Origin of the sequence: Aquibacillus sediminis, assembly GCF_005870085.1 — a bacterium.
Classification (GTDB): domain Bacteria; phylum Bacillota; class Bacilli; order Bacillales; family Amphibacillaceae; genus Aquibacillus_E; species Aquibacillus_E sediminis.
On record NZ_SZNM01000004.1, the window covers coordinates 115,343 to 173,013 of the forward strand.

The 57,671-nt window shown below is 36.0% G+C and carries 65 protein-coding genes (1 of these 65 cut by a window edge); 58 read left to right on the forward strand and 7 right to left on the reverse strand.

The genetic code is table 11. The features are described 5' to 3' along the window. The first annotated feature begins 50 nt into the window (after positions 1-50). The 10 genes from FCI53_RS05775 (at position 51) to FCI53_RS05820 (ending at position 10,592) form a co-directional block, all read left to right on the forward strand. On the forward strand, positions 51-857 hold the full coding sequence (locus tag FCI53_RS05775) for a YitT family protein (RefSeq protein WP_138416755.1): 807 nt from the start codon (positions 51-53) through the stop codon (positions 855-857). Positions 858-1,113: 256 nt separating this feature from the next. Beyond that, positions 1,114-1,449, forward strand: a complete 336-nt coding sequence (locus tag FCI53_RS05780) for a thioredoxin family protein (protein ID WP_138416756.1) — start codon at positions 1,114-1,116, stop codon at positions 1,447-1,449. Between the two features lie 153 nt (positions 1,450-1,602). Beyond that, a complete protein-coding gene (locus tag FCI53_RS05785) occupies positions 1,603-2,778 on the forward strand; it encodes a DHH family phosphoesterase (protein ID WP_138417219.1) in 1,176 nt (391 codons plus the stop codon). 728 nt (positions 2,779-3,506) lie between these two features. Further along, positions 3,507-3,953 carry a DUF5392 family protein gene (locus tag FCI53_RS05790; protein WP_138416758.1) on the forward strand — a complete coding sequence of 149 codons (447 nt, stop codon included), beginning with the start codon at positions 3,507-3,509 and terminating at the stop codon, positions 3,951-3,953. Positions 3,954-4,267: 314 nt separating this feature from the next. Continuing rightward, positions 4,268-5,434, forward strand: a complete 1,167-nt coding sequence (locus FCI53_RS05795; RefSeq protein WP_138416761.1) for a TraB/GumN family protein — start codon at positions 4,268-4,270, stop codon at positions 5,432-5,434. A gap of 180 nt (positions 5,435-5,614) precedes the next feature. Beyond that, positions 5,615-6,535: a hypothetical protein gene (locus FCI53_RS05800; RefSeq protein WP_138416763.1), complete on the forward strand. Its 921-nt coding sequence runs from the start codon at positions 5,615-5,617 to the stop codon at positions 6,533-6,535. A 42-nt stretch (positions 6,536-6,577) separates the two neighbouring features. Then, positions 6,578-7,213 (forward strand): DUF4129 domain-containing protein, encoded by a 636-nt coding sequence (locus tag FCI53_RS05805; RefSeq protein ID WP_138416765.1) that lies wholly within the window; start codon positions 6,578-6,580, stop codon positions 7,211-7,213. A 23-nt stretch (positions 7,214-7,236) separates the two neighbouring features. After that, positions 7,237-8,361 (forward strand): DUF4350 domain-containing protein, encoded by a 1,125-nt coding sequence (locus FCI53_RS05810; protein WP_138416767.1) that lies wholly within the window; start codon positions 7,237-7,239, stop codon positions 8,359-8,361. Then, on the forward strand, positions 8,351-9,283 hold the full coding sequence (locus FCI53_RS05815; protein ID WP_138416769.1) for an AAA family ATPase: 933 nt from the start codon (positions 8,351-8,353) through the stop codon (positions 9,281-9,283). The genes FCI53_RS05810 and FCI53_RS05815 overlap by 11 nt, the downstream gene beginning before the upstream one ends. Then, complete coding sequence (locus FCI53_RS05820) at positions 9,234-10,592, forward strand: DUF58 domain-containing protein (RefSeq protein WP_138416771.1); 1,359 nt, start codon at positions 9,234-9,236, stop codon at positions 10,590-10,592. Before FCI53_RS05815 ends, FCI53_RS05820 begins: the two co-directional genes overlap by 50 nt. Here FCI53_RS05820 and FCI53_RS05825 read toward each other — a convergent pair. Further along, on the reverse strand, positions 10,573-11,553 hold the full coding sequence (locus FCI53_RS05825; protein ID WP_138416773.1) for a stage II sporulation protein M: 981 nt from the start codon (positions 11,551-11,553) through the stop codon (positions 10,573-10,575). The genes FCI53_RS05820 and FCI53_RS05825 overlap by 20 nt on opposite strands. A gap of 113 nt (positions 11,554-11,666) precedes the next feature. Between FCI53_RS05825 and FCI53_RS05830 the strand changes: the two genes are divergently transcribed. From FCI53_RS05830 to qoxD, 12 genes are all read left to right on the forward strand, one after another. After that, complete coding sequence (locus tag FCI53_RS05830) at positions 11,667-12,464, forward strand: RDD family protein (protein WP_138416775.1); 798 nt, start codon at positions 11,667-11,669, stop codon at positions 12,462-12,464. Between the two features lie 53 nt (positions 12,465-12,517). Next, positions 12,518-13,126, forward strand: coding sequence for a methyltransferase (locus tag FCI53_RS05835; RefSeq protein WP_138416777.1), 609 nt, complete (start codon positions 12,518-12,520; stop codon positions 13,124-13,126). A 318-nt stretch (positions 13,127-13,444) separates the two neighbouring features. Then, entirely contained in the window at positions 13,445-14,077 is a 633-nt protein-coding gene (locus tag FCI53_RS05840) for a YdhK family protein (protein WP_138416779.1), read from the forward strand. A 577-nt stretch (positions 14,078-14,654) separates the two neighbouring features. Continuing rightward, a complete protein-coding gene (locus FCI53_RS05845) occupies positions 14,655-15,638 on the forward strand; it encodes a ring-cleaving dioxygenase (RefSeq protein WP_138416781.1) in 984 nt (327 codons plus the stop codon). Between the two features lie 205 nt (positions 15,639-15,843). Continuing rightward, positions 15,844-16,476, forward strand: a complete 633-nt coding sequence (locus FCI53_RS05850) for a trimeric intracellular cation channel family protein (protein WP_138416783.1) — start codon at positions 15,844-15,846, stop codon at positions 16,474-16,476. A gap of 502 nt (positions 16,477-16,978) precedes the next feature. Then, positions 16,979-17,170 (forward strand): hypothetical protein, encoded by a 192-nt coding sequence (locus tag FCI53_RS05855; protein ID WP_138416785.1) that lies wholly within the window; start codon positions 16,979-16,981, stop codon positions 17,168-17,170. A gap of 19 nt (positions 17,171-17,189) precedes the next feature. Continuing rightward, positions 17,190-17,489: a spore coat protein gene (locus FCI53_RS05860; protein ID WP_138416788.1), complete on the forward strand. Its 300-nt coding sequence runs from the start codon at positions 17,190-17,192 to the stop codon at positions 17,487-17,489. Between the two features lie 143 nt (positions 17,490-17,632). After that, positions 17,633-18,031 (forward strand): thiol-disulfide oxidoreductase DCC family protein, encoded by a 399-nt coding sequence (locus FCI53_RS05865; protein WP_138416790.1) that lies wholly within the window; start codon positions 17,633-17,635, stop codon positions 18,029-18,031. Between the two features lie 881 nt (positions 18,032-18,912). Then, positions 18,913-19,878, forward strand: coding sequence for a cytochrome aa3 quinol oxidase subunit II (qoxA, locus tag FCI53_RS05870; RefSeq protein WP_138417221.1), 966 nt, complete (start codon positions 18,913-18,915; stop codon positions 19,876-19,878). Next, complete coding sequence (gene qoxB, locus FCI53_RS05875; protein ID WP_138416792.1) at positions 19,868-21,844, forward strand: cytochrome aa3 quinol oxidase subunit I; 1,977 nt, start codon at positions 19,868-19,870, stop codon at positions 21,842-21,844. The genes qoxA and qoxB overlap by 11 nt, the downstream gene beginning before the upstream one ends. Next, on the forward strand, positions 21,834-22,445 hold the full coding sequence (qoxC, locus tag FCI53_RS05880) for a cytochrome aa3 quinol oxidase subunit III (protein ID WP_138416794.1): 612 nt from the start codon (positions 21,834-21,836) through the stop codon (positions 22,443-22,445). The genes qoxB and qoxC overlap by 11 nt, the downstream gene beginning before the upstream one ends. Then, positions 22,446-22,751 (forward strand): cytochrome aa3 quinol oxidase subunit IV, encoded by a 306-nt coding sequence (gene qoxD / locus FCI53_RS05885; protein WP_138416796.1) that lies wholly within the window; start codon positions 22,446-22,448, stop codon positions 22,749-22,751. Positions 22,752-22,778: 27 nt separating this feature from the next. Here the strand turns inward: qoxD and FCI53_RS05890 are convergent, their stop codons facing one another. Then, positions 22,779-23,087 (reverse strand): hypothetical protein, encoded by a 309-nt coding sequence (locus FCI53_RS05890; RefSeq protein ID WP_138416798.1) that lies wholly within the window; start codon positions 23,085-23,087, stop codon positions 22,779-22,781. A gap of 185 nt (positions 23,088-23,272) precedes the next feature. Between FCI53_RS05890 and FCI53_RS05895 the strand changes: the two genes are divergently transcribed. The 5 genes from FCI53_RS05895 (at position 23,273) to FCI53_RS05910 (ending at position 25,788) form a co-directional block, all read left to right on the forward strand. Then, the gene (locus tag FCI53_RS05895; protein WP_138416800.1) at positions 23,273-23,464 is read left to right on the forward strand and encodes a YbxH family protein; all 192 of its coding nucleotides are present in this window, start codon (positions 23,273-23,275) and stop codon (positions 23,462-23,464) included. A 298-nt stretch (positions 23,465-23,762) separates the two neighbouring features. After that, positions 23,763-23,900: a hypothetical protein gene (locus FCI53_RS21345; protein ID WP_171038083.1), complete on the forward strand. Its 138-nt coding sequence runs from the start codon at positions 23,763-23,765 to the stop codon at positions 23,898-23,900. 5 nt (positions 23,901-23,905) lie between these two features. Beyond that, the gene (locus FCI53_RS05900) at positions 23,906-24,097 is read left to right on the forward strand and encodes a hypothetical protein (RefSeq protein WP_138416801.1); all 192 of its coding nucleotides are present in this window, start codon (positions 23,906-23,908) and stop codon (positions 24,095-24,097) included. A gap of 203 nt (positions 24,098-24,300) precedes the next feature. Then, positions 24,301-24,732 carry a BrxA/BrxB family bacilliredoxin gene (locus FCI53_RS05905; protein WP_138416803.1) on the forward strand — a complete coding sequence of 144 codons (432 nt, stop codon included), beginning with the start codon at positions 24,301-24,303 and terminating at the stop codon, positions 24,730-24,732. 84 nt (positions 24,733-24,816) lie between these two features. Continuing rightward, on the forward strand, positions 24,817-25,788 hold the full coding sequence (locus tag FCI53_RS05910) for an aromatic acid exporter family protein (RefSeq protein WP_246050028.1): 972 nt from the start codon (positions 24,817-24,819) through the stop codon (positions 25,786-25,788). 56 nt (positions 25,789-25,844) lie between these two features. Here the strand turns inward: FCI53_RS05910 and prli42 are convergent, their stop codons facing one another. Continuing rightward, a complete protein-coding gene (gene prli42 / locus FCI53_RS05915; protein WP_138416807.1) occupies positions 25,845-25,988 on the reverse strand; it encodes a stressosome-associated protein Prli42 in 144 nt (47 codons plus the stop codon). Positions 25,989-26,093: 105 nt separating this feature from the next. Here prli42 and FCI53_RS05920 point away from each other — a divergent pair, with 105 nt between their 5' ends. From FCI53_RS05920 to FCI53_RS05935, 4 genes are all read left to right on the forward strand, one after another. After that, entirely contained in the window at positions 26,094-27,689 is a 1,596-nt protein-coding gene (locus tag FCI53_RS05920) for an acyl-CoA mutase large subunit family protein (RefSeq protein WP_138416809.1), read from the forward strand. Continuing rightward, positions 27,689-28,078: a cobalamin-dependent protein gene (locus FCI53_RS05925; RefSeq protein ID WP_138416811.1), complete on the forward strand. Its 390-nt coding sequence runs from the start codon at positions 27,689-27,691 to the stop codon at positions 28,076-28,078. Before FCI53_RS05920 ends, FCI53_RS05925 begins: the two co-directional genes overlap by 1 nt. 126 nt (positions 28,079-28,204) lie before the next feature. Further along, the gene (locus FCI53_RS05930) at positions 28,205-29,323 is read left to right on the forward strand and encodes a M20/M25/M40 family metallo-hydrolase (protein ID WP_138416813.1); all 1,119 of its coding nucleotides are present in this window, start codon (positions 28,205-28,207) and stop codon (positions 29,321-29,323) included. A 390-nt stretch (positions 29,324-29,713) separates the two neighbouring features. Beyond that, the gene (locus tag FCI53_RS05935; protein WP_138416815.1) at positions 29,714-30,958 is read left to right on the forward strand and encodes a DNA polymerase IV; all 1,245 of its coding nucleotides are present in this window, start codon (positions 29,714-29,716) and stop codon (positions 30,956-30,958) included. Between the two features lie 31 nt (positions 30,959-30,989). On the opposite strand, the gene rnz is transcribed toward FCI53_RS05935, so the two are convergent. Genes rnz through FCI53_RS05950 form a run of 3 tightly spaced genes read right to left on the reverse strand, consistent with a single transcriptional unit; the run spans position 30,990 to position 33,703 of the window. Further along, positions 30,990-31,916 carry a ribonuclease Z gene (rnz, locus tag FCI53_RS05940; protein WP_138416816.1) on the reverse strand — a complete coding sequence of 309 codons (927 nt, stop codon included), beginning with the start codon at positions 31,914-31,916 and terminating at the stop codon, positions 30,990-30,992. 10 nt (positions 31,917-31,926) lie between these two features. After that, complete coding sequence (namA, locus tag FCI53_RS05945; RefSeq protein WP_138416818.1) at positions 31,927-32,949, reverse strand: NADPH dehydrogenase NamA; 1,023 nt, start codon at positions 32,947-32,949, stop codon at positions 31,927-31,929. A 13-nt stretch (positions 32,950-32,962) separates the two neighbouring features. Then, positions 32,963-33,703, reverse strand: coding sequence for a glycerophosphodiester phosphodiesterase (locus FCI53_RS05950; RefSeq protein WP_342774173.1), 741 nt, complete (start codon positions 33,701-33,703; stop codon positions 32,963-32,965). 166 nt (positions 33,704-33,869) lie between these two features. Between FCI53_RS05950 and FCI53_RS05955 the strand changes: the two genes are divergently transcribed. From FCI53_RS05955 to FCI53_RS05965, 3 genes are read left to right on the forward strand one after another with little or no spacing between them, the layout of a single operon-like run. Continuing rightward, complete coding sequence (locus tag FCI53_RS05955) at positions 33,870-34,661, forward strand: SDR family NAD(P)-dependent oxidoreductase (protein ID WP_138416822.1); 792 nt, start codon at positions 33,870-33,872, stop codon at positions 34,659-34,661. Positions 34,662-34,678: 17 nt separating this feature from the next. Then, positions 34,679-35,011 (forward strand): iron-sulfur cluster biosynthesis family protein, encoded by a 333-nt coding sequence (locus tag FCI53_RS05960; protein WP_138416824.1) that lies wholly within the window; start codon positions 34,679-34,681, stop codon positions 35,009-35,011. After that, positions 35,008-35,235 carry a YqkE family protein gene (locus tag FCI53_RS05965; protein WP_138416826.1) on the forward strand — a complete coding sequence of 76 codons (228 nt, stop codon included), beginning with the start codon at positions 35,008-35,010 and terminating at the stop codon, positions 35,233-35,235. Before FCI53_RS05960 ends, FCI53_RS05965 begins: the two co-directional genes overlap by 4 nt. Before the next feature lie 88 nt (positions 35,236-35,323). On the opposite strand, the gene FCI53_RS05970 is transcribed toward FCI53_RS05965, so the two are convergent. Continuing rightward, entirely contained in the window at positions 35,324-36,238 is a 915-nt protein-coding gene (locus FCI53_RS05970; protein WP_138416828.1) for an aldo/keto reductase, read from the reverse strand. Positions 36,239-37,123: 885 nt separating this feature from the next. On the opposite strand from FCI53_RS05970, the gene FCI53_RS05975 reads away from it, so the two are divergent. The 24 genes from FCI53_RS05975 to FCI53_RS06090 all read left to right on the forward strand — a co-directional run. Continuing rightward, positions 37,124-37,666 (forward strand): NUDIX hydrolase, encoded by a 543-nt coding sequence (locus FCI53_RS05975; RefSeq protein WP_138416830.1) that lies wholly within the window; start codon positions 37,124-37,126, stop codon positions 37,664-37,666. Positions 37,667-37,670: 4 nt separating this feature from the next. After that, entirely contained in the window at positions 37,671-38,840 is a 1,170-nt protein-coding gene (locus FCI53_RS05980) for an endonuclease Q family protein (RefSeq protein WP_246050029.1), read from the forward strand. Between the two features lie 83 nt (positions 38,841-38,923). Continuing rightward, complete coding sequence (spoIIM, locus tag FCI53_RS05985) at positions 38,924-39,562, forward strand: stage II sporulation protein M (protein WP_138416833.1); 639 nt, start codon at positions 38,924-38,926, stop codon at positions 39,560-39,562. 110 nt (positions 39,563-39,672) lie between these two features. After that, on the forward strand, positions 39,673-40,131 hold the full coding sequence (gene fur / locus FCI53_RS05990) for a ferric iron uptake transcriptional regulator (RefSeq protein WP_138416835.1): 459 nt from the start codon (positions 39,673-39,675) through the stop codon (positions 40,129-40,131). A 163-nt stretch (positions 40,132-40,294) separates the two neighbouring features. Continuing rightward, a complete protein-coding gene (locus FCI53_RS05995) occupies positions 40,295-40,519 on the forward strand; it encodes a YqzK family protein (protein ID WP_246050030.1) in 225 nt (74 codons plus the stop codon). 6 nt (positions 40,520-40,525) lie between these two features. Further along, positions 40,526-41,413 carry a site-specific tyrosine recombinase XerD gene (gene xerD, locus FCI53_RS06000; protein ID WP_138416837.1) on the forward strand — a complete coding sequence of 296 codons (888 nt, stop codon included), beginning with the start codon at positions 40,526-40,528 and terminating at the stop codon, positions 41,411-41,413. Positions 41,414-41,526: 113 nt separating this feature from the next. Next, complete coding sequence (gene deoB, locus FCI53_RS06005; RefSeq protein ID WP_138416839.1) at positions 41,527-42,711, forward strand: phosphopentomutase; 1,185 nt, start codon at positions 41,527-41,529, stop codon at positions 42,709-42,711. A 3-nt stretch (positions 42,712-42,714) separates the two neighbouring features. Next, positions 42,715-43,536 (forward strand): purine-nucleoside phosphorylase, encoded by an 822-nt coding sequence (locus tag FCI53_RS06010; RefSeq protein WP_138416841.1) that lies wholly within the window; start codon positions 42,715-42,717, stop codon positions 43,534-43,536. Positions 43,537-43,547: 11 nt separating this feature from the next. Continuing rightward, entirely contained in the window at positions 43,548-44,849 is a 1,302-nt protein-coding gene (locus FCI53_RS06015) for a pyrimidine-nucleoside phosphorylase (RefSeq protein ID WP_138416843.1), read from the forward strand. 791 nt (positions 44,850-45,640) lie between these two features. Next, a complete protein-coding gene (locus tag FCI53_RS06020) occupies positions 45,641-46,843 on the forward strand; it encodes a D-alanyl-D-alanine carboxypeptidase family protein (RefSeq protein ID WP_138416845.1) in 1,203 nt (400 codons plus the stop codon). A 105-nt stretch (positions 46,844-46,948) separates the two neighbouring features. Continuing rightward, positions 46,949-47,302: an anti-sigma F factor antagonist gene (spoIIAA, locus tag FCI53_RS06025; RefSeq protein ID WP_138416847.1), complete on the forward strand. Its 354-nt coding sequence runs from the start codon at positions 46,949-46,951 to the stop codon at positions 47,300-47,302. Further along, positions 47,299-47,739 carry an anti-sigma F factor gene (gene spoIIAB / locus FCI53_RS06030; protein ID WP_138416849.1) on the forward strand — a complete coding sequence of 147 codons (441 nt, stop codon included), beginning with the start codon at positions 47,299-47,301 and terminating at the stop codon, positions 47,737-47,739. Before spoIIAA ends, spoIIAB begins: the two co-directional genes overlap by 4 nt. 10 nt (positions 47,740-47,749) lie before the next feature. Continuing rightward, entirely contained in the window at positions 47,750-48,505 is a 756-nt protein-coding gene (gene sigF, locus FCI53_RS06035) for an RNA polymerase sporulation sigma factor SigF (protein ID WP_138416851.1), read from the forward strand. A gap of 335 nt (positions 48,506-48,840) precedes the next feature. Next, complete coding sequence (locus tag FCI53_RS06040) at positions 48,841-49,473, forward strand: stage V sporulation protein AA (RefSeq protein WP_138416853.1); 633 nt, start codon at positions 48,841-48,843, stop codon at positions 49,471-49,473. Continuing rightward, positions 49,451-49,873, forward strand: coding sequence for a stage V sporulation protein AB (locus FCI53_RS06045; RefSeq protein ID WP_138416854.1), 423 nt, complete (start codon positions 49,451-49,453; stop codon positions 49,871-49,873). The genes FCI53_RS06040 and FCI53_RS06045 overlap by 23 nt, the downstream gene beginning before the upstream one ends. 38 nt (positions 49,874-49,911) lie before the next feature. Continuing rightward, positions 49,912-50,475 (forward strand): stage V sporulation protein SpoVABEA, encoded by a 564-nt coding sequence (spoVAEA, locus tag FCI53_RS06050; RefSeq protein WP_138416856.1) that lies wholly within the window; start codon positions 49,912-49,914, stop codon positions 50,473-50,475. A gap of 62 nt (positions 50,476-50,537) precedes the next feature. Further along, the gene (locus FCI53_RS06055; protein WP_138417225.1) at positions 50,538-51,947 is read left to right on the forward strand and encodes a spore germination protein; all 1,410 of its coding nucleotides are present in this window, start codon (positions 50,538-50,540) and stop codon (positions 51,945-51,947) included. A gap of 167 nt (positions 51,948-52,114) precedes the next feature. Further along, complete coding sequence (gene lysA, locus FCI53_RS06060; RefSeq protein ID WP_138416858.1) at positions 52,115-53,413, forward strand: diaminopimelate decarboxylase; 1,299 nt, start codon at positions 52,115-52,117, stop codon at positions 53,411-53,413. Between the two features lie 12 nt (positions 53,414-53,425). Then, the gene (locus tag FCI53_RS06065; protein ID WP_138416860.1) at positions 53,426-53,860 is read left to right on the forward strand and encodes a peptidylprolyl isomerase; all 435 of its coding nucleotides are present in this window, start codon (positions 53,426-53,428) and stop codon (positions 53,858-53,860) included. A 432-nt stretch (positions 53,861-54,292) separates the two neighbouring features. Continuing rightward, complete coding sequence (locus FCI53_RS06070; RefSeq protein ID WP_138416862.1) at positions 54,293-54,664, forward strand: GNAT family N-acetyltransferase; 372 nt, start codon at positions 54,293-54,295, stop codon at positions 54,662-54,664. Positions 54,665-55,125: 461 nt separating this feature from the next. Continuing rightward, on the forward strand, positions 55,126-55,866 hold the full coding sequence (locus FCI53_RS06075; RefSeq protein ID WP_138416864.1) for a segregation/condensation protein A: 741 nt from the start codon (positions 55,126-55,128) through the stop codon (positions 55,864-55,866). Positions 55,867-55,871: 5 nt separating this feature from the next. Then, the gene (gene scpB, locus FCI53_RS06080; protein ID WP_425457158.1) at positions 55,872-56,468 is read left to right on the forward strand and encodes an SMC-Scp complex subunit ScpB; all 597 of its coding nucleotides are present in this window, start codon (positions 55,872-55,874) and stop codon (positions 56,466-56,468) included. A gap of 74 nt (positions 56,469-56,542) precedes the next feature. Next, a complete protein-coding gene (locus FCI53_RS06085) occupies positions 56,543-57,424 on the forward strand; it encodes a superoxide dismutase (RefSeq protein ID WP_138416868.1) in 882 nt (293 codons plus the stop codon). 114 nt (positions 57,425-57,538) lie between these two features. Further along, positions 57,539-57,671, forward strand: the start of a protein-coding gene (locus FCI53_RS06090; RefSeq protein WP_342774174.1) for a D-alanyl-D-alanine carboxypeptidase family protein. 971 nt of this gene lie beyond the right edge of the window; the window shows 133 of its 1,104 coding nt (coding positions 1-133); it begins with the start codon at positions 57,539-57,541; its stop codon lies off the right edge, out of view.

Genomic DNA, 57,671 nt, shown 5'->3' on the forward strand with positions numbered 1-57,671 from the left:
ATTTGATTAAATGGTTATCTTTAGTTTGGCTTTGTGAGTGGAGGGGTGAAATGAAATATTTTATTGTTATTATTGGGGCTATAATCATTGCATTTGCTTTTAATTTTTTTCTTGTCCCATATGGAATCTTAAGTAGTGGTGTGAGTGGAATTGCGATTTTATTGGGGTTAATTACACCGTTTGATGTGGGACTAATGAATTTTGTACTTAACTTACCATTAATTATTTTAGGTTTTGTGAAGCTAGGGAAGACAATCACCATCAATACAATCGGGTTTGTGATTGCTTTATCACTTTTTTTATACGTTTTTCCAGTGGTTGCAATTACTGATAACATCCTTCTTTCCACTATTTTTGGTGGAGTAATCAGTGGGATCGGGATTGGGTTATTATTGAAGTACTCAGGAACTTCAGGTGGTTTAGATATTTTAGCTATTATTATTTCGCGATCAAGCAATGTGAGTGTTGGACTGTTATTAACAGCGATGAATGGTGTGATTGTTGTTATTTCGGGAACGATCTTTGGTTGGGAAATTGCCCTTTATACCCTTTTATCGATTTATCTAACAGGTAAGTTGATTGATACAGTCCATACGAACCATATAAAATTAACCATGCAAATCGTCACAACCGAAGGCGAAGCAATACGTAATGAATTGCTCCGATCAGTATATCGCGGAATCACGATTACGGATGGTTATGGGGGTTATACCAATGAGTCGAAACAAATATTAATGATGGTTGTGACAAGGTATGAAACGATGCAAATTAAACAGATTGTTCGTGCTCATGATCAAAAAGCATTTATTAATATTTTCAAAACAGTAGAAGTAGATGGAGAATTTGCGAAAGACTAAACATATAATGAAAATGTTCAAATGAGTTATGATAATGGAAGGGCCTATCTTGTTTTTCTATAAACCCCCACTTAAAACATGAAACGGAGATGGATAAGCGGAAGTGATTTGTTGTTTTGGGTCGATTGGTTGGTAAAAACCCTACTGAGTGAAGTTTCACTTTATTGTAAAAGGAAAAGCAGTTAATCTTTGTTTAGGTTGATAACATTTTTTCTCAGCAACAGCTTTTAAAAAAGATTTGAAAGTTGGTGAAGCAATGCGTGAAATGGAACAGATAACGACATTGGAACAAATGGATCGTTTTATATCTAGTCAAAAAATGAGTTTTCTTTATTTATCAAGAACTCAATGTAGTGTTTGTCATGCGCTATTGCCACAAATAAAGGAGTTAATGTTGAATTATCCTGACATAAAGTTAGCGCATATTAATGTGGATGATGTCGAGGAGGTAGCTGGTCGACTGTCCATCTTTACGGTACCAGTATTAATTTTATATGTGGATGGTAAAGAACATTTACGTGAAGCCCGTTTTGTTCATGTTGATACATTGGATCAAAAAATAAATAAAATTTATCGTAATGTAACACAATGAAGAGTCAGTCCAGTTATTTTCACGGGTGGAGATGACAGGCTGTTTTTGTTAGGAAATTTTGTGAAGTGAAAATCTAAATAGTGGGGGCTTGCTTTTAGTTACATAAGGGATAAATTAATGGCTAGTACGGATACTAGAAGTGAGGTGAATGAAATGTATAAATTGTTATCACATAATGATCTAGATGGGGTTGGTTGCGGTATATTAGCAAAGATAGCCTTTGATAACCAAGTCCAAGTTCGTTATAACTCGATTGGAAGTCTTAATCGAGAAGTAGAATATTTTTTAGAAAATGATCAAAACGACACATTCTTGTTAATCACTGATTTATCGGTTAATGAAGAAAATGAGAAAAAGTTGCAAACATTTTATCAAGGCGGAGGAAAAGTGCAATTACTTGACCATCATAAAACCGCATTACATTTTAATGAATATGAATGGGGAAGTGTCAAGGTAGAAGATGAACAAAATAGGTTAACTTCAGCTACTTCTTTATTATATCAATATCTACTCTCAAACAATCATATAACCCCCTCCAAAGCTATCGATGAGTTTGTGGAATTGGTTAGACAATACGATACATGGGAGTGGGAGAGAAATAATAACCTACAAGCAAAACGGCTAAATACATTATTTTTTCTTATCTCCATTGATGAATTTGTAGACAAAATGATCAATAAACTAAGTAGTGATGAACATTTTGAATTTGACACTTTTGAAAAACAAATCCTCGAAATGGAGGAACAAAAAATTGAACGGTATATCAATAGAAAGAAGCGTCAAGTAACACAGGTGGAATTAAATAATAAATACGCAGGTGTGGTATATGCTGAATCCTATCATTCGGAACTTGGGAATGAACTGGGAAAGGAATATCCACATCTAGATTACATTGTCATCCTGAATATAAGCGGAAAACGTATGGGCTTTCGTACCATCCATGATGATGTAGATGTTTCAGAAATAGCTGGATATTATGGAGGTGGAGGGCATGAGAAAGCATCAGGTGCAACGATGACTGATGAAGCCTTTAAGCAGTTTGTTATCGAAACCTTCCAACAAGAACACCTAAGGGAAGATGCCAAACGGAACCGTTTCAATCAGAAACAGTCATCTTTTGGAACACTTTATAGAAATCAAAAGAATGACAAATTCTTAATCTACCCTACAAACGAGAAATGGAAGGTAGAAAGAAACAATCATGATATGGAACAGATTTATACGAACTTTGAGGATGCAGAAAGATTTTTGAAACGTAACGAACAGGTATGGATGGAACGGGATGATGCTTTTGTCCAATATTTAATGGAACAAGTGAAAGGGCAATAATAGGAGCCCTAACGCAAAACATTAGGAATGCAGTCGATATCTGCGGTTGCCCAGGAAATAGAACATAGCGTATAAAACGGAATTGGGACAATCTAATCTTTTTTGTATCCAGTGAATTGGATGTGTTCATATAGAGCAAATTTAAAAAAGTTGTCTGCATTGTATGATTTTTGTTAATTATCGATTAATTCCCAGGGGATCACGCTACAATAATAGGGCGTCCATACTTAGTTGGCTAACACTTTGGATTGCAAATTCGCTGATATTGATTCTATGCTACTCGTTACCTTAGATGACTTATCGATGACTTATCGATGACTTATCGATTAAATACAATAGATAAAAGTAAAGGTTATGCTGGATTTTTGGCATAACCTTTACTTCATTCTACTAATATTTTTGCCAGGCTGCACTAATAGTATGACTATTCCCTTTAGATTACTGTTTAACTAAGAGCTAATTTTGCCTCGTGAGATTACCATCCACGTTGGAAAGGTCCATTTGGAAAAGCTTCTTGACGATGGAACTAGATTTGCTTTTGATTAAAAATTCTAACATAACAAACGTAACTTTAGTGCTAGATAGTTTGACATGACTGTAATATTCATATAATGTTAGAATATTATACATGAAGAGTGTCTGTATTTTCTTGAAAAGCATATTAATAAGGTGTGACATAGCTTGTTCCTTATAGGGTTTATTAATTACTCGAATAAAGGGTGGATAGTATGAGTAACTTTCATTATCATGTTCAAAAAGTACCAAAGCATGTACAAAAGGAGTTAGAAAATATCCAAGAACTAATCCATCCAATCATAAAGAAACGATCGCTATATGTGTTACTTAGTATCCCGCTATTGATCGTATCCGTTTTTAATATTATCTTTTTATTATTTTTTACAGATTACAACCAGCAAATCTTTGCTTTACTGATTGTTTATGGGTTGTTAGGAGCTATTGGTTTAGCACTTAGAAAAGAAAGTAAATATAAAAAGGAACAAATCAAACAATTATCGAATCAATATATGATCGAACGAATAAAAAAAAGCCATATCCTTTCTGAACAACGGAAACAGGATTATACTCAGAAGATTAAGCAACATCCAATCGCAGCATTTACTCATTTTGTTCAGTTTTTGTCTGAAGAAGAAAATAAAAGCAATTGGTATGAGTAAGATATATTTGTCCCGCTACAACCGCCCGTAGGACTTCCACTTCATAACAGGATAGGAAACGAAATTGTTTAAGTGGGAGTAAACTTCCACTTTTACCCCCTCGATTTGTTCAAGGGCCTGCGGGTCTCCCTTGTGGTACTAGCACTCAGTGGTGGAAGAGCAAAAAAACATTGAGTGAAGTTTCATTTTTTACCAAAAATTTTATAGCTTTTTAGTTTTATAACGTTTATAGTAGAATGTGTTATTAATCTAATAAATAGTTAACTGTATTCACTAGTACGATCTTGTATTAACAAACAAAAGGAAGGTAGTCTATGTCAGAACAGGGAATTACTCGCATCAACTTAGATGGAAAGGAAATGATTCTAATCGGAACTGCACACGTTTCCAAACAAAGTGCAGAACAAGTAAAACAAGTCATTGAAGCAGAGAATCCAGATGCTGTTTGTATTGAACTTGATGAACAACGTTATCAATCGATTGTTAGTGGAAATCAGTGGAAAGACATGGATATATTTAAGGTGATAAAAGAAAAGAAAGCCACATTACTATTAATGAACCTTGCTATTTCTTCTTTCCAACGACGAATGGCCAAACAATTTGGAATTAATGCTGGTCAAGAAATGATCCAAGGGATGGAATCAGCTAAAGAAGTTGATGCAGAATTAGTACTTGCAGATCGTAACATTCAAATTACGTTTGCTCGAATATGGCATGGAGTCGGTTTTTGGGGGAAAGTGAAACTGCTTATGCAAATTATATTTAGTATTTTTAGTAATGAAACCATCACAGAAGAAGAAATGGAAAAAATGAAATCTCAAGATATGCTAGATTCCATGCTAGATGAATTGACTGTCAGCTTTCCTAGGCTGAAAAAGCCATTAATCGATGAACGTGACCAATATTTAGCTCAAAAAATTAAACAGGCTCAAGGTGACAAAGTTGTTGCTGTATTAGGGGCTGCTCATGTACCTGGGATTACTAAAGAAATATATAAAGACCATGATTTAAACGAATTAAACCAAGTTCCACCGAAATCGAAACTGCCTAAGGTAATTGGGTGGGCAATCCCCCTTATAATCGTTTCGATTATCGCTTATACTTTTTTTGTGAATCCATCAGCAGGCTGGCAACAAACGCTTAGTTGGATCTTATGGAATGGTTCTTTTTCTGCAGTTGCGACAGCAATTGCTCTAGGTCATCCGCTTTCGATTTTAACAGCATTTTTAGCCGCGCCATTAACATCTTTAAACCCTTTAATCGCTGCTGGCTGGTTTGCGGGTATAGTACAGGCTTTAGTAAGACGACCAAATGTTGCTGACTTTGAAAATCTTGCAGAAGATGTCCATCATGTAAAGGGATTCTGGAATAACAAAGTAACGCGAATATTATTAATCGTTGTGCTGGCTAACATTGGAAGTTCATTAGGTACTTTCATTGGGGGAGCGGATGTTCTTCGACTATTCTTTGAAAATATATAAACAGAAGGAAAGAGGATGTTCTTTATATAGGACATCCTCTTTTCCATTATGATAAAACTGAATCTTAATTGAAAAAGAAACGTATACTTTATTATTGTAGCCATTTATCCAATATAATCATTTCTAGAATTGTTCGAATAATGATAAAATGAGATAGAACTTCATCGAGGGGGAATAAACATGAATAAACAGCTTAATCGGCCGAAGGGATTTGGAGAAATTCTTGATACGACATTTCGTTTAGCAAAAAGTCATTTTTCAAACTTCTTTATGATATTACTAATTTTAGTTGGACCAGTTTATCTTTTACAAGCATTAATAAACTTAGCTTCAGGTACTAACTTTTTAAGGCAAGTTGGTAGTGGTGGAGGGAATTGGTTTGAGCAAGTTACCACTAGTTTTGCTGATGATCCAGCCGCATCTACGAGTCTAGCTGCAGAATTTGGGACGATGGTATTAGGTTTTTTTAGTATCATTTTATTAGCAATCGCACAGGTATCGATTTTATATGCGGTGAATGACATAAAAAAAGGAGAAACCTTTACAGTTAAAGGTGTCATTAAAAAAGCGTTTTCCAGGTTTTGGCCTATTGTTGGTAGTAGCATCGTTGTCATGTTGATGGTGTTTGGGATGGTGGTTATACCAATCATTATGATTACGATTGCAGCTGTTACAGGTTCGTTTTTACACGCTGCTGTGGGTTTTATCATTGCAATTCCATTGTTAATAGGCTTAGTGATTACGATTGGTTTGTTATTTACACGTTGGAGTTTCTTTCTTGCGAGTGTAGCATTTGATGGAGCTGCACCGGGATTAGGGAAAAGTTGGAGCCTTACCCATAAGCGAACATGGTTCTTATTTGGATTGTATCTTGTCCTTGCTATTATTATTGGAATCATTAGTGTTGCTGTGGAAGTACCGGTTATGCTTGTGTTGGGAAATAGTGTATTGTATACGATTATATTAAATATCGTTTCTTTGTTTACGTCGATGATCTTTGCAGTTGGTTATGCAGTGATGTATTTTGATGTTAAAGTACGAAATGATGCAGGTGATTTAAAAGAAATGATGGCTGATTATCAGGATCAAAACAAAGGATAGAAATATAGATTAAGTTTGCGAGAGAATGTTGGTGAAAAAAGAATGGTTGAAATGAATCGTGCTAGGGATGAATTAGAACAGATACTTGATCAACGTGAATATCAAATCTATTATCAGGATGATCGCAACTTCATTCAAATATGGTGGGATAATGCTAAAAGCTGGCTAGTAGATATACTGAATAACTGGTTTGATTCCTTAGAGCAATCGACAACTTTTGCCCAAGGTATTCTAGTTATTGTCACTATTATAGTTTTGTTAGGTGTAATCATTGCTGGCATTATTGGGGTTCGTACCATCGGACGAAAGCGAAGTTTCTATGATCATCAAGCCTTACATTCGATTGGTCAGAAAGAATGGACATATAAAGACCATTTAACAGAGGCGGATAAGCAAGAAAATTTACAACAATATATTGTTGCTATTAGACACTTATTTGTAGCATTATTACTTTATCTAGATGAGAAGCAATTCATTGAAGCCCAAAATACAAAAACGAATAAGGAATATTATGAAGAGATCCGTGGTATTGACCAAAAAAAGGCGGAACATTTTTTTCGTATTGCCTTGGTTTTCGATCAAGTAACATATGGAAAACAAATCATTGAAAAAAAAGCATTCGTTCGTTATCGAAATACGATTAGGAGCTGGATCGAACAACAGGATTATGATTCTTGAGAGGGGGAGGGCAATTGAAAGTAATGAATAAGTATAGGGCATGGATGTGGCTAGCTAGCTTTCTAATTGTGTTTCTAGTTGTTAGTTTACTAGTTAGCTCACCACAACCTAAGGAATATCCCGATTATGCGTCTGACTCACCCTCTCCTACTGGCGTAAAAGGGTTATACACTTATCTAGATGATGTAAGTAGATGGTCCTCTTCCCCTGAATTGTTGGCAACACTTGGCAACAATCAGCTGTTGGTCATGGTGGAACCGTATTTTATACCTGAAACACCTGAAATGAAGGCATACATGGATTTTATCGAAACTGGAAACACGATTCTATTATTACATTCGAACCCTAAAGGTATGTTTGATATCGATACCAGTTATATAATGGAACAAGCAATTGAGCCAACAGTAGTATTTAATAAGGTTGGGGAAAAATATGATGCAGAAGTCGATTCATTCGTCCGTTTAAAAACAAAAGATAGGGATGAATCATTGCTATATGATGATCGAGGTACAATTGCATTAAAACGATCCTATGGTGAAGGGGCTTTGATTGTTGCTAATACACCAAAATGGGTGACGAATGAGGAGCTATTAAACCAAGACCACCTATCACTTGTTCAATTATTACTTCAACTCGGCACTAATACTGGCGAAAATATTTTGTTTGATGAATATATCCACGGAGCTAAAAACACCTCTAATCTAACAACATTGTACCCACGTTGGTTATTAGTACTGGGATTGCAATGTATATTGCTAACCTTCATATGGCTATGGTATCGGGGGAAAAGGTTCGGTCCTATCTTTATAGCAAGAGAGGAAACCGTTCGTTTTAATGATGAACGTCTTAAAGCACTAGCGGCTTGGTATCAACGTGGCAAAAGGTATCATGATTCACTTGTCATTCAAGCCGATTATCTTAAAATGTTGTTACAGGGACGCTTTGGAACCCCTCAACACATGCATTGGCAAGAGATAGCAGATTACATACAACACCATCAACCAACAATAGTTAACAAAGAGACAAAGGAAGTTTTGAATGGGTTAGGAAGTCTGCTCGAACGTAAGGAAGTCAGTAAACAAGAGTATTTATTATGGTCAAAAAGGATCGATCGTTTGCAAAGAAAGGTGGAACAGGATGAACGGTGAAGTAACAAATTTATTAGATACATATGAACAACGGATTAGAGGACAACAGACAAATATAAAGTTATTACTTGCTTCCGTTTTAGCTGGTGGTCATGTATTAATTGAGGGAGTGCCTGGTACTGGTAAAACGCAAATGGTGCGAACGCTTGCCAATCTATTTGGTGGAGCGTTCAATCGGATTCAATTTACACCAGACTTACTCCCTAGTGATATAACAGGTAGTACGATTTATAATATGAAAGAAAGTACTTTTCAAACATTAAAGGGACCTATTTTTACAAATATATTGCTAGCAGACGAAATCAATCGTACCCCTGCCAAAACCCAAGCGGCTTTGTTAGAGGCGATGGAGGAACAACAAGTAACGATTCAAGGGGAGACCTATCCATTAGCCGATGTGTTTTTTGTGGTGGCGACGCAAAACCCTGTCGAGTATGAAGGGACCTATCCATTACCTGAAGCACAACAGGATCGATTTCTATTTAAATTGCATGTTGATTTTCCATCTTTAGAAGAAGAAACGATCGTGTTAAAACAAGTGATGACGGGTAGTTTTGGTGAAAAGAATAATCTAGAACCTGTGATGGATTTAGAGACATTTAAAAATTGTAGGCAACAAGTAGAACAAGTGACATTAAGTGATGATATTTTAGACTACGTCATGCAAGTGGTAAGAAAAACTAGAGAAACCGAATCGATTCGGTTTGGTGCAAGTACAAGAGCGGCGATTTCGATTGCGCGAGCAGCTCGTGCTTGGGCATATATTGAAGGAAGAGAATATGCCACCCCAGATGATATTAAAGTTGTTGCAAAACCAGCATTACGTCATCGTATTCAACTATCACCACAGATGGAATTGGAGGGATCGACGGTTGACCAAATCATTGAAGAACTTGTGGGAGCGATTCCTATTCCGAGATAGAGGAATCCTTCCAACGAAGCGGTTTATCACATTATTTTTGATTGTCTCAGCTGCATTGGTATTATTAGCAATAACAGGTATTTCTTGGTTTAATCTAGTGGTCGTAAACGTAACTTTTATGGTAGTTAGTTTGATAGATATTTTTCAATCACCGAAACAACAACAACTAACCTTTAAAAGGTCAATTCCTGAGGAAATGGAACGTGGATTAAGCTATGAAGTTGATATCGAAGTCCTTAATACATCGATCAAATCGTTTCAATTTCGAATAGTCGATGAAATACCACAATCATTTCAACGATCATTTCCGATTCATGGGATTGTTGCGGCTCAAGGTAAAACCGTTGTATCCTACCAAATAACCGCACCTGTTCGAGGGAAATATACAATGAATAAATTATATGTTCGCTATCGAAGCAATTTCGGATTATGGGAAAAACAGGTCACAATTAAGATAAAAGATGTTGTAAAAGTTATCCCCGATTTAACAGAGACAAGGCATTATCTAGAAAATGCGCAACGGTTTCTGCTAGAGGAAGGCAATCATATTCGTAAGCAACAGAGTAATGTGGGAGAATTTGCGAAAATTCGTAACTATGTTGTTGGAGATGACCCTAGGAAAATAAATTGGCGCCAAACTGCAAAATTACATCAGGTAATGACCAATGAGTACGAACCAGAACACGGGAAATATGTTACCATTTTAATTGATTGTGGGCGGATGATGGGAGCGGAATTAAAAACGGGTAATCGATTAGAAAAAGTGTTAGAAGCATGCATAACAGTTGCAGCAGCAGCATTGAGAAAAGGGGACTATGTTGCAGTTCTTGCTTTTTCAAAAGACATTCATGCTTACGTCGCGCCAGCAAAAGGCATGGACCACCTGCAAAAAATAATGAAAACAATTTATCATGTACAAGTTGATGCAAGTGAGTCCAATTATGCTCAAGTATTTTACTATTTACAAACCGTACAAAACAAAAGGAGTCTCGTTTTATTATTTAGTGATGTCGGAACTTTTTTACATGAGGAAAGTGGACTTTTGCAGCTGAAAAGATTACGACAAAAGCACTTATTTTTTATCGTTGGTATAGAGGATGAGTCACTTGTACAACATGCAAAAAATAGTCCAGAGACGACAAATCAAGCAATGGTAAAAAGTATTGCCCAACAACAACTACTCGTAAAGCAACGAGAAAAGCATAAATGGGAACAACAAGGATTACTGATGATGGAAGTTAGAGAAGAACGGCTGGCGACGGCAGCCGTTTCTCAATATATTGATTTTATCAATCGTGGGTTGTTGTAACAACCTGCTTCTGGCGTCTAGATGAGAAACTACCGATGATAACATAAACCACCAAACCAACCACAGTCAGTAAGGCAACAAAATACTTTGTTTCCAATGAAAGCGATGCTGGTGTAATAAACCCTTCAATTATACCAGCTATGATAAATAAGGGGAGCGTACCTAGAAGTAATTGTACAGATCGCTTTGCTTGTGTCTTCAATTGATAGATTCTGGAATAAACGCCAGGAACAAATAGCTTATATCCCATTAACAGACCAGCGCCACCTGCAATAAAGATAGCAGTTAATTCAATCATGCCATGAGGAACAATGTATGCCCAGAAATCATAGGACATATCATAATGCCAATACAAACCGGCCAATGCACCAACTAATAAACCATTATAAACTAATAAATAAACGGTTAATAACCCAAATGTTATTCCACCAGCGAAGGCAAGGATTGCCACTTGAATATTGTTCGTCATGATGTAAGCAGACATTGCAGATGAATCAACCGATCCATTGTTTTGTCCTAATTGTTCAGGATCCACCTCTTGTGCCATTTCCGTTGATAGAATTGAATAGACATGAAGTGGATCATTGATCACAGCTAAATAACTTGCAACTCCCCCAAATAAAAACAAGATCATCGCAATCAAAACAAATTTCCATTGGTGTTGCAGTAATTCAATAAATGTCACTTGAAAGAAATGGCGTATTTGCTTGAAACTCGAAACTTGATCCTTGTAAAGTAAATTATGAGCTTTTGCTACTAACCCATTAAGGTAATCTGTTACCTCTTCGTTGGAAAAGTAAGTTTGGCAATAGGATAAATGTTGGGAAGTCTTTTGGTAGAGTCGATGAAATTCATCAATCTCTGTACCCGTAAAACGTTTGTTTTTATGTAAAGCGGTGATTAAGTGTTCTAGTTGTTTCCAATCGTGACGATGTTTTTTCACAAATTGGTTAATTTTCATTGCTTGCACCTTCTTTTTGTATAAAAGTATGTCATCTTTCTATTATTATAGTTAACTTCAGAACGATTAGAAACTAATTTGAAGAAATTTATAAAGAAATGAGGTTTCACTCAGTGAATCAGGAACATGTGAAAATCCAAACACCCGAGTATGTAGCGTTGCAATTTAAACCTGCAGGATTAGGGAGCCGAGCATCAGCTTTTATTATTGATCAATCAATCATTATGGTTACTAATATTCTTTTTTTTATGGTGATTTTTTTGGCTGGGAGGGGGGTTGAAAGTTTTTCTTCCACAAATGCTTCCCCTTGGATCTTAGCATTAATCATTCTCGTCTTCTTTCTTATTAACTGGGGATATTTCTTTGTGTTAGAGTATTTTTTTGGCGGTAGAACGGTTGGCAAACGATGGATTGGTATTCGAGTTATTCAGGATAATGGACATAGCATTACATTACTTTCTAGTCTAATTCGCAATTTGTTAAGAATTATTGATTCATTACCATCTGCTTACTTTTTAGGTATCATAATGATTTTCTTTCATTCTAAACATAAACGATTAGGAGACTTAGTCGCAGGTACGATCGTTGTGTATGAACGTAAAGCACATTCAGGAACTACTACATCAATTATTCAAGAGATGGAAGATCGAGGACTTTCAAAGCAGGATCTTACCATTGATGATTGGACGTTAAGGTCGTTCGGCCAAGAAGAGTGGAAACTACTAAAAACTTATACAGAACGTTTTTTACAGTTACCATATATCGAACGAAGAGAGGTAACGAAACAATTGGCTAGCCTGTTGTTTCCAAAGTTAGGTTATGAACAAGGTAACAAGACAAATGAAGAAGTAGAAAATATATTATTAACACTTTACCTTTTTTTAAAAGAAGAATGGGAATATGAACTTTAATTTAACATAAACATCCATAAAATGGGATGGATGGTTTCCGTGGAGTGGTAGTTATGAAGGAACATTATTATGAAAAGTTATTAAACATAAAAACGACAGGAATCCAAAAAGAAGATAATGAGGTGGTTCATTATTACCCATATGAATCAACTCCATATCAAGCAATAGAGGTATTATGTGATAACATTGAAATAAACAGCAAAGATGTTATTGTTGATTTTGGTTGTGGAAAAGGTCGCCTGAATTTTTATTTGAATTATTTCTTTCATGCAACAACAATCGGAATTGAGATGGATGAGTCCTATTACGATGAAGCGCTAAAAAATAAATACCGGTATTTAACAAGGCATCGGCAGAAACAACATTCAATTCGTTTTGAATGTTGTTTAGCCGAAAAGTATAATATTAGCCCTTTTGATAACTTGTTTTATTTTTTTAATCCCTTCTCTATTCAAATTTTTATGCGAGTTATTCAAAATATTGTGTTATCTGTTGAGAAAAACAAACGGGAGATTAAGTTACTATTATATTATGCCTCAGAGGATTACATCATGTTTTTAGAATATCAAACAGCTTTTGAAATGGAAAAAGAAATCATTATTCCCTATTTAAATGATAAAGATTCTTCAGAGCGTTTTTTAATATATCGATTATCTTTCTAACATTGTTTTGTCTAGTGGGGAGGAAGAGTGTTATTTAAGTGATTAATAAATCAAGGCTATTTTTAAATAGGTGCAACGTAGATAAAAAAATGGACTAAAGATAGTTCACTGGAAGATATAAATGCCTTTTTCGGATCCGATGTCAATATTGCAGTTTCTTTAGAGAACTTATAGGAGTTTTAAATATGTTGACTACGTTGAGGTTCGCTCGTGAAGTAAAAAAATATTAACTACGCGTTTTATCTTCACACTTTCTCCACAAATTAGTGATAGACTTATGAAGTAATATAACAATAAATATTTTTGAGGTGATTGAATATGAGAAGAAAAAAAGTAATATTAGCACTTGTAGCTATTACCACAGCTATTATACTATCTGCTTGTGGTGGAACTGATGAAGCAGATCCAGTTGAAGAAGAAAATCAAGTTGACGAATCCACTCCTAATGAGGAAGATAGCCAAAATGAAGAAGGCGCTGAACAAGAACACTCTGAAACGGACCATTCAGATATGGATCATTCAGGTTCAAGTGAAGTTCCGACAGGTCTAAAAGAAGAGGAAAACCCTAAATATGAGGTTGGAAGTAAAGCGATAATTACGGAAGCGCATATGGAAGGGATGGAAGAAGCAGAGGCAACAATCGTTGGTGCTTATGATACATATGTTTACACGATTTCTTATACACCAACGACAGGTGGAGAGAGAATTACCGACCACAAGTGGGTAATTCATGAAGAGTTCCCAGAAATTGGAGATGAACCATTAGAACCAGGGGAAGAAGCAGTTACGGATGCATCCCATATGACAGGAATGGAAGGAGCTACAGTAGAAATTGATTCAGTCGAGGAAACAACCGTTTATATGATTGATTTTACACCAACAACAGGTGGAGAAGAAGTAACAAATCATAAGTGGGTAACAGAAAGTGAATTATCACCTATTCAAGAATAACCGTTTTGATTCTGTTATTTCTTATTCAAATAAACGACTTTTTATTGAAGTAAGAGTTTGAAAAAAGCATAAATACAATAAAGAGGATCGTCGATTGCGGCGATCTTTCTTTATAACCAATGACTTTTTTGTATTTTTTATAACAATTTTATTAGCAGAAAACCCTAAATAATTCGTTGTTAAAATTGGAACATGTTGCCAAAATACGAAAACTAATTTCACGCATTTTTGAATTTCACTCCATTAAAGACCCAAAAATTAAGTTAACACTGTTTATGAAACCAACAGCAAAATTGTTACATAAAGAAATCGCTTGTGTTGCGTAAGATTACACAGATTCTAAGTCAATCCGGTTGACCACCCAATCGTGGAATTGAATAACAATCTGATAATACAGCATATTGGAAGTCCATCCATTAAAATAAGAATAAAAGGGCGGAGTTAAATTGACAATTCATTTCTATTCATGATACATTTATCTTGAATTAAAGATAATTTAATTAAACACAATAATTTTGAGAAGATGGAAATCTGTTAATGAGTGTCTACTTATTTCAAATAAATGGAGGAGTTTAAGTTGAATCATTTAAAAGGAATGCACCACGTAACTGCGATTACAAGTAGTGCAGAGAAAAATTATGAATTTTTTACGTATATATTAGGGATGAGGTTAGTAAAGAAAACCGTCAATCAAGATGATATTCAAACTTATCATTTGTTCTTTGCGGATGATGAAGGGAATCCAGGTACCGATATGACGTTCTTCGATTTCCCTGGAATTCCAAAGGGAGTTCACGGAACGAATGAAATTTATAAGACATCATTTCGCGTTCCTAGTGATGAAGCTCTAGATTATTGGGTGAAGCGGTTTGATCGTTTAGATGTGAAGCACACAGGAGTGAAAGAACAGTTTGGCAAAAAGTCCCTTTCATTTGTAGACTTTGACGATCAACACTACCAATTAATTTCTGATGAAAACAATCAAGGAGTTAAGGCTGGGAAACCATGGAAAAAAGGTCCAATTCCACTTGAATATGCAATTACAGGATTAGGTCCAATTTTTGTTCGGATCGAGAACTTTGACTTTTTTAAAAAGGTGATGGAGCAAGTATTATTATTTAAGGAAATTGACCATGATGGAGCCTTTCACTTGTTTGAAGTAGGCGAGGGAGGCAATGGTGCACAAGTAATTGTCGAACATAATGACACTCTTCCACAGGCTAGACAAGGGTATGGCACTGTCCACCATGCAGCATTTCGAATTGAAGATCGCACGGTTTTAGATGAATGGGATGAACGGATGAAGCAATTTGGTTTTCCAACATCAGGGTATGTAGATCGCTTCTTTTTCAAATCTCTGTATTCAAGAGTTGCACCACAGATTTTATTTGAATTTGCAACAGATGGTCCTGGATTTATGGGTGATGAACCTTATGAAACATTGGGAGAAAAGTTATCTTTACCACCATTCTTAGAAAATAAGCGCGAAGAAATTGAAAGGTTTGTTCGGCCAATTGATACCGTTAGAAGCACAAAGAATTTCGATAAGGAATATGAATAAAGTTTCCCACTTTATTTGATTTAGTAGAAATACAAGCATAGTAGGCATGAATACTCATGTCTACTATTTTTTTAATTTTTTAACCTGCCGTACTAGACATGTAAACCGAGTTTCTTTAAACTAAATATGCACTTAAGTGGTTATATTCATATACTAATCGGTGTGAAGTTACTAATTGGTGTGAAGTGTATGGGGGTGGATAGATATGTTTTTAATTGAAACTTTTGTTTATATAGGTACAATTGCATTTGGTGTATCAGGAGCATTGATAGGGATACGTAAACAACTAGACTTATTCGGAGTTTTATTTTTATGTTTTACTACATCGTTAGGCGGAGGGGTTATTCGTGATTTACTTATTGGAAATATACCTCCTGTTAATTTGATTAACCCACGGTATTTTCTTGTAAGTCTGGTTGCGGGTATTTTAACGATCCTGTTTTACGAAAAAATAACGCGTTTAACAGATAGTATGTTGATTTTTGATGCAATAGGATTAGGGGTTTTTACCGCAGTTGGAGCTCACACTGCAATAAATCTTGACTATAGCCAACCATTTTTAATTGTAGCAATGGGGTTAGTGACAGGAATAGGTGGCGGTGTTTTTCGCGATGTGTTTTCCAAAGAAATTCCCTTAGTTTTTCGAAAAGAAATATATGGAGTAGCGTCAATTGCAGGCTCTTTATTATTAATTGTAACTTATGATTTCTTGCCATCGGTCATGCCATTATACCTTTGTTTATTTACTACATTTATTATCCGGGTATTTACAGTCAAACGCGAATGGCATATTCCAACCATTAAACAAATAAAAGATAAGCAAATACAAAATCTTTAAACTCATAATATGCATTCGTAACAGTCTTAGGTCTCACCTAAGGCTTTTTTTAATAGCTAAGAATGTATCATCGAAATATGATTCAAAAAAAGGTTAGACATATTCCAGCGCCTATCCTTAGTGGTCTTAAGTCTAGGTCCTCTTTGTAATAAAACACGTTACGACGAGGCTATTCTTAAGCTTGTCGAGTAGTGAATCAAGGCATCCCATGCGGTAGTCGTACTATAGGAAAGGATAAAATTTTAGGGCAGATGAATCATCGGTGGCGTAAATTTTAAAGCAATCAGTATAAATGGAACTGAGAATCTGTCTTCGTCAAATGGTGCCAATCGACAAGTTTTCCGTAGGACATTTAATGATTCTAGAATGGTGCAAGGACGTCTACACACTTAGTGGAGGAAGAGCAAAACACAGCCAATGAATAAAGTATCACTATATTTAACAATGTGAATAATTGCTATAAATAAACAAAAGCTATTGTCTAGAAGATGGAGGTGAAAATATGCCGAATAAATTAGGAGTACATGAATCAATCGAATTACACGAACTTGTTTCTTTTAAAAGTTTGTGCCTTACCAAAGCAACGATCATGCAGGGGCTTGTGTCGGATGAAAACTTAAAAAATCTTATGCAACAAGATGCAACTATGCATGAACGACATCTTAAGGAATTAAACAATCATTTAAATCAATAAAAGGAAAGAAGGTGTTGGAATGAATCCATTTTTAGAAAAATTAACAGGAATGGCTCCACTTACAGACCAAGTGATTGCAACAGATATCTTAGTGGCTGCAAAGGCAGAGATAAAAAACTATGCAGTAGCCATTACCGAAACTTCTACACCAGAGATTCGAAATGTGCTTACCAAACAATTAGAGGATGCGATAAGTTTTCATGAACAAATTGCCAATTATATGATAGAAAATGGTTTTTACTATCCTAAAGATGCTGCTAAACAACTGCAGCTTGATATGGAAACAGCACAAAAGGCATTAAATATTGCTCAAGACTAATTTATGGGAATGTACATAAAATGAGGTGACTCTACATCCGAGCACCTCATTTTACACAAGTGATAATAGATTTTGTTTCGGAAGGGATGATGGTAAACTAGTCTTAGTAAATAATAATAAGTTCTAAAAAAAGGATGGTAGATATGGGTGGTATTATTCTGTATGACGGAGTTTGTAATCTGTGCAACCAGAGCGTTCGCTTCATTATAAAAAGGGATACAAAAAGTTTTTATCAATTTGCTTCCTTACAAGGGAAAGCGGCTAAAAAATTATTACAACGTTATCAAATACCAATGGGTACTTCTAGTTTAATTGTTATTGAGAATGGTAGATGGTATCAAAAATCAAGTGCTGTGTTACAAATAATGAAAAGATTAAAAGGAATATGGAAACTACTTGCTGTCGGTTGGTTTATTCCAAAAAAGTTAAGAGACAGAATATATGATCTAATTGCGAGGAATCGTTATCGCTGGTTTGGAAAAAATGATCGTTGTATGGTACCAACTCCTGAATTAAGAAATAGATTTTTGGATGAGCTTTGAACTATTGGCTATCTTTAAGTGAGTACAATGATACCCAAGGATAGTACAGCTGAGATTAAAGAAAAAAATCCCCAATAGGCTATCACCAAACTCTAAGCAGATGAGACAACTATTAGCTTGAAATGATTATTATATAATATTTTATTAAGATAATTGGAGCTATCATAATCAAAAAATTCTGAATGGTACGAATAACCTTATAGATATGCATAACCAATCTAAATAAATCTATAGCAAGTCCGCCGTATAGACGGACTATTTTTTTGCGTCCAATAGTGTGAAAATTCACTCATTATACATAAAGTCGTTCGTTATTACATAAAAAATAGTAGTATAATAGAAAGAGAGAGAGATAGAAAACAGCAATAAGTTATTAATCTCCTTACAAGGGAGGCGCATTTTAAATGGTTAATCCTGAATATGTGTCAATTAAATCATTTTTTATTGGAGCTATTTTAGGAATAATTTTGGGACTTATTGCAAACTTCTTATAACCATATCTACACCTAACTCGGTTTGAAAACATAAAAAAGTGAAAAGTGTTAGCGCAGCATATGTATGATCATATGCTGCTTTTTTTATTATAAAACAATAAAAAATATAACGAATTTTGTCGAAAAAGAAAATGTAACAAAATGTTCATATTTAAATTAAGAATTAAAAAACGTTGATATGACAAGGGTTTCCACAATTTTCTATGATTAAATTAATATTTCCAAATTTATCCTTAACAAAATTGTAACAATTTTTGTTGAAGAGTGTGATATTATCAATTGCGAAGAAGTTATTTAGAATAATTATAAAAACTTTATTAACCAAAACGTTGCTAAAGTCTTTTTACTTTAGTGAAAATTTAAAGAGGGGGAGGAAATAAGGTGAAAATGAAAAAGTTATCGATCTATTTGTTTGCTATCATATCAATTTTCTTACTTACAGGTTGCGAAACAAATATGGTTGTCTTTAATCCGCAAGGACCAAACGCAGAAACGATCCTTGGATTAATTAACTGGTCTTTATTATGGATGGCAATTGTCATTATTGTGGTGATGGGCATGTTTATTACATTTATTTGGAAATATCGTGAACGTCCAGACAATATGGATTATGAGCCACCAGAGGAACACGGGAATACAAAATGGGAAATTATTTGGACAGCAATCCCATTTTTAATTGTAATTGCATTACTTATACCTAACATTCAAGCATTGTATGCATTAGAAGAGGTACCAGAAGGTTATGAGGACAAAGAACCAATAACGATTCATGTTACTGGTGCGGATTGGAAGTGGATTTTTAGTTATCCAGAAGAAGATATTGAAACGGTTAACTATGTCAATATCCCAGAAGATACACCAATCATTTTCAAAATGACGTCAGCTGGAACAATGCAATCGTTTTGGGTACCTGCCTTAGGTGGTCAAAAATATGCGATGGCTAAAATGGAGACAGAGTTGATCTTAACAGCAGATAATCCTGGTTCATATATGGGAAAGAATTCCAACTTTAATGGTCCTGGATATGCAGAAATGGAATTTGAAGTACTTGCACAAACACAAGCAGAGTATGACGAATGGGTAGAAGAGGTAAAGGAAAGAGCTCCGGAATTGACAGAAGAAAAGTACATCGAACTTCTGAAACCAACTCATTTAGGTCGTTTAACATTTAATGGTACCCATTTACAATGGATAAACCATGCAGACCCAAATTCTAATTCTTACACAAATCCACAGCTCTATTATCGTGAACATGGATATAAAGGGAAAACATTTGATGAAGAAGATAATTATAAAAATGCAGATGAAATGATAGAAAACGAACATGGAGGTGACAGTCATCATGAACATTAAGTGGGATGAATTTTTCGTTACAGGTGATCCGTTAATCTTAGGTGCACAGATTTCCATTGTTCTTACAATGGTTGGGATTATTGCTTTGCTGACCTACTTAAAACGGTGGACATGGTTATGGAGAGAATGGTTAACAACAGTTGATCATAAACGAATTGGTATTATGTACATTCTCTCTGGTGTTGTCATGTTTTTCCGTGGTGGTATAGACGGTTTAATGATGAAAGCACAAACCGCAGTACCCGAAAATGAATTTTTAAATGCACAACATTATAATGAAGTATTTACGACCCACGGGGTTATTATGATTCTATTTATGGCAATGCCACTATTAATCGGGATTATGAACGTGATTATTCCGTTGCAAATCGGTGCAAGAGATGTGGCATTTCCACAATTAAATGCATTAAGTTTTTGGTTGTTTTTCAGTGGTGCCATGCTATTTAACATTTCATTTGTTATAGGTGGTTCACCTGATGCGGGATGGACTTCTTATTTCCCAATGGCCGGGAAAGAATTTAGTCCGAGTATTGGAAACAACTATTATGCAATTGCTATACAAATCGCAGGTATTGGTACGTTGATTTCGGGAATTAACTTTATCGTAACCATACTGAAGATGAGAACAAAAGGTATGACATTAATGAAAATGCCTATGTTCTCATGGACAACGTTGATTACTTCGATCATCATTGTCGCAGCATTTCCGATTTTTACGGTAGCATTAGCATTAATGACATTTGATCGTTTATTCGGAGCACACTTTTTCACTGTTTCCGGTGGCGGTATGGATATGCTATGGGCTAACCTATTCTGGCTATGGGGACACCCTGAAGTGTATATCGTTGTATTGCCAGCATTCGGTATTTTTTCAGAAATTGTGTCCACTTTCTCACGTAAACGACTGTTTGGATACACTTCAATGGTTATAGCTGTAGCAGGTATTGCCTTCTTGAGTATGTTGGTATGGGTACACCACTTCTATACGATGGGGTCAGGACCAGCAGTTAATTCAGTGTTTTCATTAACAACCATGCTCATTGCTGTTCCAACTGGTATTAAAATGTTTAACTGGCTATTTACCATGCGAAAAGGTCGGATTAATTTTTCGACACCTATGCTTTGGACACTTGCGTTTATACCATGTTTCCTTATTGGAGGAACAACAGGTGTTATGCTTGCAATGGCAGCAGCTGACTTCCAGTATCATAATACGTTATTCCTTGTTGCACACTTCCATTACACATTAATTCCAGGTGTTGTGTTTGCGGTGTTTGCAGCTCTTTATTACTGGTGGCCAAAAATGTTCGGTCATAAATTAAATGAAAAAATTGGAAAATGGCATTTCTGGTTGTTTGTAATTGGATTTAATTTTACATTTTTCCCAATGTTCTTCTTAGGCTTAGATGGTGCGGTAAGACGTTCCTTCACGTATTCCGCTGAATCTGGCTACGGACCATTATTCTTATTATCAGCAATTGGTTCTGCTGTTTTAGCAATTGGATTCGCGATGTTTGTTTACAACATTTACTGGAGTATTCGTCACGCAGACCGCAATATCTCTAGTGATCCGTGGGATGCAAGAACGCTTGAATGGGCAACCGCATCTCCGGTACAAGACTATAATTTTGCTAAATTACCAGAAGTAAAAACATTGGATGCATTCTGGCACATGAAAAAAGATAATGAAGGCTTAACTATAGAGGATAAAGAAATTAAAGATATTCATATGCCAAATAATTCAGGTATCCCATTCTTTATGGGTGTAGTCTTTACGGTCGCTGGTTTCTTCTTAGTCTTTGAATGGTATATTCCTGCAGCAATTGCATCATTAGGAATATTTGCAGGATTGATTATCCGCTCCTTTGACTATAACGATGGGCATCATATCCATGCAGAAGACGTAAGAAAAGTAGAACGTAAATGGAGAAATCGTAAAGGGGAGGTGCACAAACATGTCGGCTAATCTAACAGCAAGTAGCGATTTACCATTAGAATATCAATCTGAACAAAGCAAAATGAATATCCTTGGTTTTTGGATTTTTCTAGGAGCAGAAATTGTTTTGTTTGCTACGCTTTTTGGAGTGTATGGTGTACTGGCTGAACGTCATGCAGGTGGGCCAACACAACAGGATATCTTTGTAATCAAGGATGTATTAATTCAAACAGTATTGTTGTTAACTAGTAGTTTTACTTGTGGTATTGCAATATTTGAAATGCGCCGAAATCGCCTTAAAGGATTAATCACATGGTTGGTTATTACATTATTGCTCGGTGGAGGATTCTTATTCATGGAAATTAATGAATTTATTCATTATGTACATGAAGGTGCTGCATTACAAACGAGTGCATTTACATCTAGTTTATTGGTTCTACTAGGTACTCACGGAGCGCACGTAGCGTTAGGTATTGGTTGGGCGATTTTAATTATCATGCAACTACTAAAACGTGGTTTAACAACTGAGACTACACGAAAAACATTTATTATTGGCCTTTACTGGCACTTTCTTGATGTAGTTTGGATTTTCATTTTTACTTTTGTTTATTTAGAAGGGTTGGTGGGATAAATGAGTAGTAATGCAGAAAAAGGGTTTCCTATAAGTCATGTTGTTGGATTTCTAATCTCATTAATTCTTACCTTTGCGGCAGCTTGGATCGCACTAAAAACCACACTTTCAATAAAAGTGATTATGTGGATTATTGGTTCATTAGCGGTATTTCAAGCTGGATTACAACTTGTTATGTTTATGCATATGACGGAAGGTGAGGATGGAAAAGTTAATATTATTAATATTACTTATGGTGCGTTTATGGCTGCAGTTATTGTACTTGGCTCCATCTGGGTCCTCACATCAGGTCATGCTGCACATTAATTACAAATGAATTACACTAACTGATTTTTAAAAAATCCGGTCAATTGGCCGGGTTTTTTTTTGATGGAAAAATTGGTTTGTTTGAAAATGATGTATGTTCTGGTTGAGGTTATGATAATTTTTAGGTGCATCTGTTACATCATCCATCGAAAACATAAATAAACCAAATAAGAAAATCAAGACGGATGAAACTAAGATACTACCACCAATAAAGAAAAAATAGTTTTGAGTGATTCCGTTTACATTAAATCCAATGGCTACCAATGTGAAACTAAGAAATAAACTTATAGCTGTAATCCCTTTCAAGAAAACAACAGATTTTTCTTTTTTAGTCATTGTACTCAACCCCTTTAGCAGTATTGTCACATTTGTTCACAAAATTGTCAAACTAATTTCGAAAATCTGTCACAATTATCGTTCGACATAAAGTGATCTTTCATCAATAGAACCTACTGCCTATAAAGTCGGGATAAAATGGACTCTTAGCGTAACACTAATAAAAAAGATAAAGGATGATCGAAATGGGTGCCATACAACGTAATAATTTCAGGTTTGTGCCAGAGTATAGTGTCATCAATCAAAACGGAGCAGTCCATGTTTATCAAGATGGAGAGTTCAAGGAAGAATTAACCTTTACATTTGAAGGAAAGTACCCCAATCAAGCCAAAATTGAATCAATTGTGGACGACTATTGTGAGCAATATGATATCTAACACAAATAAAAATACCTACAAAACAAAGGTGATTTTATCCTTTTTTATGGGAAAAGCGCGAGCTGAAGATCCCATATAAACAAAGGAACACAGGCTAAGGTCGCCACAGACACGCGAGCAACGCCTGTGTGACCAACTTCCTGTTGGCCCGAGGCCGTACCAATGGAAAGCGGAAGCAACGACAAGATAAAAGGAACGTATTAGTAATATTTGTTCATTCATTTGCTTATACAATTATTACCTCGTCTAAAGAGAACTTACTGTCACATGCTATTCATAAGGTAAGGAGGGAGTAAGTATGAAAAAACGAAAAGGGCAAAAGCGAGCTGCTTTAACAAATAACAAGACACCGAAAGAGAGCTTGCCAGAGGGCAATATGCTATATAACCGTAGTAATCATAATCGTCCTAAACAAGGACCAGGTTCAAAAGGATGATGTTGATGGATAAAAAGAAAATAAATGGCGAAATGTTTACAGATTATGGAACAGTTGATGTTAAAAAAATTGAACATCAGATCACATACCCAGGCCAATCGGTGTTCAATTTGAGAAACGTATCGTTTGCACCAGGCGAAAATAATTATTTAGATGCATATGGAGAGGATAACCACCTTGATAATGAACAAAGATAAACAATGTGCTATACACTAAAGGGGACTAGGGATAGGGTTACAACCACATGATTTAACAGCAATAGTTGAACGTGCTTAATTATAAACATGCGCAGTCCTTTAATTGACTGCGTATGTTTATTTGAATACTTAAAGATTTATTGGTACTATATGGTTAGAACATTGGAACCCAATAGTTTAACGATATAGGAGATGATTGTAATATGGATTTTAATCTATTTATGAATGATGTGGTTGACGCTGCACGCAAAGATATTACAGAAGCGGGGTATGAGGAACTAACAACCCCTGAAGAAGTTGATCAAGCATTAAAACGTGAAGGCACTACGTTAGTCATGGTTAATTCCACATGTGGTTGTGCAGGTGGTGTTGCTCGTCCAGCTGCTGCAAATGCGATTCATTATGATAAAAGACCTGACCATTTAGTAACCGTATTCGCTGGTCAAGATAGAGAAGCAACAGAGAAAGCAAGAGAATATTTTGAAGGTTTTCCTCCATCTTCTCCTTCTTTCGCATTACTTAAGGATGGGAAAATTATAGATATGGTGGAACGTCACGATATTGAAGGTTTTGGTCCTGTCGATGTAGTGAACCGTCTACAAAAATTGTTTGATGAAAACTGCACAGAAGTTTAAATATATGCTCCCTTGTTACATTTCGTGACAAGGGTTTTTTATTGAGGTATGTTATTAGTAAAGATATATAAGGGAGTTATACAGGTGAAAATTGGTTATCGAACGATAAAAACTGCTGTTGGCACGCCGGTGGCAATTTGGATTGCGGAAATGCTTCAGTTGACCAACTTTGCTTCAGCTGGGATCATTACATTACTTTGCATTCAACCTACAAGGAAAAAATCTTTCTTATCTTCATGGCATCGATTTGGTGCATGTTTAATTGCAATGCTTTATTCCTTTTTAATTTTTGAGACTATTGGTTATCACCCACTAGCAATTGGAATATTATTAATTCTGTTTATCCCTACTACTGTATGGCTTAAGCTCACACCGGGTATTGTAACAAGTTCAGTCATTATCTTACATTTATACAGTGCAGAATTTATTAACGTTTCTTTAGTAATGAATGAATTAGCTATTATTATTATTGGAATCGGCATGGCTCTGTTACTAAATTTATATATGCCGAGTTTAGATCGTGATATTATGGATATGCAGGACCAACTTGAGAAAAATATTACAGTTATGTTAAAAGAAATTGCGATCTATTTAAAAGAAGGGAGAGAAACATGGACAGGTAAAGAAATTATAGAGATAGAAGCAATACTCAATAAATCAGAAAAATTAGTAATACAAGATGTCGAAAACAAGCTTTTTCAACAAACTAATCCGTATGCAGAGTATTTTAGTATGCGAAGAAAACAGTTTGACTTGTTAAAAAGGATGTTGCCCTTATTAAGTCATATGCCAGAATTATATCAACAATCGTATCGGATGGGGATGTTTTTTGACGATTTGGCAGATGCTGTTCACCCGGGTAATACAGCCAGTGTTCATTTGCAAACGGTGAGGAAATTAAAGGAAGAGTTTAGTAAAAGTGAACTACCTAAAACTAGAAAAGAATTTGAATCGCGTGCAGACTTATTCCGGTTACTTCATGAGATAGAGAATTATTTACTGTTAAAGAAAAATGAAACACCAAATATGTCACAAAAGGGAAAACAGAATAGCTGATGATGAGATAAAGAGACTGCCATTTACAATGACAGTCTCTTCTCATTGATAAGATCTTATATAAACATCGCTAAACCAGCAGTTAAGCTAGATAATACCATTGCAATGATCATAATATAAACAATAATTTTTATTCTACGTTCTCTTTTTGACGGCTTTCTCGTTGTTGTATTTGTTGTTTTCTTTGTTTTTGTAGCCAATGTTTATTCCTCCTTCACGGTCCATTACTACTTGTATTTTACATGTAATCTTTCATTTGGACAAGTAGAACTCGAATACAATTTAGAAGAAAGGAGGGGGTTTTAATGTCACGAAAGGAGCAAGTGAAAAAAATAAAAAACAGGAAGAAATTTAGATTGCAAGATAAAAGCATAAATAGAAAATACGTATATGGTCCTCAATATTGTACTAAGAAGGATTTACAAAAAATTGGTTTTCCTGGTTGTTATCCTTATACGAGAGGAATCTATCCTACCATGTATTGTCAACGGCTATGGTCATTTCGACAATATGCAGGTTTTGGATCTAGCCAAGATACGAATAATCGTTTTCATTATTTGTTAAGTGAAGGACAGACAGCTTTATCTGTTGCCTTTGATTTGCCAACACAGTTAGGAATGGATTCTGATCATAGTTTAGCAGAGGGGGAAGTAGGAAAAGTAGGAGTTGCGATTGACACGTTAGCTGACATGGAAAAAGTGTTTAAGTCGATTCCGCTTGATCAAGTGAGTACTTCTATGACGATTAACGCTCCAGCAGCTATCCTTCTTTGTATGTATGTAGCAGTTGCTGAAAAGCAAGGGGTAGATTCTGCTAAGCTTAAGGGAACGGTCCAAAATGATATTCTAAAAGAATACATTGCCCGTGGGACGTATATTTTTCCTCCAATACCATCTATTCGGCTGTTTACTAATATTCTGCAGTTTTGTGAGGCTCATCTTCCACACTATCATCCAATTAGCATATCAGGATATCATATGCGAGAGTCTGGGGCAACCGCTGCTCAGGAAATTGCTTATACGTTTGCAAATGCAAAGGAATATTTAAATGCTGGATTGCATGATGGTTTAGAAGTGGATCAGTTCGCACCACGCATGTCATTTTTTTTCTCGGCACATAGCCATGTATTTGAAGAAATTGCTAAATTTAGGGCCGCTAGACGGATTTGGGCTTCAATCATGAAAAATGAATATAAAGCCAAAAATCCAAATAGCATGAAACTGCGTTTTCACACTCAAACGGCAGGATCCACTTTATCTTCAAAAGAACCATTAAATAATATAACACGTGTTACTTTACAAGCCCTAACAGCTATTTTAGGAGGAACACAAAGTCTTCATACAAATGGTTGGGACGAAGCTTATACATTGCCAAATAAAGAATCCGCTCAACAAGCCTTACGTATTCAACAAATTTTAGCGAAGGAAACGGGTGTTACGGAAACAGTTGACCCACTTGGAGGATCATACTACGTTGAAGCGTTAACGGATCAATTAGAAGAGCAGATTTATCAACATCTAAATGAAATCGATCAAATAGGAGGTGCCATTAAGGCTACTGAGACAGGATTTTTCAAACATAAGATTCAACAACAAGCGTATCAAGACTATCAAAAACAAGTGTCTATGAAACAGGACCATGAATATCAAGCGCACCCAGTTCATTTTGAATTGGAACAGGGAGCAGATCCACAAGTACAAAAAGCATCCTTGTTGAGGATAAAACAGCAAAGATCTACTGATGAAGTGAGGACAACTTTAGCCCAGCTTGAACAAGTAGCGTGTCAGCCACAGATTAATCTAATGCCATATATATTGAGGGCTGTAAAAGCATATTGTACTATCGGAGAGATATGTGACGTGTTGCGTAAACAGTTTGGGGAATATAAGGAGCGGTTGTGATGACTAAATCGGTTCGTGTTTTAATAGCTAAAGTTGGACTGGATGGTCATGATCGTGGGGCACTTATTCTAGCGCGGGCTTTACAAGAACGGGGACTGACTGTTTTCTATACAGGTATACGAAATACACCAGCACAAGTAGTGGAGCGCGCGATAAGCGAGGAAGTGGATGTTGTTGCGCTTTCATCTTTATCTGGCGCTCACCTTCAACTTTTTCCAAAAGTGGTCCGAGAACTAAATAGGAAAACGAAACGTTCCATCCCTGTCGTTGCTGGTGGGCTGATTCCCCTAGAGCATTGGGACTATTTATATCAGCAAGGTATTGTAAAGATTTTTGCTAGAGAACAATCGATCGAGGCATTTGTTGACTATATTTATACAATAAAATAGTATGCTTTTTGCAAAATGTGAACTATAACCGTGTATGTACAAACTAGTGCTTCTAACATTTAATTGACAACTTTCGACACTTTCGCTAACGTATAACTAGTGGTTGTAAAAAGGAGGAAATAGACAATGATTAATCAAAAACGACTTGTAAACGAATTTTTGGAGCTCGTTCAAATAGATTCTGAAACGAAGAATGAAGGTGAAATAGCAATGATTTTAAAACAAAAGTTCACAGACCTTGGTTTGGAAGTAGTCGAAGATGATAGTCAATCAAGAACAGGTCATGGTGCAGGGAATTTAATTTGTAATTTAAAAGGAAACAAACAAGACGTTGATACGATTTATTTTACCTCCCATATGGATACAGTTGTACCAGGTCAAAATGTCAAGCCGCAGATTGAAGATGGGTATGTGAAGAGTGATGGTACAACAATTCTTGGAGCAGATGATAAAGCAGGACTTGCTGCTATTTTTGAAACAATCCGTGTATTGAAAGAACAAAATTTACAGCATGGTGATATTCAATTCATTATTACCGCTGGAGAAGAATCTGGTCTAGTTGGGGCAAAAGAGTTAGATATGTCTCTTGTCAATGCATCATACGGTTATGCAATCGATAGTAATGGCACGGTGGGAGATATCATTGTTGCAGCCCCAACCCAAGCAAAAGTAAATGCTATTGTAAAAGGCAAAACCGCTCACGCTGGTGTTGCTCCTGAGAATGGGGTCTCAGCAATTACCATTGCGGCTAAAGCAATTGCTAAAATGCCGTTAGGTCGGATTGACGAGGAAACAACAGCGAATATTGGACGGTTTGAAGGTGGAAGTAAAACAAATATTGTTTGTGATCATGTTGAAATACTTGCTGAAGCACGTTCTCTTGTACCAGAAAAAATGAAAACACAAGTAGATAAAATGAAAAGAGCATTTACTGAAACAGCTGAAAAAATGGGTGGAAGTGTAGAACTTGATGTAAATGTTATGTATCCAGGCTATAAACAACAAGAAGGCGATCACGTTGTAGAAGTTGCAAGAAGAGCTGCAAAAACAATTGGTCGTGATAGTAAGTTATTAGAAAGTGGTGGCGGAAGTGATGCAAATATTATCTCCGGTCATGGTATTCCAACTGTAAATCTTGCTGTTGGCTATGAAGATATACATACAACCAATGAACGTATGCCAATTGATGATTTAGTAAAAGTAGCAGAATTAATCACTGCTATTACACAAGAAGCAGCAAAATAATGAAATAAACCAGAGCTATCTCAAGAGTTTTCCTCTATGGCTCTGGTTTTTTATGTTGATTTCTAAAAGAACGTTGTTATGTCGTAGTAAATAGAAACTCCGATGTAACATAATTGCTTCCTTCCATTTAATGGACATAAATGTAAAAGCGACATAAAAACAGAGCGGGTAATGAATTTAGTGTCGTGAATTCCCGAGAAACGACATGTACAAGCATACGCAAAAGTGCCCTAGGAGTTTATAGTTTGTGACAAAGACAACAATTTTTTATGAGAAACTCAAAAGGAAGTGATCAATAATTGAATGATTTCATAAAGCGGAATGGGCTATGCTATAATAGAATGAGAATGGTTGTTCGCTTTCTAATCGTACGAATAAAGGAAGATCCTAATGTCTAAATGGTACCCAAAAAATGGAAGAGTCATCTTCCATGTTGATATGAACAGTTTCTATGCATCAGTAGAAATGGCATATAATCCGAAGTTAAAAGGAAAACCTGTCGCGATTGCTGGTAACCCAGAAGAGAGGAAGGGAATTATTGTAACAAGTAGTTACGAAGCAAGAGCAAAAGGTGTGAAGACAACGATGCCATTATGGGAGGCACGGAAACTATGTCCGGATCTAGTTGTTATGCGCCCCAATTTTGATAGATACCGTTTTGCTTCAAGTGAAATGTTCAAAATTTTGTCTGAAGTAACAACCTTTGTTCAACCTGTTTCCATTGATGAAGGGTATATGGATATTACGGCATGCCAACACTTAGGATCTCCCCTAGATATTGCTGCTTCGATTCAACAACGAATTAAGGATGAATTAGACCTTCCTTGTAGTATTGGAATTGCTCCTAATAAATTTCTTGCAAAAATGGCTTCCGATATGAGAAAGCCAATGGGTATAACAGTACTAAGGAAAAGAGATTTACCCAAAAAGCTATGGCCACTACCTGTTAAAGAGATGCATGGAGTTGGCGAAAAAACTGCCATTAAACTAAATAAAATTGATATTTATACGATCAAAGATTTAGCAGATGCTGATACATTTCAATTAAAAAGATTGCTAGGCATTAACGGAGAGCGTTTAAAAGACAGGGCGAACGGAATCGATTCAACTCCTGTCGATCCAGATGCCATTTATGAATTTAAAAGCATTGGAAACTCACAAACATTGGCACATGATACAACAGATGAATTAACAATCCAACGATTAATGAGACAGTTAGCACGTAAGGTAGCAACCAGGTTGAAGCGAAAACAAGTTGTTGGCCAAAATGTGCAACTCATGATCCGCTATTATGATCGAAAAACAGTGACGAGAAGCGTGAAATTACCTGAGTATATTGAAACTGAAGAAGAAATCTATATAACCAGTCTTGACCTTTTTGAAAATCATTGGACAGGAGATCCAATTCGTTTATTAGGGGTAACAGTTCAAGATATCGTCGAAAAAGATGAGATAGTTCACCAACTTGATTTGTTTACCTACCAAAAGGAAGCGGAAAAAGAACCACTATATCAAGCGATTGATCATTTGACTGAAAAATACGGAAAAAACCCATTTAAAAAGATCGAGCCTAAATCAGATGACCAACCGCGAACCAGCTTTCAAAAGGATTTTCTAGATGATTTTAAAAAGTAAGAGGCTGTTCATAGGAACAGCCTCTTACTTTTTAACCTTTTGCTGGTATTTCTGTTTCATAAAAATCGTAAGCAATTGACGTTTGATCGAAAATTTCCTGTGCTTCATCTATTAATTGTTGATAATTTTCTTCTTGATAACGAGAAGATAGGTGGGTTAAGATCAATCTTCTCACCTCTCCGTTTTTCGCAATTGTAGCAGCCTGCTTCGTCGTGGAATGAAAATACGTATAAGCCATATTTTCATGCTCATGTTCAAAGGTTGCCTCATGTACTAATAGGTCTGATCCTCGGACAAAGGAGGATAAACTTGGGATGAAACGAGTATCACCTAAAATGGTAACCTTACGACCAGGTTTATCTGGACCAATAAAATCAGAACGATAAATGGTTTGTCCATTAGTTAATGTTACTTTTTCGTTTTGTTTGATTTGTTGATAAATCGGGCCAGGTTCGATGCCAGCTTGTTGTAACTTATCTGTTTGTAGTTGCCCTGGTTTGTCTTTTTCTTCGATTCGAAATCCATAGCTTTCTAAGCCATGGTCTAGTTTTTTGGCAAAAACGCGAAAATGATCATTTTCAAAAATAAGCCCTTCAAAAACTTCTTCAACTATTAGGGGGTATTTTAATTTAGTCCCGCTGACAGTTAAACTTGTTTCTATGTATTCTTTTAATCCTTTAGGTCCTGTAATCGTAACAGGTGTTTCTCCATTCTGAAAGGAACGACTACTTAAAAAACCCGGGAGACCATAAATATGATCTCCATGTAAATGTGTAATAAATATACGCTCCACTTTCCGAGGTTTAATAGTTGTTTGTAAAATTTGGTGTTGTGTTGCTTCACCGCAATCAAACATCCACATGTTTCCTTGTTCTTGAAGTAAGTCTAATACGATGGAGGAAACATTTCTTTCCTTAGAAGGTACACCTGATCCTGTGCCAAGAAACTGAATTTTCATGGTATCCCTCCTATGATCTCCAACCACGTAGATATTGTTCAGGGGCTCCTATTTCTTCGTTTAATTCATCAGCTGCAGCTTTGGCCCAATAGGGATTTTTTAATAATGCACGTGCTAAGAAAATCAAATCAGCTCGGTCATTTTGCAAAATTTCTTCTGCTTGAATTCCAGTAGTAATTAATCCCACTGCGCCTGTAGCAATATTTGCTTTGTGTTTAATAGTTTCGGCTAGTTTTACTTGATATCCTGGATAAACAGGGATCGAAGCAGGGACGACACCACCTGAGCTACAGTCAATCAGTTCAACCCCTTGTTTTTTCATTTCGCTAGAAAAGTAAATAAAGTCATCGATTGTATTTCCATCTGCTTGATATTCATTTGCAGAGATACGTACGAAAATTGGACCTAAAAATTCTGATTTGACAGCATTGATCACTTCTCGTAACATACGATAGCGATTTTCCTTAGATCCGCCATATTGATCATTTCTTTTATTGGTTAGTGGAGAAAGGAATTGATTAATAAGATAGCCGTGAGCTCCGTGAATTTCAATGATATCAAAACCAGCTTGTTTCACACGTCGCGCCGCTTGTTTGAAGGCTTCAATGGTATTCGTAATATCGGTCACCGTCATTTCATCTGGTGTCGCGTAACGGTCACTGAATGCAATTGCACTAGGGGCAACTATTCCTTTGTTAAATTGAGCTTTCCGACCTGCATGTGCTAATTGTATGCTTGTTGTTGAACCATGTGCATGGACACGGTTTGTGATCTTTTTTAAACCTTCGATGTGTTTATCATCCCATATTCCCAAATCTTTGGCTGAAATTCTTCCTTCAGGTTGAACGGCTGTTGCTTCAACCATAACCAATCCAACTTGGCCTACTGCCCTTGATTCGTAATGCGTAATATGAAAGTCCTGTACAGTTCCGTCTTCAGGTTCACACGAATACATACACATTGGGGACATAACAATTCTATTTTTTAGCGTAATTCCTTGAAATGTAATGGGACTAAATAGCTTCGTTGACATATGTATGCGCCTCCTAGTTGGTAAGTTTATCTCTTTGTTTTAATGCTATATCTGGCACATCAGTAATGATTCCATCGCAACCTAATTTCATACAACGAGTCATTTGGCTTGGTTGATTGACTGTATAAACTCGTAAATTTATGTTATGTTGCTGGCATTGTCGTACCAATTTCCTGTTTAACAATCGATATTTAATATGAAGACTATCGGCACCTAAATCTTTCGCGTAAGATGGTAAATCCTTGCTTTTTTGCGATGTCAATAACCCTGTAGAAATGCTACAATTGATTGTATTATATTTCATAACACTGTCACTATTGAAACTAGTAATAATGGTTGAATCGGATAAATGAAAAAAGTTCACATACTGGTTTACAATTTTTTCCATACCCTTATATTCTAACACATTATTTTTTAGTTCTAAGTTAATTAGTAGTTTTTTTGTTTTTGCCCAACGTAGGAACTCTTCGAGGGAAGGGATTCTCGTATCTTTAAATTGTTTAGAGAACCAGGTACCTGCATCTAATTGTTGAAGTTCACGAAGTGTATAATCTTGTACAAAACCAGTACCATTTGATGTTCGCCGCACATTTTCATCATGGATCAACACAGGTATATCATCTTTTGTTAACTGGACGTCCGTTTCTATACCTTCTGCCCCCATTTGGTAGGCTAAGTTAAATGCTGGCATGGTATTCTCGGGCGCGTATTTACTCGCACCGCGATGGGCAAAGATATCTGTTTTCAAATGCATCACCTCTACAATAGGGTATTCTTACTGATTGTGGAATATTTCGCAAAAAAAGTCAATTTGCATATTTAGGAGGATATTAAACAATTGTTACTGAATTTATAATTTCAACCATATGGAAATATCATGTTTAATAGTACGATATAAGAAATGATAGGTGATTTTTGAGATGACAAATGTAAAAAATAAAAATATAATTATCACAGGGGCTTCAGGTGGAATTGGTGAAGAAATTGCGCGACAAATAGCAAAAAATGGTGGGAACGTCGTGTTAATTGCTCGATCAGAAAATAAATTACAACAGTTACAGACGGAATTAATTCAGGCATATGCAATTACTTGTCATTACTATGTTGTAGACTTAACGAACGCGGATGCATGGAGTGAAGTGTTGCAACGAGTTGTGACCGAAATCAATCCGGTTCATGCTATGATTAATAATGCGGGGGTTGGTATTTTTGATCTAGTTGAAGAATCTCGTTGGCAAGATATTGAACGGATGTTTCAGTTAAATGTATCTGCGCTTATTCAAGGAGTTTATCACTTGCTCCCTTCTATGCTGGAGCAACAGTTTGGACATATAATTAATATTGGATCACAAGCAGGTAAAATCGCCACACCAAAATCTGCTGTATATGGGGCAACCAAACATGCGGTGATTGGTTTCACCAATGGTTTACGGATGGAGGTAGCAGATAAAGGTATTTATGTAACGGCAGTAAATCTGGGACCTGTTGCGACAGACTTTTTTCAAACTGCTGATCCATCAGGAAATTATCAACGCTCTGTTCAACGCTATATGCTTGATCCTGATTATGTCGCGAATTCCATCGTCAGATCCTTATTCACTAAAAAAAGGGAAATAAATTTACCGCGATGGATGGATATCGGGAGTCGTATTTATCAAGTATTTCCGGGCATAATGGAGCGGCTGCTGAAGAATCAATTTACGAAGAAATAAGGGTAGGAGGCGACAAAATGCAATTAGAAATTACTGCAAATGCTTTAGAAAAAATGGAGCAAATGAATAGCTCTGATTATGAATATTTAATGTTATATTATGATACCGATGATTGTGGGTGTGGCGTGAATGGTGTTCCTACTATTCGCTTAACAAATAAGAAAGAAGACTCATTCATAGATGTAGACAGTGATGATTTTCAAGTAATTATTCATCATCAACAAGCAGTCTTTTTTGCAAAACAAATGAAGCTAGACCTTATCGGGGGGCGTTTTCGGTTATCTAGTCCAGAGGGAATATTGAATCCTATTATTCCTGCAAATGATTTAGTTAAAGGTGATGTCGCATGAAAAAGAGAAAAAACGAAGAGCAAGCAAATGGTTTAAAAGATCGTTTAAATCCAGAATTGTTATCTGCCTTACAAAATAAGAAAACAACATTGAAACAACAAGAAGAAGACAAGAAAGAACAGGAACGATTGCAGCGAATAGAGGAACGAAAACGAAAAGAAGCAAATAAAAGTTTTGAGGAATTGCTTGAAGAAAGTGAAATGGACTGGAGAAAGTTTAAATAATCTTTAAAAAAGGGCAGACGCTAGGAAATGATTTTTTTAAGTTAGATTTCACTAGCAGTCTGTCCTTTTTTCTAATGATTATTATTATTTATCGATGTTTATCATAGTTAATCGGTTTGGTAATTTGTTGTAATTGTTGATATTGTTCGGTTGTAAGTGGTTTATGCTGTTGAAAGGAAACATTGTTTTCTAATTGTTCGACTGAACTTGCACCAAATACAGCGCTAGCAACGGTTGGATGTGCTAATACATATTGCAGTGCCGTTGTAGTTAAGTTAGAATTTGCTTCTGTTTCTTCCAGTTTCTGAATCATCGCTTGCAACTCATCATAACTATATCCTAAATAACCCTCTTTACCCTTTGTTTTTACGACATTACTGGCATTGTCACTTAACATCCCTTTTGCAAGTGGGCCTCTTGCAACAACACTTATGTTATTTTCGTGTAATAGGTCTAATACAGATTCCTCAGGTCTACGATCAAATAGGCTATATTGCATCATTACACTAACGATATTTGATTTTTTCACATACTCCCGAATCACGTTTGGACGGATTGATGAGATTCCGTAGTAACGGATTAAACCGTCTTGCTTTAATTCTTCAAAAGCTTCAATTGTTTCATCAATCGGATCATCTATTGTACCCCCATGTAGTTGGTAAAGGTCAATGTAATCGGTTTGTAGACGACGTAAGCTCTCTTTAACTTGTTGTTTTATGTAATGTTTTGAAGGGTCCCAGAACCAACTTCCATCTTCTTTTAAGTGATTCCCTACTTTTGTAGCTAGGACAACTTGATCACGTTTGCCTTTCAAAGCTTGGCCGACAATTTCTTCATTCTGACCTTGATCATATAAATCAGCAGTATCGAAATAATTAATTCCTTTATCTAAAGCACGGTCTACGATAGCTTGTGCTTTTTTTACATCTGTTCCTAGCGACATACAACCTAGTGCGAGTTCGGAAACAAATAAATCAGATGTACCTAATTGATTTTTATTCATATAATCCCATCCTTTCAAAGCCTCTACAAGTTATTGTAGAGAACAATACATAGTAAAATCAACTATTGCGAATGCTAGTTTATGTTAAAATAAATTTAGGCTTTTTGTGATTGAATTTCGTAGTTGATAGAAACTCCGAATTAACTTTGATGAAATTGCCCAATGTCACTGAATTTGATTGAGTGTTATACCATCGCTTCGGCAGAATACTCCGCGCATCCTAAGGCACGGCCTCGGGCCAACAGGATGTTGGTCACGTAGGCGTTGTCACAGGACGTGACGATCTTAGCCTACGTTCCTTTACCAAGTGGATCTTCGGCTCGCGCTGTTCCCATAGGACAAGGAAGGCTTCGGCAGCGATACATCGCACGAAGAAAATTGGTTTGTATTTTCGAGGAGTCTACGTATTCTGCCTTCGCTAGGATGGTTGTCTGGTTATTGGTAACTATAATACGAATTCAAAATGTAAATTTAATGAAATATTCTGTTTAAAACGTATTAATTAACAACTGAAAATGGATAGTATATGTTTTTTAATTAAGCCATGTGCTATAAAACTTCAGAGCACTGGAATAAGCGAAGGAAATACACGGAGACTCCTTGAAAAAGGAAAACACTTTTTCTGCGTGCGATGTGAATTCACTGTAGCTTCCCTTGTCCTACGGGAGGAAAGGCCTAGGTGAGACCCCTCGTGCTGTGGACGAGCGAGGAGGCTCATCAGCCGCCTTAGGATGCGCGTAGTGTATTTCCGCAGCGGTAATTTAGCTCTCATTTTATTAAGAAAGGAAGAAGGCTTAATTAACTTACGTCGGAGTCTATATTTATTGCGACATAAACAATAATCTTATTGAAATAAGGAATTGGAATGAAAAGGGGATAAAAAACATGAAAAAATTTGAAGAAAAGACTATTGGGACAGAACAGATTTTTAATGGTAGGGTTGTTAACCTACAAGTAGATGATGTGACATTACCAAACGGAAAAACTTCTAAGCGTGAAATTATTAAACATCCTGGTGCTGTAGCGGTAATTGCCATAACAAAAGAAAATAAAATTGTGATGGTGGAACAATATCGCAAACCATTGGAGAAAAGTATTATTGAGATTCCAGCAGGAAAGTTAGAAAAAGGAGAAGACCCAAAAAGTTCGGCAATCCGCGAACTAGAAGAAGAGACCGGCTATACAACGACAAACATGACATACTTAACCTCATTTTATACATCACCAGGATTTGCTGATGAGCTTCTGCACGTATACATCACCAAGGAAGTTAAACCATTGGAAGAAAAGAAAGCAATGGATGAAGATGAATTCGTGGAGCTTATGGAAGTAAGTTTGGAAGAGGCAGAACAACTGATACGCGAAGAGCGGATTCATGATGTGAAGACAGCTTATGCGATCTTATATTTACAAGCAAAAGGATGGTAGAAACGTGTCACTTCAACATATTTTTGCGGACTTGCATGTACATATCGGTAGAGATCTTAACAACAAACCTGTAAAAATTACTGGTTCTAAATCATTAACATTAACAAATATTCTGATCGAATCTAGTCGTAATAAAGGAATTGATATGGTCGGGGTAATTGATAGTCATGTACCCAATGTTTTAGCAGAAATCGAACAACTTATCGATCAACAAATGGCATTTGAACAACAAGATGGTGGGATTGCATTTGAACAAGTGACACTATTATTAGGTTCAGAAATTGAAATTTATGACGAGTATTGCCACGGCCCAATTCACGTACTCTGCTTTTTTCCAACGCTTCAGCATATGAAATGTTTTTCTAATTGGTTGTCGGAACGGATGAAAAATATTCATCTAAGCTCACAACGATATTATGGTACCGGGAAAGAACTGCAATATAAAGTGAAAGAATTAGAAGGTTTATTTATTCCAGCCCATGTATTTACTCCATTTAAGAGTTTATACGGAAAAGGGGTCAAACGTTCACTAACAGAAGTATTTGATCCGGATCTAATTGATGCGATTGAATTAGGTTTGAGTTCAGACACATCAATGGCTGATAAGATTCGAGAATTACATGATTATACCTTTATATCCAATTCAGATGCCCATTCATTAGGAAAAATTGCTAGAGAGTATCAACAAATCCATGTGAAAGAAGCTACGTTTAAAGAATTGGAATGGGCACTTCATCAAGTAAAGGATCGAGAAGTCAGTAGTAATTTTGGTATGAATCCATTATTAGGGAAGTATTATACGACGGTTTGTGGGAATTGCCTTCAACCGTGTGAAGATACCAATAGTTGCAAGGCATGTGGTTCAACCAAAATCATAAAAGGGGTTTCGGACCGAATTGATGAGCTTGCTGAAAGGGATGAAAATGTTACGAAACGCCCTCCATATATTCACCAAGTACCGCTTGAGTATTTACCTGGTTTAGGTCCCAAAACATTTAAGAAACTATTAGATCATTTTCAAACAGAAATGAATGTGATCCATCACGCTTCTTACGATAAACTAGAGCAGGTTGTCGGTAGTAAATTAGCAAAAACTATTACAGATATGCGTGTGGGAAAACTCGCGGTTAAAGCTGGTGGTGGAGGAACATATGGTAAGATAACATCTAGTTAATCTATAATTAGTTGGTCTATTTTATCAAAGTCCCTCATAGATTTTACTAAAGCTTACTTCTGGTAGAAAGAGTGGGGGTACTCATGTATAAAAAAAGGACATTAGCTACAGAACATATTAACAATCATGGTGTTATTTATTTCTTTGTATTAGTTTTATTTTTAATTGGTATTATATTTGGTGCTATCATCGTTAATAGTATGAATTGGATACAAAAACAAGATTTATTTTTTTATTTGGAACAATTTTTCACACAAATGCTAGAAGGTCCAATTGTTGAAAAACAAGAAATGTTAAAAAGTTCATTTTTCTACCACCTTAAATACTTACTATTGTTATTTGTGTTAGGTTTATCTGTTATAGGTATGCCAGTAATTTGGATTTTATTGTTTATTAAAGGATTAGTGGTTGGCTTTTCGGTTGGTTTTTTTGTAAATCAAATGGGTTGGCAAGGTTTGTTATTTGCAGCCGCTTCTATTGCACCACAAAATTTAATCATTATACCTGTGTATTTGATTGCTGGCAGTGTAGCAATGATTTTTTCTCTAACATTGATTCGAAAAATTTTCACACGACGATTACAACAACCAATTTTTCAACCATTTCTAAGATACTCACTATTGTTTATTAGTTTGATCCTTATAATTAGTGTTGCTTCCATGATTGAATCCTTTGTATCAAACGAGGCGATGGAAATCGTAATCCGCTCCATTTATCAATAATAATTGTTATAAAAAGATAATCATTATTTATAATTAATTGTAATGAATATAATTGACACATGTTTCCTGTCTGCTTATAATTAAGATGGTATTATAAGGGAGGTACAGACATGGAACATCGGATTGATCGGATCAAAAAACAACTGCATGCACAGAGTTATAAATTAACGCCACAACGAGAGGCGACCGTTCGTGTGTTATTGGAACGAGAAGAAGATCATTTAAGTGCAGAGGATGTTTACCTCCTTGTCAAAGAGAAATCACCAGAAATTGGTTTAGCTACCGTTTATCGCACATTGGAATTACTTTCAGAATTAAAAATTGTTGATAAAATAAATTTTGGTGATGGGGTGTCTCGTTACGATTTACGAAAAGAGGGAGCAGCACATTTTCACCACCACCTTGTTTGTACGGAATGCGGGTCTGTTGAAGAAATTGAAGAAGATTTGTTGGAAGATGTAGAAAAAATTGTAAAGAATGACTGGGGCTTTCAAGTGAAAGATCATCGTTTAACATTTCATGGTATTTGTAAGCAATGTCAACAAGAAACAGCGAATACCACTACATAATCGAAAGTAAAGTTTCTGCCTTTTCTTATAGGAAAGGCTTTTATTATTGTATAAGAAATTTATAAAAAGAAATAGCTCATGTATATTTTATATCCTTTTTGGCATATCTTGGTAATATGTAGTACTTGTCTATTTATTTTTTACATTCAAGGAGATATGTCCAATGAAACAGATGCTGATGTTGTTAAAGGATACATTAAAAATTTTTATTATTTTTATTGCGTGTACGTTATTATTCTATTTTGGTTTGCGAGCGATTCATGCAGAATATCAAGAATTTCACCGGTATGATCCGCCTGAAGGGAAGGCTGTGAAAGTAGTTAATTCTGGTGAACAAAAGCAAGATTGGATTGATCGCTTTTCGATATTTTTAAGGTTAGGAGAGTAAAGGGCAATGGAAGATGCGCTGAGTGACTTTTATCATTATTTACGTGTGGAAAAAGGATTATCTCAAAATACACTAGCATCCTATCAAAGGGATCTGAAGAATTATAAGCTATTTTTAGTAAAAGAGGCGAAGATCGACCAATGGAATCTAGTAAAAAGAGGCCATGTACAACATTATTTGTATCAACTTAATGATCAAGGGAAATCATCAGCGACAATTGCAAGAACACTATCATCCTTACGATCATTTCATCAATTTTTAGTTCGTGAATATCGCATTTCTGATGATCCAACCTTACATATAGATACACCGAAAAAAGATAAGAAGTTACCGAAAGTATTGTCTCCATTAGAAATTGAGAAATTGTTATCCATTAATGCTCAGGATCCATTAACAATCCGTAATAAGGCGATGCTGGAAATGTTATATGCAACAGGGCTTCGAGTTTCTGAATTAATATCTTTAAAGCTTAGCGACCTTCACTTAACAATGGGATTTGTGAGGTGCTTGGGGAAAGGTTCAAAAGAAAGGATCGTACCGTTAGGAGATATTGCGAAAGAATCAATTGAATTATATATACAGTTTAGTAGAGAGCAATTGGTTCAAAATAAACAGACAGATGCTTTGTTCGTCAACCAACATGGTAAACCTTTGACAAGACAAGGTTTTGGAAACATATTAAAAACAATTACCGATCAAGTAGGAATAAGGAAAGAAGTCACACCGCATACTTTACGACATTCGTTTGCAACCCATTTATTAGAAAATGGAGCAGATTTGCGAGCAGTGCAAGAAATGTTAGGTCACTCTGACATATCCACAACACAAATCTATACGCAAGTATCAAAATCAAGATTAAAGGATATCTATCGGACTCACCATCCAAGAGCCTAACAGTTCTTGGTTAATCAATATTGTGAAAAAATGAGCAAATGTTAATGATACCGGCTCTTGTCTGCATAAAATAAAGTGAGCAAGGAAAGGTAATAGAGTAGGAGGGATTGTAAATGAGTGATTTTAATCGAATATTTTTAGTTGTCATGGATTCAGTTGGAATTGGTGAGGCTCCTGATGCTGAACAATTTAATGATAAAGGTGCAGATACACTTGGTCATATCGCGAAACATATGAATGGGTTGAATATGCCAACGATTGCAAAACTCGGTCTAAGCAATATAAGAGAAATCAAAGGGATTGAGAAAGCTGATCAACCACTCGCTCATTACACGAAAATGCAGGAAGCTTCTAATGGGAAAGATACAATGACAGGCCATTGGGAAATTATGGGACTACATATTGAGCAACCATTTCGAACATTTCCCGATGGTTTTCCAGATGAACTACTTGCTGATTTAGAACAAAAAACAGGTCGTAAAATTATCGGAAATAAACCAGCTTCAGGTACAGAAATCATTAAAGAATTAGGCGAGGAGCATATGAAAACAGGGGCATTGATTGTTTATACGTCAGCGGATTCCGTTTTACAGATCGCGGCCCATGAAGATGTTGTTCCGATCGAGGAGCAGTATAAAATTTGTGAAATAGCCCGAGAATTAACTCTAGATGAAAAGTATATGATTGGTCGTGTGATTGCCAGACCATTTATCGGTGAACCTGGGGCGTTTGAACGTACATCCAATCGTCATGATTATGCACTAAAACCATTTGGTCGTACTGTTATGAATGAATTAAAGGATGAGAAATATGATGTCGTTGCCCTAGGAAAGATCTCAGATATCTATGATGGAGAAGGGGTAACAGAAGCCATTCGTACAAAAGACAATGATGATGGCATGGAAAAGTTTATTCAGTCAATGGATAAATCTTTTCATGGATTAAATTTTTTAAATTTAGTTGACTTTGATGCAAAATATGGCCACCGTCGAGATCCACAAGGTTACGGGGAAGCATTGGAAACCTTTGACAAACGCTTACCTGAAGTACTTGAGAAATTAAAAGACGACGATTTATTACTGATCACAGCTGATCACGGGAATGATCCTGTTCATCATGGTACAGACCATACAAGGGAATATGTTCCATTACTTGTGCATCATAAAGGGATCACAGAAGGGAAAGAACTACCTATTCGTAAGACATTTGCTGATATTGGGGCAACAATTGCCGATAATTTTAGTGTGAAAATGCCGGAACATGGAACAAGTTTTTTATATGAAATAGGGAGGAAATAAAAAATGGAAGTCAATCAAGTGAAAGAAGCAGCAGATTATATTGAAAAACAACTATCCAGTCAACCTGTTCTCGGACTTATTCTAGGTTCAGGTTTAGGAATACTTGCTGATGAAGTTGAAAATCCAATTACAATACCTTATGGAGATATTCCTAATTTTCCGGTGTCAACCGTAGAAGGACATAAAGGCCAGTTGGTGATAGGGCAGTTAGAGGGAAAAAACGTGATTGCCATGCAGGGACGCTTTCATTATTATGAGGGCTATGCAATGGATCAAGTTACATTTCCTGTTCGGGTGATGAAACAATTAGGAATTACCCATTTGTTTGTAACAAACGCAGCAGGTGGTATTAATGAGAATTTTCAACCTGGGGATTTAATGATTATTCAAGATCATATTAATAATATGGGAACCAATCCATTGATTGGTCCAAATGATAAGGAACTTGGCCCTCGTTTTCCAGATATGTCAAATGCCTACAACAAACAATTAATAAAGGATGCAAAAGATTGTGCGGACCAATTAGGATTGTCTGTCCAAGAAGGTGTGTATGTTGGTAATACGGGTCCATCCTATGAAACTGGAGCGGAGATTCGCATGCTCAGAACATTAGGTGGGGATGCTGTTGGGATGTCAACGGTTCCAGAAGTAATTGTAGCGAGTCATGAAGGGCTAAAGGTGTTGGGAATATCTTGTATCTCGAATATGGCTGCTGGAATTCTTGATCAACCTTTATCCCATGATGAAGTGATGGAAACAACAGCTAAAGTACGTGAAGACTTTTTACGTTTTGTAAAACAACTAATCAGTACCCTGTCAGTATAGAGGTGATGCAAATGAGAATGGTAGATGTAATAACAAACAAAAGAAATGGAAAAGTATTAACGGAAGAAGAGATTAAATTTTTTATACAGGGCTATACGAATGGTTCGATACCAGACTATCAAGCAGCTGCATTATTAATGGCTATTTATTACAAAGGGATGACAGAAAAAGAAACGGCTGTACTAACCCAAACAATGGTGGACTCAGGTGAAACGATTGATTTATCACCAATTACAGGGCATAAGGTAGACAAACATTCGACTGGTGGGGTAGGCGATAAAACAACATTCATTGTCGGTCCACTTGTAGCATCTGTTGGTGTCCCTGTTGCTAAAATGTCTGGTCGCGGATTAGGACATACTGGAGGTACAATTGATAAATTAGAATCGATCGAAGGCTTAAACATTGAGATGACGAAGCAGCAATTTATCGACCATGTCAATGAAATAAAACTGGCTGTTGCTGGTCAAACAGGAAATTTAGCACCGGCTGACAAAAAATTATATGCGTTAAGAGATGTGACTGCTACCGTTGATTCCATTCCACTAATTGCAGGATCAATTATGAGTAAAAAATTAGCTTCAGGTGCTGATAGTATCGTTTTAGATGTGAAGACTGGATCTGGTGCGTTTATGAAATCGTTACAAGATTCAGAAGCTTTAGCACAAGAAATGGTTAACATTGGAAATCATTTAGGCCGAAATACGATTGCTGTCATTAGTGATATGAATCAACCGTTAGGATTTGAAGTTGGAAATGCGAATGAAGTTAAAGAAGCAGTAGATGTATTACAAGGTAAAGATATCAAAGATTTAAGAGATCTGTCATTGGAATTATCAAGTCAGATGGCGCTGTTGGCAGGAATTTTCGATACGTATGAAGAAGCTTACGAGAGCTTAGCAGAGAATTTAGATAATGGCAAAGCCTTCGAAGTCTTCCGCTCCTTTGTTGAAGCGCAGGGTGGTAATGTAGATATGATAGATGATTTATCCAAATTACCGCAAGCTGCTCACGATATCACGGTGGAAGCAGAGGCACCGGGATATATAGAAGGAATTGACGCTGAATCAATCGGTATTGCAGCGATGTACCTAGGTGCAGGAAGAGCAACAAAAGATGATCAAATCAATCATGGAGTTGGAATTACTTTAAATAAAAAAATTGGTGATAAAATTGAATCAGGGGAAGCATTGGTCACACTTCATAGCGATCAACAAAATCCTGTTGATTCAATCGAAAAAGTAAAACAAGCATTTACTATATCATCAGAACAACCGCATGTACCAAAACTAATTTATAAAGTCGTTAAATAATAGAGGTCAGATACTTCTAAAAGTATCTGGCTTTTTTTTAATATACTCTTGACAATTGTTGTTGTATTTTTTATTGCGCATTAGCTATATTATACGACATAACTGCATATGACTTCTATCCATTCTTAATAAGATGAGAGGTGAACGGCGCTGCGGAAATACACCTACGCTTTCCGTGGGTGGCTGATGAGCCTCCTCGTTCGTCCCTCACTGCGGGGTCTCATCGAGGCCATTAGTCCCACAGGAGTCTCCGGTGTATTTCCTCCGCTTTTTTTAGTACTCTGAAGTTTTTTAGTGCTATGTCTAATAAAACCATATGTTAATTGGCATGTTATAACTCAACAATGCAGTAATTCTTTATTTTGAATTTGCAAAATTTGCAAAGATTACATCTCTCATCAATCAGAAAACATATAACAGTGGAGGCAGAATACGGAGACTCCTCGAAAATAAAGACCGATTTTCTTCGTGCGATGTATCACTGACGAAGCCTTCCTTGTCCTATGGGAATAGCGCGAGCTGAAGATCCACTTGGTAAAGTGGGTTTCTTTACCAAGTTAGCTGAGGCCGTGCCCATGGAAAGCGGAGTATTCTGCCGCAGCGTGGTATATCACTTATTTCAATCAGAATGGTAGAGAGCAAAATTACGAAGGTTATGTCGTATAATATAGCTTTTGTGCAACACCTAACTTAATGGGCCTCCTGAGCTTTTCTTTATTCTTTTTACTTTTTAGTATAAAAATTAACATCAATGGAAAATATATGAATACTAATGATTTGGAGGTATTGGCATGAAGAAATATATGATTCTGTTAGTAACTATTTTTGCATTAATGCTAACTTTTGCTACAACTATCAACGCAGAGGAAGAATCGGGTGAGAATCAGCCGAATGAGGAAGAAAACACGGATGAATTAAACCTTGCAGAAAATTCCAAATCTGCATTGTTATTAGAACGTGATACTGGAAAAGTATTATATGAAAAAAATGCACACGAACAGCTTCCACCTGCCAGTATGACCAAAATTATGACCCTCTTATTGATTATGGAAGCACTTGATCAAGAAAAAATAACATTGGATGAAAAAGTGCGTGTTAGTGAATACGCTGCTTCAATGGGAGGATCTCAGATATTTTTAGAAGCAGGTGAAGAGATGACCGTTAAAGATTTATTAAAAGGGGTAGCCGTTGCATCTGGTAATGATGCTAGTGTTGCACTTGCTGAGCGAATATCGGGAAGTGTAGATGCATTCGTTCAAGAAATGAATGAAAAAGTAGAAGAACTGGGGTTAGAAAATACACATTTTGTAAACACAACTGGCCTTCCTGCGGATGATCATTACAGTACGGCCCATGATATGGGGGTTATGGCAAAGGAGTTACTAAAATATGAGGAAATTACGGATTATACGAGTATTTACGAGGATTATTTGAGGAAAGGTACGGAAGATGAATTTTGGTTAGTAAATACGAATAAATTAGTAAGATTTTATGATGGGGTTGATGGTTTAAAAACAGGTTATACGTCAAAAGCGAAGTATTGTTTAACAGCCACAGCCAAAAAAGAAGATATGCGCACGATTGCAGTTGTGATGGGCGCGGAAACTACGAAAAAGCGTAATAGTGATGTGTCACAAATGCTAGATTATGCGTTTAATCAATTTAGTACGGATCAACTATTCAAAAATGATGAAGCAGTTTCTAAACTAAATTTACTTAAAGCAGATAATCGTAATGTCGATATCGTAACAGACGAATCAGTCTCCGTTATTCATGAAAAAGGAGAAGAACTTGAAGATGTGAAAACAGATATTCAAATCAATAAAAACATCGAGTTACCACTAAAAAAAGGTGACCAAGTAGGTACGTTAACAGTGAGTCTTGATGGTAAAGTACTTTCAGAAACCGATTTAGTGGTTAACGATAATGTTAAAAAAGCTGGTTTATGGACTATGTTTAAACGCTCTATGAATGAAATGGTGAAAAAAGACTAAAATTATAATGTTTCCGCGATTCAACACTTCTTTTGTCGATGAGAAGGAATTCTGTAAAAGAATGGAGAAAAGGTTCACTACAGAAATAGTAAGGAGGAATCTGTAGTGAGTCTTTCTGTTCAATTAACTAACAAAGAAAATGTACTACTAGTTCGACTGACTGGTGAACTAGATCATCACACTGCTGAGAATTTAAAACAAGAATGGCAAACAGCAATGAGAGAAAAGAATGCACAGCATGTGGTACTAAATTTAGAAGATTTATCTTTTATGGATAGTTCTGGATTAGGTGTCATTTTGGGAAGGTACAAAGAAGTAAAGCAATTGGGAGGAGAAATGGTGGTCTGTTCGATTTCGCCTGCAGTGAAACGTCTATTTGATATGTCTGGCTTATTTAAGATTATTCGATTAGAAGAAAGTGAAGAGTTTGCCCTAATCAGTTTGGGGGTGGCTTCATGAAAAATACAATGGACTTAGAGTTCTCGAGTGTAAGTGCAAACGAATCATTTGCAAGGGTAACAGTTGGAGCGTTTGTTTCACAGCTAGACCCAACAATGGATGAATTAACAGAGATTAAAACGGTTGTATCAGAAGCGGTCACCAACGCAATCATTCATGGGTATAATAATCAGCCCGATCATAAAATCCATATTCATTGTACGTTAACAGATGATGTTGTTGAATTAGTTATCCAGGATGAAGGGGTTGGAATTCCAAATATTGATGAGGCGATCCAGCCTTTATATACCTCAAAACCTGAATTGGAAAGGTCTGGTATGGGATTTACCATCATGGAGAATTTTATGGATAAAGTAGAGGTTATGTCGCACCCCGATCAAGGTACTACCGTAACATTAAAAAAACAATTTAAGAAGAGTACAACCTTATGCAACTAAGGGGATGCCTATGGAAATAGAACTAAAAAAATCACAAAAAGATGCACAACTGACAGATGCAGAGGTCAAAGAATTTATTAAAAAGAGTCAAGAAGGTGACCAATCTGCAAGAGATGTATTAGTCGAACGAAATGTTCGTTTAGTATGGTCAGTTGTCCAGCGTTTTATCAATCGTGGATATGATCCTGATGATTTGTTTCAGATCGGGTGTATTGGCTTATTAAAATCTATTGATAAATTTGATCTTTCCTATGATGTTCGATTTTCAACGTATGCCGTACCAATGATAATTGGTGAGATTCAGCGTTTTATTAGAGATGATGGGAGTGTTAAAGTTAGCCGCTCATTAAAAGAAGTAGGGAATAAAATCCGAAAAAAGAAAGATGAATTAACGAAAAAAATGGGAAGAGCTCCAACTGTAAATGAATTAGCCACTGAGTTAGAGCTATCCCCAGAAGAAGTTGTACATGCGCAAGAAGCATCAAAATTACCACATTCTATCCATGAAACAGTATATGAGAATGATGGTGATCCTATTACATTATTGGATCAAATTGCTGACCAAGATACAAAATGGTTTGACAAAATAGCTTTGCAAGAAGCAATCCGTGATTTAGAAGAACGCGAACGGTTGATTGTCTATTTGAGGTATTATAAAGATAAGACACAATCAGAGGTCGCGGAACGTTTGGGCATTTCTCAAGTGCAGGTTTCAAGGCTTGAGAAACGAATATTAGAAATAATAAAAGAACAATTAGGGCTATAAAAGATTTGTTTTAAGAGTTTGTTTTTTGTGACACTATACTGTACATAGTTGATTTCTGTGATCCAGTAGTAGTCGCAAGAACAGACTCTTTTTCGTTACGAAAGACCATTTTAAAAAAGGGATGCTGAGAAAGCAGTGAATGCTATCTCAGCATCCCTTTTTTAAAGGCTCAATTAGTTTTAGCTATATCGCATGATATATTATCTGTTTTAATTATTGATTTATTGGGATTTCGAAATGTATATGAATCATGAGATTTTAACTATGGTGAATGAGCATTGCTTCGATGATGCATACTAAGGTAACGGAATTTCCGATCTGAAGGAGGAAATTTTATGGGGAAAACTATTTATTTACGTTTGAAAAAAAATATCCAAGTAAGAAACCATGCAACCATTAAATTAGAAGATATAGCTTATATTTCTGGAGAGTCAGCCATCATTAGTAAATTGAATGACATCGTACTGTATAAGATGTCAGAGGCAGACCACAATGTTTCTGTTATTGATGGTTTGATAGTAATTAATCAACTAATTCAGTTGTATCCGGATTTGGAGATACAACATATAGGGCCAACTCAAACGATCATAAGGGTGAAAAAGGAAAACAAAAAAAAGCCATCGATCATAATGGTTTCCGTGATATGGCTATTATTATTCATCGGTTCTTCCATGGCGATTATGAATTTTCATTATGATGTGAGTATGCAAGAAGTACAGCAACAATTGCATTATCTTTTGACAGGAAATAACAGTGAACATCCTTTATCGTTTCAAATACCTTATTCGATCGGCTTAGGGGTTGGGATGATTTTATTTTTTAATCATTTGTTTAAAAAACGTTTTAATGAAGAACCAAGTCCATTAGAGATTGAATTATATAAATACCAACAAGACCTAGACAATTATGTTTCTTATTATGAAAATAGCTTGAATATAAGTGAAAATGGTAGCCATAACCCTAATTGAAATATTTATTGGTTTTGCTTCGGGTCTTGTTGTTGGTACAGGCTTTGTAGCATTCTTAACTGTTCTAGGAATTATTCCAAGATTGATCCACTTAAGTAAGACAGAACCATTTATTAGAGCATATGAAATAGCTGTTATTCTAGGTGCATTATATGGTACTTATCTGTCATTTACTGATGTACCTGCAAGTGGTTCAATCGGATTGGTAATGATATGGGGAGCATTTCATGGCGTATTTATTGGTATGCTTGCTGCCGCTTTAACGGAGGTATTAAATGTTTTTCCATTACTTGCAAAAAGGATTGGACTTGAAGAGCAATTGATATGGCTATTAATGGCGTTGGTGTTAGGGAAAATCATTGGATCTTTATTTCAATGGATCATTTTTGTTAAATATTAAAGTTCAATGATGTGCATGATAATGAAAGGATAGGTTTTATGGATCGAAAAAAAGTTATCGTGATAACGGATGGGGATGAATATGCGAGGCGGACACTCGATTTTCTAGCAAAAAAGCTAGGTGGGACTTGTCTTTCATACTTATCTGATAATCCAACAACAGCTTCACCAGACGAAGTGAAACAAGCGGTTTACCGTGCCAAACAAGAACCCGTTTATGTGTTAATTGATGATGCGGGTATCCAAGGGGCTGGTGCTGGTGAAAGAATATTAGTGTCATTAGACAAAGATCCATCTATCGAAATAATTGGTGCTATTGCAGTTGCGGCTCATACAAAAAATATGGAATGGTCACGATTTACGTTTGCGATTGACCAGAATGGAGAATTAATTCCAAACGGTGTTGATAAGCAAGGGATACCATTGCCAGAGATTGGACGTATAAATGGTGATACGGTTTATTCGTTAGATCAGTTAGATCTTCCCATTGTAATTGCTATAGGTGATATTGGGAAAATGCGTGGCAAAGATGACATAAAAAAAGGTGCACCAATTACAAGAAAAGCGTTAGAAATCATTATGGAAAGAGGTGGAATAAAGTGAACAAAGAAAAAACAAAGGAAAAACAACCCATCTCACCAAAAATACAAGATGTAGAAAAATATATGAAAAACAATGTTGGTGTTGGTACAAGTTTTGACCTAGGATTTCGAAAGTTAACGATTTTAAAAAAAGTGACACATACTTATTATCTTACAGGAATGGTGGAAACTCCAATCATTGTTGAACTCATGAAAAAGTTGGTAGAAATCAATGATTATGAGAGTAACACTGTAAAAATTCCTGAAATTATTGAAAATAGGCTAGTGCACCAGCAAGTAAAACGTGTCAAAACTATGGATGAAGCTGTCGATGAAATGCTGTCAGGTCTTATTGTTATTTTTCTTGATGGTGAAGATGAAGCCTTTGTCATCGATGTGAGGAGTTATCCAGGTCGTTCACCTCAAGAACCTGATACAGAAAAAGTTGTCCGTGGGGCTAGAGATGGTTATACAGAAAATATCATTCAAAATACTGCTCTAACACGTCGGAGAATTCGAGATGAACGTTTACGCCATGAAATCTTTAAAGTTGGTGAACGTTCTAAAACGGATATATGTATTTCTTACTTGCAAGATGTTGCAGATGAAGGGTTAATTAATGTCATTAAAAAAGAACTAGAAAATATTGAGATTGATGGTATATCAATGGCAGATAAAACAATTGAAGAGTTTCTAGTTAAACAAGGATTCAATCCTTTCCCGTTAGTTCGTTATACGGAAAGACCGGATGTATCTGCATCCCATTTGCTTGAGGGGCATGTTTTAATCATGGTTGATACATCACCTAGTATGATTATTACTCCAACAACATTTTTTCACCATGTGCAACATGCGGAGGAGTACCGACAGTCTCCAGCGGTTGGTACGTTTATACGTTGGATCCGTTTCTTTGGGATTTTTGCATCCATCTTTTTATTGCCACTTTGGTTATTAATGGTGATGGATCCTAGTCTACTCCCGGAAAACCTGCAATTTATTGGTCCTAATGAAACTGGGAATATCCCAGTTGTAATACAAATTATTTTAGCTGATATAGGGATTGAATTTTTGAGGATGGCCGCGATTCATACCCCAACCCCTTTATCAACTGCGATGGGCTTAATTGCTGCCGTTCTAATAGGGCAAATCGCAATTGACGTTGGTTTATTTAGTCCAGAAGTCATTTTATATATTTCAATCGCAGCAATTGGTTCCTTTGCAACTCCAAGTTATGAGTTAAGTATTGCAAATAAAATGACTAGGGTAGCTTTATTAATTGTTACGTCTATCTTTGGTGTAGCAGGATTTACGATTGGTATTACTGTATACACTCTATTGCTAGCAAGTATTAGATCGCTAAATACGCCATATTTATGGCCGTTTTTACCATTTAATGGAAAGGCTATGATGCAAATTCTGTTTAGAATTTCTGTACCACTTACAAAGGATCGTCCAAGCATTGTTCATCCTAACAACAATTATCGACAACCTTAAGCTTGATTGCTTCTATTAAGTTGTGGTAAATTTATTTTAACTATAATAGTAGATCAACATGGGACTACAATCCCTTGTCTCCATCATCTAATGGGCTTTTGGGTGTAAGATGGTGATAAGGGATTGTCCTGTTTTGTCATAATTGGTACTATGTTGGAGGTGTAGAAATGAATCATCCCTTTATGATAAATGATCAAGGACATCTAACAGTTGATGGTGTCGACACCACGTATTTAGCAGAAAAATATGGTACACCTCTTTTTGTTTATGATGTTACAGCGATCCGAAAGAATGCAAGAGCGTTTGTTGATTCTTTTGCAAAATTAGGAGTAAAGGCCCAGGTAGCCTATGCGAGTAAAGCATTTTCCTCCATAGCAATGGTTCAAGTAGCCAAACAAGAAAAGCTTAGCTTAGATGTGGTATCGCAAGGGGAATTGCATACGGCTTTACAAGCGGGGTTTCCTGTTGACAAAATCCATATGCATGGGAATAATAAGAGTTATCAAGAGCTAGAAATGGCTGTTGAAAATCAAGTGGGATGTATTGTTGTTGATAATTTCTTTGAAATGGATCTTTTACAGGATATTCTGTCTAAACATCAATCAACCATGGATGTCTTATTACGTGTAACACCAGGGATCGAAGCACATACACATGACTATATCCTAACAGGAAATGAAGATTCTAAATTTGGATTTGATATTGCAAATGGACAAGCAGAACAGGCGTTTAAGAGATTAAATGAAATAGAATCGATCCATGTGAAAGGTTTACATTGCCATATAGGCTCCCAAATTTTTGAAACAGATGGCTTTGTGATGGCGATTGAACGATTATTTGAAACCATGCATCACTGGCATAAAAATTATGGTTTTATCCCAGAAGTATTAAATCTTGGTGGTGGGTTTGGAATTCGGTATACAGAAGATGACAAGCCTCTGCCATTAGAGAATTATGTTCAAGTACTTGTTGATGAAGTGCGAAAACAGGCTTCCGAACGAGAATTACCATTTCCTGAAATTTGGATTGAACCAGGCCGGTCGATTGTTGGAAATACTGCGGTAACGCTTTATCAAATTGGTTCTAAGAAAGAAATTCCTAGTGTTCGAAACTATATATCTGTTGATGGTGGAATGATGGATAATATCCGTCCAGCATTGTATCAAGCAAAATATGATGCTGTCGTTGCAAATAAGGCGAATCAATCGTTAACAGAAACAGTTTCGGTCGCGGGAAAATCATGCGAATCTGGTGATATGTTAATTTGGGATATTGAAGTTCCTCAAGTTGAGCATGGTGACTTATTAGCAGTATTTAGTACTGGCGCATATGGATACTCGATGTCTAGTCACTACAATCGATTTCCAAAAGCGGCCGTTGTGTTTGTCGAAAATGGAAAAGATCAATTAGTTATTGAAAGAGAATCTTATCAAGACTTAACTCGTTTTGATTTGTCTTATGAATAAGGAGGAAAAATAATGAAACAAGCCACAATTGAATTTGAAAACGGTGAAAAAATTGTAATTGAAATGTATGATGAAGCAGCACCAAATACGGTTGCTAACTTTGAAAAGTTAGCAAATGATGGTTTCTACGACGGTGTAACATTCCATCGCGTTATCCCAGGTTTTGTCGCACAAGGTGGAGATCCAACAGGAACTGGTGCAGGTGGCCCAGGATATACGATTAAATGTGAAACAGAAGGTAACCCACATAAACACGTAGCAGGTTCTTTATCTATGGCACATGCAGGAAAAGATACAGGAGGTAGCCAATTCTTTCTAGTACATGAACCACAACCACATTTAGACGGTGTGCATACTGTATTTGGACAAGTGACAGAAGGAATGGACACGGTATTGCGTATCCAACAAGGGGACGAAATGAAAAAAGTACGTGTAGAAGAGGTTTAAATAAAAGTGAGTCTATAGGACTCACTTTTATTATTTCGTTTTGTTAATGGATAATTTATCCCCGTGTAACTGGAAGTTTCACTTTATTATTAACAATCTTGTGACCATTTGATTGGAAAAATCTATTCTATTAAAATTATTTTAGATAAATCATGACTTTTTTAGTAAAAAGTAGTATCATATGGATTGAATAAGGTTACATTGGAGATAGATGAACAGCACGTTATTAAGATGAATAATTTAAAGTTGTAAAGGAAGAGACAATTGAATCAAAACAAGAAGAATTGGATCTTATTTTCATTATTACTTGTGATTGGAATGATCTGGGGCTTCATATATTGGTTTTTTATTGTATTTGAATAACAAACAACAAGTATAAAGTCCTAAATAAATATAACCACCAATTCTTGGTACTTTAAATGAGGGGTTCATATGCTAATTCGTTATAAAAAAAATCTGGAAAAAATTGCGATGGGGCTATTATCATTTATGCCTGAAGAGAAGGAAGTAAAAAAATTACAACAAACCATCAAAGAATATGAAACGAATCCGAATTGGAAACTATTCTTATGGAAACAGGAAGATATTTTAGGGGCGATAGGTGTTCAAACCGAGGTTGAAGGTGTTGTCATGATTCAACATATTACTGTTAATCCTTCTCATCGAAATCTAGGTATTGGTAAACAAATGGTTCAAGCTATAAAGGAAATGTATAGCGATGAATATGTAGAAGCCAATGATCGAACGAAATTTTTTCTAGAAAAATGTGAATCTGAACGTGATCAACTAGATAAGAATTCATAAGGGGCCAACTTTATGTTGGCTTTTTCTTGCTTTAAGATAGTATAAGTCTTTATTCGTTTTTTTATCCCGTGTGCAACCGTCCGTAAGACTCCTACTTCAAAAACATGATGTGAAAGCGGAAATGTTTAAGTGGGAGTAAATGGACGCTAACAGCTCGATTGGTTCAACTAACAATCAGTGAGGGAAGAGAAAAAACTCCCCACTGATTGAGGTTTCACTTTATAAAGTTGTTACACGATATCTCTATTCATCAAATGTAATGAATGAACGACCGCCAACAATGCACAAATTCATTAACAACGCATGTTCATAAAATTCGCCGCTGAAATAATACTCGTAATTCCTCCGATATTTGACTGTATGTTATCTTACAGTCGTTATTTCTGTAAGTTATAATTAAGTATGGACAGAATGATTTAGACAATGATTATATGTTAACGGCAATTGGAAGGAAGTAATCTATGTATCAACCATATCAAGTCAAGTTAGACACGTTTGAAGGTCCATTAGATTTATTGTTGCATTTAATAAATCAATATGAAATTGATATTTATGATATACCAGTTGCTGAAATAACGGAGCAGTACATGGTTTACATCCACACCATGCAACAACTAGAACTAAATATTGCTAGTGAATATTTAGTTATGGCAGCAACACTTTTAGCCATTAAAAGTCAGTTGTTACTTCCAAATCAAGAACTTGATGTGGAAGAGGAGACCTATGAAGAAGATCCACGTGAAGAATTGATGCAGCGCTTGATTGAGTATCGTAAGTATAAAGATGCTGCTAGTCAATTAAAAGAAAAGGAATTAGATGCTAATAAAATTTATACTAGACCACCTAAGGCTTTTGAAGAGTTCGCAACAAAACAACCCACCCAACAACAAGGGGATGTATCCATTTATGATATGATCGCGGCGATGACAAAGGTGTTTGAGCGGAAAAAGTGGAATCAACCACTTGAAACAAGGGTCCAACGATCTGAAATTCCTATTAAACAACGAATGAAAGAGATATTACAACAATTAAAGCAACACAATGAAGGTGTCCCTTTTGAACAATTATTTCCATATCCTTCTCGTTCACATATTGTGGCTACTTTTGTAGCTGTATTAGAATTAATGAAAGCTAGACAAATCCATTGTGTCCAAAAACAACATTTTGATGAATTAATCATCTATGACATGGAGGGAAAATGATGGGAATAGAGAAGAAGGAAGCTAACGCAATTGCTGAGGGATTATTGTTCGCTGCAGGTGATGAAGGATTGACGAAAAAGCAATTGGCAAAGATTATGGAGTTAGATATAACTTACGTGGATGAAATTATAGATTCACTAATAAGTGATTATCAAAAAAAAAATCGTGGCATTACATTGCTACAGTCAAAAGATTACTTGCATCTTACAACAAAACCTGAGCATGCATCGTATTATCAAAGGCTAATGGATACTCCACAATCATCTCGACTTTCACAAGCAGCATTAGAGACACTAGCCATTGTCGCTTATCAACAACCGATCACAAGAACGGAAGTGGAAGATATTCGCGGAGTTAAGAGCGAGCGTCCAATACAGACATTAGTCGCACGTTCACTAATAGAAGAAGTTGGTAGGAAAGAAGGAGTAGGTCGTCCGATTATGTTTGGCACGACTAAGGAATTTTTGACATACTTTGGGTTAACTTCGATCGAAGAGTTACCACCACTACCGACTGAAGTAACGGAATCTGATGTAGAACAAGAAGCAGACCTCTTTTTTGAGAGATTTCAAGAGCAATTAGACGCGAACAATGAACGTTAGCTATTTATTTAGAAATTTATCTATATCATTCACCTCAACGAATGTCATACATAGGATATTTTTGAGGTGATACGATGAATAAAAAAGATTACTTAGCTTCTTTACTAACATGGGCTGAAGAAGTGGAAGAAAAAGTGAATAATTTGAAAACTGGAAAAGAACAGCTGATCGAATGGTATAATCAGTTGGAAGAATGGAAAGGATTCGTACAGAATTTGTTAGACATGAAGGATGAGGACATTTCTGATCAATCCTTGAAAGATGTTCAAGCTCAAAGCAAACAACTAATTGATTTGCTTACAGACCTCCTAAATAAACCAAGAAACGAAAAAAACCAGATTGCGCCAGGTAAACATTCACTTCCTCCGTTACCTTACGCTTATGATGCATTAGAGCCTTATATTTCAAGCGATATAATGCGCTTGCACCACCAAAAACATCACCAATCTTATGTAGATGGATTAAATAAGGCAGAACAAAAAATATATGCAAGTAACCTTTCAGATGACCTTGTTAAACATTGGATGAGAGAACAGGCTTTTAACGGTTCTGGTCATTATTTACACACTATCTTTTGGAATAATATGTCGCCACAGGGTGGTGGAAAACCTAGTGGTTCATTGTTAAAGCAGATAGATCAAGATTTTGGTTCTTTCAATAAATTTAAATCATTATTCAGTAAAGCTGCTAAATCTGTGGAAGGTGTTGGATGGGCCATCCTTGTATGGCAACCACGATCTGGAAGACTAGCGATTCAAACCGTTGAAAAGCATCAAATGTTTAGCTTGTGGGATACGATTCCATTACTTGTATTAGATGTGTGGGAGCATGCTTATTATTTGCAGTATAAAAATAATAAAGCAGAATATGTAGACAATTGGTGGAATGTGGTTAACTGGAAAAATGTTCAAAGCCGATTAGAAGATTCGAAACATTTGAGATGGACCTACTATTAAAGATTAAAAATCTCCTATTCTATAGAATAGGAGATTTTTTGTGTGTTTGATTCATAAGCATGTCCTCCCTGCATAAAAATGTATAGACAGACAGAAGGTTGGGAGGAAATAGACTTGAAACATATATTGATCATTATTAGCTGCGCTTGCATGCTATTTGTTACATTACCAGTACAAACATTTGCCAAACCAGGGGTATCAGCTGAAAATGCAGTATTAATTGAACAATCTTCTGGTAGGGTATTGT

Bases quoted from the DNA above. Each gene is read 5' to 3' on its own strand.
- deoB (WP_138416839.1), top strand. From the start codon at position 41,527: ATGAGTGATTTTAATCGAATATTTTTAGTTGTCATGGATTCAGTTGGA.
- lysA (WP_138416858.1), top strand. From the start codon at position 52,115: ATGAATCATCCCTTTATGATAAATGATCAAGGACATCTAACAGTTGAT.
- FCI53_RS06020 (WP_138416845.1), top strand. From the start codon at position 45,641: ATGAAGAAATATATGATTCTGTTAGTAACTATTTTTGCATTAATGCTA.
- FCI53_RS06065 (WP_138416860.1), top strand. From the start codon at position 53,426: ATGAAACAAGCCACAATTGAATTTGAAAACGGTGAAAAAATTGTAATT.
- FCI53_RS05930 (WP_138416813.1), top strand. From the start codon at position 28,205: ATGATTAATCAAAAACGACTTGTAAACGAATTTTTGGAGCTCGTTCAA.
- FCI53_RS05825 (WP_138416773.1), bottom strand. From the start codon at position 11,553: ATGAAAATTAACCAATTTGTGAAAAAACATCGTCACGATTGGAAACAA.
- FCI53_RS05935 (WP_138416815.1), top strand. From the start codon at position 29,714: ATGTCTAAATGGTACCCAAAAAATGGAAGAGTCATCTTCCATGTTGAT.
- qoxB (WP_138416792.1), top strand. From the start codon at position 19,868: ATGAACATTAAGTGGGATGAATTTTTCGTTACAGGTGATCCGTTAATC.
- qoxC (WP_138416794.1), top strand. From the start codon at position 21,834: ATGTCGGCTAATCTAACAGCAAGTAGCGATTTACCATTAGAATATCAA.
- FCI53_RS05950 (WP_342774173.1), bottom strand. From the start codon at position 33,703: ATGCATTTGAAAACAGATATCTTTGCCCATCGCGGTGCGAGTAAATAC.
- sigF (WP_138416851.1), top strand. From the start codon at position 47,750: ATGGAAATAGAACTAAAAAAATCACAAAAAGATGCACAACTGACAGAT.
- FCI53_RS05925 (WP_138416811.1), top strand. From the start codon at position 27,689: ATGACTAAATCGGTTCGTGTTTTAATAGCTAAAGTTGGACTGGATGGT.
- FCI53_RS05995 (WP_246050030.1), top strand. From the start codon at position 40,295: ATGAAACAGATGCTGATGTTGTTAAAGGATACATTAAAAATTTTTATT.
- FCI53_RS05855 (WP_138416785.1), top strand. From the start codon at position 16,979: ATGCCGAATAAATTAGGAGTACATGAATCAATCGAATTACACGAACTT.
- qoxA (WP_138417221.1), top strand. From the start codon at position 18,913: ATGAAAAAGTTATCGATCTATTTGTTTGCTATCATATCAATTTTCTTA.
- FCI53_RS05975 (WP_138416830.1), top strand. From the start codon at position 37,124: ATGAAAAAATTTGAAGAAAAGACTATTGGGACAGAACAGATTTTTAAT.
- FCI53_RS05800 (WP_138416763.1), top strand. From the start codon at position 5,615: ATGAATAAACAGCTTAATCGGCCGAAGGGATTTGGAGAAATTCTTGAT.
- FCI53_RS21345 (WP_171038083.1), top strand. From the start codon at position 23,763: ATGAAAAAACGAAAAGGGCAAAAGCGAGCTGCTTTAACAAATAACAAG.
- spoVAEA (WP_138416856.1), top strand. From the start codon at position 49,912: ATGGATCGAAAAAAAGTTATCGTGATAACGGATGGGGATGAATATGCG.
- FCI53_RS05960 (WP_138416824.1), top strand. From the start codon at position 34,679: ATGCAATTAGAAATTACTGCAAATGCTTTAGAAAAAATGGAGCAAATG.
- FCI53_RS06045 (WP_138416854.1), top strand. From the start codon at position 49,451: ATGGTAGCCATAACCCTAATTGAAATATTTATTGGTTTTGCTTCGGGT.
- FCI53_RS06015 (WP_138416843.1), top strand. From the start codon at position 43,548: ATGAGAATGGTAGATGTAATAACAAACAAAAGAAATGGAAAAGTATTA.
- FCI53_RS05790 (WP_138416758.1), top strand. From the start codon at position 3,507: ATGAGTAACTTTCATTATCATGTTCAAAAAGTACCAAAGCATGTACAA.
- fur (WP_138416835.1), top strand. From the start codon at position 39,673: ATGGAACATCGGATTGATCGGATCAAAAAACAACTGCATGCACAGAGT.
- FCI53_RS06070 (WP_138416862.1), top strand. From the start codon at position 54,293: ATGCTAATTCGTTATAAAAAAAATCTGGAAAAAATTGCGATGGGGCTA.
- FCI53_RS05780 (WP_138416756.1), top strand. From the start codon at position 1,114: ATGCGTGAAATGGAACAGATAACGACATTGGAACAAATGGATCGTTTT.
- FCI53_RS06040 (WP_138416853.1), top strand. From the start codon at position 48,841: ATGGGGAAAACTATTTATTTACGTTTGAAAAAAAATATCCAAGTAAGA.
- qoxD (WP_138416796.1), top strand. From the start codon at position 22,446: ATGAGTAGTAATGCAGAAAAAGGGTTTCCTATAAGTCATGTTGTTGGA.
- FCI53_RS05805 (WP_138416765.1), top strand. From the start codon at position 6,578: ATGGTTGAAATGAATCGTGCTAGGGATGAATTAGAACAGATACTTGAT.
- namA (WP_138416818.1), bottom strand. From the start codon at position 32,949: ATGTCAACGAAGCTATTTAGTCCCATTACATTTCAAGGAATTACGCTA.
- FCI53_RS05835 (WP_138416777.1), top strand. From the start codon at position 12,518: ATGAAGGAACATTATTATGAAAAGTTATTAAACATAAAAACGACAGGA.
- FCI53_RS05865 (WP_138416790.1), top strand. From the start codon at position 17,633: ATGGGTGGTATTATTCTGTATGACGGAGTTTGTAATCTGTGCAACCAG.
- FCI53_RS05850 (WP_138416783.1), top strand. From the start codon at position 15,844: ATGTTTTTAATTGAAACTTTTGTTTATATAGGTACAATTGCATTTGGT.
- FCI53_RS05840 (WP_138416779.1), top strand. From the start codon at position 13,445: ATGAGAAGAAAAAAAGTAATATTAGCACTTGTAGCTATTACCACAGCT.
- FCI53_RS05795 (WP_138416761.1), top strand. From the start codon at position 4,268: ATGTCAGAACAGGGAATTACTCGCATCAACTTAGATGGAAAGGAAATG.
- FCI53_RS05955 (WP_138416822.1), top strand. From the start codon at position 33,870: ATGACAAATGTAAAAAATAAAAATATAATTATCACAGGGGCTTCAGGT.
- FCI53_RS05900 (WP_138416801.1), top strand. From the start codon at position 23,906: ATGGATAAAAAGAAAATAAATGGCGAAATGTTTACAGATTATGGAACA.
- FCI53_RS05890 (WP_138416798.1), bottom strand. From the start codon at position 23,087: ATGACTAAAAAAGAAAAATCTGTTGTTTTCTTGAAAGGGATTACAGCT.
- spoIIM (WP_138416833.1), top strand. From the start codon at position 38,924: ATGTATAAAAAAAGGACATTAGCTACAGAACATATTAACAATCATGGT.
- FCI53_RS06010 (WP_138416841.1), top strand. From the start codon at position 42,715: ATGGAAGTCAATCAAGTGAAAGAAGCAGCAGATTATATTGAAAAACAA.
- FCI53_RS05970 (WP_138416828.1), bottom strand. From the start codon at position 36,238: ATGAATAAAAATCAATTAGGTACATCTGATTTATTTGTTTCCGAACTC.
- FCI53_RS05920 (WP_138416809.1), top strand. From the start codon at position 26,094: ATGTCACGAAAGGAGCAAGTGAAAAAAATAAAAAACAGGAAGAAATTT.
- FCI53_RS05810 (WP_138416767.1), top strand. From the start codon at position 7,237: ATGAATAAGTATAGGGCATGGATGTGGCTAGCTAGCTTTCTAATTGTG.
- rnz (WP_138416816.1), bottom strand. From the start codon at position 31,916: ATGAAAATTCAGTTTCTTGGCACAGGATCAGGTGTACCTTCTAAGGAA.
- FCI53_RS06085 (WP_138416868.1), top strand. From the start codon at position 56,543: ATGAATAAAAAAGATTACTTAGCTTCTTTACTAACATGGGCTGAAGAA.
- FCI53_RS05815 (WP_138416769.1), top strand. From the start codon at position 8,351: ATGAACGGTGAAGTAACAAATTTATTAGATACATATGAACAACGGATT.
- FCI53_RS06075 (WP_138416864.1), top strand. From the start codon at position 55,126: ATGTATCAACCATATCAAGTCAAGTTAGACACGTTTGAAGGTCCATTA.
- FCI53_RS06055 (WP_138417225.1), top strand. From the start codon at position 50,538: ATGAAAAACAATGTTGGTGTTGGTACAAGTTTTGACCTAGGATTTCGA.
- spoIIAB (WP_138416849.1), top strand. From the start codon at position 47,299: ATGAAAAATACAATGGACTTAGAGTTCTCGAGTGTAAGTGCAAACGAA.
- FCI53_RS05785 (WP_138417219.1), top strand. From the start codon at position 1,603: ATGTATAAATTGTTATCACATAATGATCTAGATGGGGTTGGTTGCGGT.
- FCI53_RS05775 (WP_138416755.1), top strand. From the start codon at position 51: ATGAAATATTTTATTGTTATTATTGGGGCTATAATCATTGCATTTGCT.
- xerD (WP_138416837.1), top strand. From the start codon at position 40,526: ATGGAAGATGCGCTGAGTGACTTTTATCATTATTTACGTGTGGAAAAA.
- FCI53_RS05895 (WP_138416800.1), top strand. From the start codon at position 23,273: ATGGGTGCCATACAACGTAATAATTTCAGGTTTGTGCCAGAGTATAGT.
- FCI53_RS05965 (WP_138416826.1), top strand. From the start codon at position 35,008: ATGAAAAAGAGAAAAAACGAAGAGCAAGCAAATGGTTTAAAAGATCGT.
- FCI53_RS05860 (WP_138416788.1), top strand. From the start codon at position 17,190: ATGAATCCATTTTTAGAAAAATTAACAGGAATGGCTCCACTTACAGAC.
- FCI53_RS05905 (WP_138416803.1), top strand. From the start codon at position 24,301: ATGGATTTTAATCTATTTATGAATGATGTGGTTGACGCTGCACGCAAA.